The organism is Sporolactobacillus laevolacticus DSM 442, assembly GCF_000497245.1.
Taxonomy (GTDB): Bacteria; Bacillota; Bacilli; order Bacillales; family Sporolactobacillaceae; genus Sporolactobacillus; species Sporolactobacillus laevolacticus.
In genome coordinates this window covers 1-57,671 of record NZ_AWTC01000016.1, presented here as the reverse complement: position 1 = coordinate 57,671, position 57,671 = coordinate 1, and the positions used below count along the sequence as shown (strand labels likewise).

General features: G+C 42.9%; 52 protein-coding genes (1 of these 52 running past the window's edge). 36 read left to right on the top strand and 16 right to left on the bottom strand.

Annotation, left to right across the window (positions count from 1 at the left end):
* The 17 genes from ligA to P343_RS32850 all read left to right on the top strand — a co-directional run.
* Positions 1-1,373, top strand: partial view of an NAD-dependent DNA ligase LigA gene (ligA, locus tag P343_RS32935; RefSeq protein ID WP_422784831.1) — the 3' portion only. Its footprint begins 634 nt before the window's first position; only the last 1,373 of its 2,007 coding nucleotides appear in the window; the start codon falls outside the window, past its left edge; it ends in the stop codon at positions 1,371-1,373.
* 12 nt (positions 1,374-1,385) lie between these two features.
* The gene (locus tag P343_RS32930) at positions 1,386-2,588 is read left to right on the top strand and encodes a CamS family sex pheromone protein (RefSeq protein WP_023511160.1); all 1,203 of its coding nucleotides are present in this window, start codon (positions 1,386-1,388) and stop codon (positions 2,586-2,588) included.
* A gap of 273 nt (positions 2,589-2,861) precedes the next feature.
* A complete protein-coding gene (locus tag P343_RS32925; RefSeq protein WP_023511159.1) occupies positions 2,862-3,323 on the top strand; it encodes an Lrp/AsnC family transcriptional regulator in 462 nt (153 codons plus the stop codon).
* A gap of 10 nt (positions 3,324-3,333) precedes the next feature.
* Entirely contained in the window at positions 3,334-3,951 is a 618-nt protein-coding gene (locus P343_RS32920; protein ID WP_023511158.1) for a LysE family translocator, read from the top strand.
* A 149-nt stretch (positions 3,952-4,100) separates the two neighbouring features.
* Positions 4,101-4,397 carry an Asp-tRNA(Asn)/Glu-tRNA(Gln) amidotransferase subunit GatC gene (gene gatC / locus P343_RS32915; RefSeq protein WP_023511157.1) on the top strand — a complete coding sequence of 99 codons (297 nt, stop codon included), beginning with the start codon at positions 4,101-4,103 and terminating at the stop codon, positions 4,395-4,397.
* Between the two features lie 24 nt (positions 4,398-4,421).
* Complete coding sequence (gene gatA, locus P343_RS32910) at positions 4,422-5,882, top strand: Asp-tRNA(Asn)/Glu-tRNA(Gln) amidotransferase subunit GatA (RefSeq protein ID WP_023511156.1); 1,461 nt, start codon at positions 4,422-4,424, stop codon at positions 5,880-5,882.
* Entirely contained in the window at positions 5,879-7,315 is a 1,437-nt protein-coding gene (gene gatB, locus P343_RS32905) for an Asp-tRNA(Asn)/Glu-tRNA(Gln) amidotransferase subunit GatB (protein ID WP_023511155.1), read from the top strand. Before gatA ends, gatB begins: the two co-directional genes overlap by 4 nt.
* 224 nt (positions 7,316-7,539) lie before the next feature.
* Positions 7,540-7,731, top strand: coding sequence for a hypothetical protein (locus tag P343_RS32900; protein WP_023511154.1), 192 nt, complete (start codon positions 7,540-7,542; stop codon positions 7,729-7,731).
* Between the two features lie 302 nt (positions 7,732-8,033).
* Positions 8,034-8,972 (top strand): diacylglycerol kinase, encoded by a 939-nt coding sequence (locus P343_RS32895; protein ID WP_023511153.1) that lies wholly within the window; start codon positions 8,034-8,036, stop codon positions 8,970-8,972.
* Between the two features lie 476 nt (positions 8,973-9,448).
* Complete coding sequence (locus tag P343_RS32885; protein WP_023511151.1) at positions 9,449-9,682, top strand: glutaredoxin family protein; 234 nt, start codon at positions 9,449-9,451, stop codon at positions 9,680-9,682.
* A 179-nt stretch (positions 9,683-9,861) separates the two neighbouring features.
* Positions 9,862-12,330 carry an FAD-dependent oxidoreductase gene (locus P343_RS32880; protein ID WP_023511150.1) on the top strand — a complete coding sequence of 823 codons (2,469 nt, stop codon included), beginning with the start codon at positions 9,862-9,864 and terminating at the stop codon, positions 12,328-12,330.
* Positions 12,331-12,485: 155 nt separating this feature from the next.
* Complete coding sequence (locus tag P343_RS32875) at positions 12,486-12,749, top strand: metal-sensitive transcriptional regulator (RefSeq protein WP_023511149.1); 264 nt, start codon at positions 12,486-12,488, stop codon at positions 12,747-12,749.
* Positions 12,750-12,796: 47 nt separating this feature from the next.
* Positions 12,797-13,117 carry a rhodanese-like domain-containing protein gene (locus tag P343_RS32870; RefSeq protein ID WP_023511148.1) on the top strand — a complete coding sequence of 107 codons (321 nt, stop codon included), beginning with the start codon at positions 12,797-12,799 and terminating at the stop codon, positions 13,115-13,117.
* Between the two features lie 89 nt (positions 13,118-13,206).
* Positions 13,207-13,509, top strand: coding sequence for a rhodanese-like domain-containing protein (locus P343_RS32865; RefSeq protein ID WP_023511147.1), 303 nt, complete (start codon positions 13,207-13,209; stop codon positions 13,507-13,509).
* Between the two features lie 13 nt (positions 13,510-13,522).
* On the top strand, positions 13,523-15,169 hold the full coding sequence (locus P343_RS32860) for an FAD-dependent oxidoreductase (protein WP_023511146.1): 1,647 nt from the start codon (positions 13,523-13,525) through the stop codon (positions 15,167-15,169).
* Positions 15,170-15,495: 326 nt separating this feature from the next.
* Positions 15,496-16,035: a cupin domain-containing protein gene (locus tag P343_RS32855; protein WP_023511145.1), complete on the top strand. Its 540-nt coding sequence runs from the start codon at positions 15,496-15,498 to the stop codon at positions 16,033-16,035.
* Positions 16,036-16,278: 243 nt separating this feature from the next.
* Complete coding sequence (locus P343_RS32850) at positions 16,279-17,361, top strand: nucleotidyltransferase domain-containing protein (RefSeq protein ID WP_023511144.1); 1,083 nt, start codon at positions 16,279-16,281, stop codon at positions 17,359-17,361.
* A gap of 329 nt (positions 17,362-17,690) precedes the next feature.
* Here P343_RS32850 and P343_RS37245 read toward each other — a convergent pair whose 3' ends face one another.
* Positions 17,691-17,858: a hypothetical protein gene (locus P343_RS37245; protein ID WP_168371038.1), complete on the bottom strand. Its 168-nt coding sequence runs from the start codon at positions 17,856-17,858 to the stop codon at positions 17,691-17,693.
* Positions 17,859-17,896: 38 nt separating this feature from the next.
* On the opposite strand from P343_RS37245, the gene rlmD reads away from it, so the two are divergent.
* The 8 genes from rlmD to P343_RS32805 all read left to right on the top strand — a co-directional run bounded on the left by rlmD (position 17,897) and on the right by P343_RS32805 (position 26,326).
* Positions 17,897-19,282 (top strand): 23S rRNA (uracil(1939)-C(5))-methyltransferase RlmD, encoded by a 1,386-nt coding sequence (rlmD, locus tag P343_RS32840; protein WP_023511142.1) that lies wholly within the window; start codon positions 17,897-17,899, stop codon positions 19,280-19,282.
* 106 nt (positions 19,283-19,388) lie between these two features.
* Positions 19,389-19,520 (top strand): helix-turn-helix domain-containing protein, encoded by a 132-nt coding sequence (locus P343_RS37885; protein WP_479692456.1) that lies wholly within the window; start codon positions 19,389-19,391, stop codon positions 19,518-19,520.
* Between the two features lie 113 nt (positions 19,521-19,633).
* Positions 19,634-21,148 (top strand): DUF262 domain-containing protein, encoded by a 1,515-nt coding sequence (locus tag P343_RS32830; protein WP_084297836.1) that lies wholly within the window; start codon positions 19,634-19,636, stop codon positions 21,146-21,148.
* Positions 21,148-23,175, top strand: coding sequence for a DUF262 domain-containing protein (locus tag P343_RS32825; protein WP_023511140.1), 2,028 nt, complete (start codon positions 21,148-21,150; stop codon positions 23,173-23,175). The genes P343_RS32830 and P343_RS32825 overlap by 1 nt, the downstream gene beginning before the upstream one ends.
* A gap of 273 nt (positions 23,176-23,448) precedes the next feature.
* Positions 23,449-23,799: a DUF2200 domain-containing protein gene (locus P343_RS32820; protein WP_023511139.1), complete on the top strand. Its 351-nt coding sequence runs from the start codon at positions 23,449-23,451 to the stop codon at positions 23,797-23,799.
* A gap of 220 nt (positions 23,800-24,019) precedes the next feature.
* The gene (locus P343_RS32815) at positions 24,020-24,979 is read left to right on the top strand and encodes a tRNA dihydrouridine synthase (RefSeq protein ID WP_023511138.1); all 960 of its coding nucleotides are present in this window, start codon (positions 24,020-24,022) and stop codon (positions 24,977-24,979) included.
* A gap of 180 nt (positions 24,980-25,159) precedes the next feature.
* Positions 25,160-25,510 (top strand): DUF2200 domain-containing protein, encoded by a 351-nt coding sequence (locus tag P343_RS32810; RefSeq protein WP_023511137.1) that lies wholly within the window; start codon positions 25,160-25,162, stop codon positions 25,508-25,510.
* Between the two features lie 210 nt (positions 25,511-25,720).
* A complete protein-coding gene (locus tag P343_RS32805) occupies positions 25,721-26,326 on the top strand; it encodes a LysE family translocator (protein ID WP_023511136.1) in 606 nt (201 codons plus the stop codon).
* A gap of 253 nt (positions 26,327-26,579) precedes the next feature.
* Here the strand turns inward: P343_RS32805 and P343_RS32800 are convergent, their stop codons facing one another.
* The gene (locus P343_RS32800; protein WP_023511135.1) at positions 26,580-27,995 is read right to left on the bottom strand and encodes a PQQ-dependent sugar dehydrogenase; all 1,416 of its coding nucleotides are present in this window, start codon (positions 27,993-27,995) and stop codon (positions 26,580-26,582) included.
* Positions 27,996-28,219: 224 nt separating this feature from the next.
* On the opposite strand from P343_RS32800, the gene P343_RS32795 reads away from it, so the two are divergent.
* The 3 genes from P343_RS32795 to P343_RS32785 all read left to right on the top strand — a co-directional run bounded on the left by P343_RS32795 (position 28,220) and on the right by P343_RS32785 (position 30,437).
* On the top strand, positions 28,220-28,987 hold the full coding sequence (locus tag P343_RS32795) for a hypothetical protein (protein ID WP_023511134.1): 768 nt from the start codon (positions 28,220-28,222) through the stop codon (positions 28,985-28,987).
* Between the two features lie 111 nt (positions 28,988-29,098).
* On the top strand, positions 29,099-29,488 hold the full coding sequence (locus P343_RS32790; RefSeq protein ID WP_023511133.1) for a VOC family protein: 390 nt from the start codon (positions 29,099-29,101) through the stop codon (positions 29,486-29,488).
* 307 nt (positions 29,489-29,795) lie between these two features.
* Positions 29,796-30,437, top strand: a complete 642-nt coding sequence (locus tag P343_RS32785) for a LysE family transporter (protein WP_023511132.1) — start codon at positions 29,796-29,798, stop codon at positions 30,435-30,437.
* Between the two features lie 147 nt (positions 30,438-30,584).
* Here the strand turns inward: P343_RS32785 and P343_RS32780 are convergent, their stop codons facing one another.
* From P343_RS32780 to P343_RS32765, 4 genes are read right to left on the bottom strand one after another with little or no spacing between them, the layout of a single operon-like run.
* Complete coding sequence (locus P343_RS32780) at positions 30,585-31,637, bottom strand: aldose epimerase family protein (protein ID WP_023511131.1); 1,053 nt, start codon at positions 31,635-31,637, stop codon at positions 30,585-30,587.
* Between the two features lie 18 nt (positions 31,638-31,655).
* The gene (gene galT / locus P343_RS32775; RefSeq protein ID WP_023511130.1) at positions 31,656-33,137 is read right to left on the bottom strand and encodes a UDP-glucose--hexose-1-phosphate uridylyltransferase; all 1,482 of its coding nucleotides are present in this window, start codon (positions 33,135-33,137) and stop codon (positions 31,656-31,658) included.
* A gap of 11 nt (positions 33,138-33,148) precedes the next feature.
* Entirely contained in the window at positions 33,149-34,138 is a 990-nt protein-coding gene (gene galE / locus P343_RS32770; protein ID WP_023511129.1) for a UDP-glucose 4-epimerase GalE, read from the bottom strand.
* Positions 34,139-34,153: 15 nt separating this feature from the next.
* Positions 34,154-35,323, bottom strand: a complete 1,170-nt coding sequence (locus P343_RS32765; RefSeq protein ID WP_023511128.1) for a galactokinase — start codon at positions 35,321-35,323, stop codon at positions 34,154-34,156.
* A 369-nt stretch (positions 35,324-35,692) separates the two neighbouring features.
* Here P343_RS32765 and P343_RS32760 point away from each other — a divergent pair, with 369 nt between their 5' ends.
* The 3 genes from P343_RS32760 (at position 35,693) to lacZ (ending at position 43,110) form a co-directional block, all read left to right on the top strand.
* The gene (locus tag P343_RS32760; RefSeq protein ID WP_023511127.1) at positions 35,693-37,909 is read left to right on the top strand and encodes an alpha-galactosidase; all 2,217 of its coding nucleotides are present in this window, start codon (positions 35,693-35,695) and stop codon (positions 37,907-37,909) included.
* 31 nt (positions 37,910-37,940) lie between these two features.
* A complete protein-coding gene (locus P343_RS32755; protein WP_023511126.1) occupies positions 37,941-39,866 on the top strand; it encodes a sugar MFS transporter in 1,926 nt (641 codons plus the stop codon).
* A gap of 196 nt (positions 39,867-40,062) precedes the next feature.
* Positions 40,063-43,110: a beta-galactosidase, LacZ type gene (gene lacZ, locus P343_RS32750; protein ID WP_023511125.1), complete on the top strand. Its 3,048-nt coding sequence runs from the start codon at positions 40,063-40,065 to the stop codon at positions 43,108-43,110.
* 156 nt (positions 43,111-43,266) lie between these two features.
* On the opposite strand, the gene P343_RS32745 is transcribed toward lacZ, so the two are convergent.
* From P343_RS32745 to P343_RS32725, 5 genes are all read right to left on the bottom strand, one after another.
* Entirely contained in the window at positions 43,267-44,265 is a 999-nt protein-coding gene (locus P343_RS32745; RefSeq protein ID WP_023511124.1) for a LacI family DNA-binding transcriptional regulator, read from the bottom strand.
* Between the two features lie 140 nt (positions 44,266-44,405).
* Entirely contained in the window at positions 44,406-45,317 is a 912-nt protein-coding gene (locus P343_RS32740; protein ID WP_023511123.1) for a lysylphosphatidylglycerol synthase transmembrane domain-containing protein, read from the bottom strand.
* A 226-nt stretch (positions 45,318-45,543) separates the two neighbouring features.
* A complete protein-coding gene (locus P343_RS32735) occupies positions 45,544-46,491 on the bottom strand; it encodes an MGDG synthase family glycosyltransferase (RefSeq protein WP_051384783.1) in 948 nt (315 codons plus the stop codon).
* 15 nt (positions 46,492-46,506) lie between these two features.
* Positions 46,507-47,028 (bottom strand): glycosyl-4,4'-diaponeurosporenoate acyltransferase CrtO family protein, encoded by a 522-nt coding sequence (locus P343_RS32730; RefSeq protein ID WP_023511122.1) that lies wholly within the window; start codon positions 47,026-47,028, stop codon positions 46,507-46,509.
* A gap of 278 nt (positions 47,029-47,306) precedes the next feature.
* The gene (locus P343_RS32725) at positions 47,307-47,930 is read right to left on the bottom strand and encodes a TetR/AcrR family transcriptional regulator (RefSeq protein WP_023511121.1); all 624 of its coding nucleotides are present in this window, start codon (positions 47,928-47,930) and stop codon (positions 47,307-47,309) included.
* Between the two features lie 167 nt (positions 47,931-48,097).
* On the opposite strand from P343_RS32725, the gene P343_RS32720 reads away from it, so the two are divergent.
* Together P343_RS32720 and P343_RS32715 are read left to right on the top strand one after the other, a co-directional pair.
* Positions 48,098-49,528: an MDR family MFS transporter gene (locus P343_RS32720; protein ID WP_023511120.1), complete on the top strand. Its 1,431-nt coding sequence runs from the start codon at positions 48,098-48,100 to the stop codon at positions 49,526-49,528.
* 348 nt (positions 49,529-49,876) lie between these two features.
* Positions 49,877-50,812 (top strand): L-lactate dehydrogenase, encoded by a 936-nt coding sequence (locus tag P343_RS32715; RefSeq protein WP_023511119.1) that lies wholly within the window; start codon positions 49,877-49,879, stop codon positions 50,810-50,812.
* A gap of 279 nt (positions 50,813-51,091) precedes the next feature.
* On the opposite strand, the gene P343_RS32710 is transcribed toward P343_RS32715, so the two are convergent.
* The 5 genes from P343_RS32710 to P343_RS0119105 all read right to left on the bottom strand — a co-directional run bounded on the left by P343_RS32710 (position 51,092) and on the right by P343_RS0119105 (position 55,095).
* Positions 51,092-52,609, bottom strand: coding sequence for an AMP-binding protein (locus tag P343_RS32710; protein ID WP_236620365.1), 1,518 nt, complete (start codon positions 52,607-52,609; stop codon positions 51,092-51,094).
* A gap of 359 nt (positions 52,610-52,968) precedes the next feature.
* On the bottom strand, positions 52,969-53,493 hold the full coding sequence (locus P343_RS32705) for an NAD(P)H-dependent oxidoreductase (protein WP_023511117.1): 525 nt from the start codon (positions 53,491-53,493) through the stop codon (positions 52,969-52,971).
* A gap of 197 nt (positions 53,494-53,690) precedes the next feature.
* Complete coding sequence (locus P343_RS32700; RefSeq protein ID WP_023511116.1) at positions 53,691-54,125, bottom strand: MarR family winged helix-turn-helix transcriptional regulator; 435 nt, start codon at positions 54,123-54,125, stop codon at positions 53,691-53,693.
* 234 nt (positions 54,126-54,359) lie between these two features.
* Positions 54,360-54,668, bottom strand: a complete 309-nt coding sequence (locus P343_RS32695; protein WP_023511115.1) for a type II toxin-antitoxin system RelE/ParE family toxin — start codon at positions 54,666-54,668, stop codon at positions 54,360-54,362.
* On the bottom strand, positions 54,658-55,095 hold the full coding sequence (locus P343_RS0119105) for an AbrB family transcriptional regulator (protein ID WP_023511114.1): 438 nt from the start codon (positions 55,093-55,095) through the stop codon (positions 54,658-54,660). The genes P343_RS32695 and P343_RS0119105 overlap by 11 nt, the downstream gene beginning before the upstream one ends.
* A 377-nt stretch (positions 55,096-55,472) precedes the next feature.
* Between P343_RS0119105 and P343_RS32690 the strand changes: the two genes are divergently transcribed.
* From P343_RS32690 to P343_RS32680, 3 genes are all read left to right on the top strand, one after another.
* Positions 55,473-55,949: a GNAT family N-acetyltransferase gene (locus P343_RS32690; protein WP_023511112.1), complete on the top strand. Its 477-nt coding sequence runs from the start codon at positions 55,473-55,475 to the stop codon at positions 55,947-55,949.
* Between the two features lie 165 nt (positions 55,950-56,114).
* Positions 56,115-56,735, top strand: a complete 621-nt coding sequence (locus tag P343_RS32685) for a C39 family peptidase (protein ID WP_023511111.1) — start codon at positions 56,115-56,117, stop codon at positions 56,733-56,735.
* 92 nt (positions 56,736-56,827) lie between these two features.
* Positions 56,828-57,601, top strand: coding sequence for a hypothetical protein (locus tag P343_RS32680; RefSeq protein ID WP_023511110.1), 774 nt, complete (start codon positions 56,828-56,830; stop codon positions 57,599-57,601).
* Positions 57,602-57,671 lie beyond the last annotated feature (70 nt).

Sequence of the window (57,671 nt, the reverse complement as noted above, 5' to 3'; positions counted from 1 at the left end):
CGGCGAAACGCCGACTTTCCGTCTTTTTATATAGTTCCGGCCAATTTGACCGTGAGAAAATAAAGACCCATTATGGCTTGCTTGAGGCGATCCGAGAGCTGGGCCTGCCGGTCAATCCGGAATCACGACGCTGCCGGACAATGCAGGAAGTCTTTGATTACATCCGGGAATTCACGGAGAAACGTGACGCGCTTCCTTATGGCATTGACGGCATCGTGGTGAAGGTAGATTCCATGGACCAGCAGCGGCAACTGGGCAATACCGTTAAGTCGCCGCGCTGGATGATCGCCTATAAATTTCCTGCTGAAGAAGTGGTCTCAACTCTGGAAGCAATCGAGATCAGTGTGGGCCGTACCGGAGCAGTTACGCCTACGGCAGTTCTGACACCCGTATCGGTTGCCGGAACTACGGTCAAAAGAGCGTCCCTGCATAACGAAGACTTGATTCGAGAGAAAGATTTGCGGATTGGCGACAGAGTCGTGATCCGCAAGGCTGGCGATATCATTCCTGAAGTAGTGAATGTACTTGTCGAGCAGAGAACGGGCAAGGAAGAGCCGTTTTCGATGCCGACCCATTGCCCGGAATGCGGCAGTGCGCTTGTTCGTCTTGAAGAAGAGGTCGCATTGCGCTGCATCAATCCGAAATGCCCGGCACTTATCCGCGAAGGTTTGATTCACTTTGTCTCGCGCGGCGCGATGAACATAGATGGATTAGGCGAGAAAGTCATTACCCAGTTGTTTGAAAAACAGCTGATTGCCGATGTCGCCGATCTATATAAATTACAGCGCGAGGATCTGCTGTCGATGGAACGGATGGGTCCTAAATCGACAGATAATTTGCTAGACGCTATTGAGCATTCAAAGGAAAACTCATTAGAACATTTGCTTTTTGGTCTGGGTATCCGCTATATCGGATCAAAAGCCGCGAAGCTTTTAGCACAAGCATTTAAGAATATTGATCAGCTTGCTGCAGCCGATTTGGAGGCTTTAACTGCGGTTGATGAAATCGGCGAGAAAATGGCGGAATCTCTAATCACTTATTTTTCTAAGCCTGAAGTCGGTGCGCTGATCAATGAACTGAAATCAGCCGGAGTAAATATGGCCTATCTTGGACCTGACCCTGCAGTTGCTTCGCAATCGGATTCGCTTTTTAATGGAAAAACCGTTGTATTGACCGGAAAATTGACACTCATGACACGTAATGAAGCGAAAGATGAAATTGAAAAACGTGGAGGCAAGGTTACGGGCAGTGTCAGTGCCAGCACGGATCTTGTTGTCGCTGGAGAAGCAGCCGGATCGAAATTGAAAAAAGCGCAGGAGCTTCAGATCGAGGTCTGGGACGAAGCGCGTTTCGTGGAAACACTCAAGGAATAGGAGATGTTCCAGATGAACTGGAAAAAAACAGCAGCTGCGGGATCGGTGCTTCTTGCCTTGCAGCTTATCCTATCAGGATGCTGGTTCAACACGACACCTGATAATAAAGTGGGGACAGATAACAATGGCAAATCAGGAACGGCCAGCCTGATCCCAAGTGCGAATACATCGGACTATCAGTCGATCCGTCCAAAGGAAAGCGACAGCACGCGCGGCTACATACAATATGGACCGAAGAACCGTGTCGACATGGATCAGTTGGAGCTTGGCCTGATGGATTTGTCAAAAAGTGTGTTCAGTCCAAATGACTACGTCTTTCAGAGTGGCCAGTATCTAAAAGAATCAGACATTAACAACATTCTCCACAGACGGGGACAAGAGCCTGTGCAGTATGATGCTAATAAGAAAAAATTACCGGTGGTACCTGGTTTGAATCCGCCGCTTGGAAAAGGCAAGACGGTTGTCGATCAATCAAAAAACAGTCCGAAATATATTAATTATGTGGTCGAACAGGACTATTTAAAGAAAGGCAAGAACGGCAAATACAGTGTGGGCGGCGTCTCACTGGCGGTTTCACTTAATTCTGTTTATGCAGACACGATCACCTATAACAATAAAATGTATCCGGTCTCTGTTAATTTAAATCGATCCAAGGTCATCTCATGGGGGAAAAAGCAGGCACAGCAGATCCTTCAACGGGTGAGAAACAAAAGTGGGCTGGGGCAGGTGCCGGTATTTATTACGCTTTATATAACAGCGGCTCCCCAGTCCTATGTGCCCGGAGACTTTGTTGCCAAGACAGAAGTCGGCAGCGGATCGGGAAGCATTAATGGATGGACGAATGTGGACGAACACCATGTATTGTTCCCATCAAACACCGCCACCAACAGCTATAAGGGCGATCTTCAGAAATTCAATCAGTTCAAGAGTGATGTCCAGAAATATTATCCGGATTATGTAGGCGTTATCGGCAAAGCCTTTTATCGGAATAAAGAGCTGAGTGACATCACACTGGACATCGACTTTAATAAATTTATTGATGAAACGGAAATGCTCGGCTTCACAAATTATGTGACCTCAATCGTGAAAAACAGAACTGCGTTTTCACGGAATGTACCGATTCATGTTTACATCACAACAGGAAGTACACCTGAAGCACTGATTGAACGGACAGCGGATATGGATGAACCCTATGTCCACATTTTCCAGCACTGATTAGTCAAGCACGCAAAACAATAAATGATAAAGAGAGTGAAACTGCTTTACGGCAGTTTCGCTCTTTTTAATTTGGCTATGTTAATTGGAGCGGAAGGTGCGCTGTTCGCCTGCGGCCGCACCTGTAGATGAGAGCGCACGGAACGGTACGTAAGAGATTAACAAAATTAATTATTCAGTGACTACATTTAATAATATAATGGAAATAAGCATAAAAACATGGTATATTTAATAATAGATAATTAATACTTAATAATTAAAGGACGTGATGACTTGGATAAACTTGATCTGAAGATGCTGCGCATTTTAATGAAGCATGGTAGGGCGACATGGTCCGACTTGGCTGCTGAAGTTGATATGTCATCCCCTGCGGTGGCCGAACGCGTGCGGAGACTGGAGGAAAAAGGGGTGATTAAAGGTTATGGGGCAGTGATTGATCCGGAACATGTTGGCAATACATGTACGGCATTTGTTGCGGTAACCCTTGAAAAAACAGAACAGCGTTCAGCATTTTTAGATTTGGTTTCGAACCTTGCTGAAGTTCAGGAATGTCATCATATTGCCGGTGACTATGATTACTTGTTGAAAGTGCGCAGCCGGGACACCAAAGACTTGGATCGCGTCATCAGTTGTGAATTGAAAAAATTACCCGGCGTTAAGACAAGAACGACAATTGTGATGAATTCACTGAAGGAAACAACTCAGCTCCCAATTCATTCAGATCGTTTTTCATGAGGTACCGCCTATGGACCTACTTGTGTACCTGAGAGGAATGATCTTGGGTCTTGCGATTGCCGCACCGGTCGGTCCGATCGGTGTGCTTTGCATTCGACGTACTTTGACGGCAGGTCGGCTTTACGGGCTGCTATCGGGTATCGGCGCAGCTACTGCTGATGCTGTATATGGATCAATTGCCGCCTTTGGCCTTACTGTTGTGTCTCGCTTTTTGGTTGGCCAGCAGCTGTGGCTTCAGGTCATCGGTGGCTGCTTTCTTTGTTATCTTGGAATTCGGACATGGCGGTCAAAAGCAGCTGATTCACCCCCGCAAGGTGCGGGAAAGGCGAGAAAGCTTCTCGGTGCCTATACATCAACCTTGGCATTAACCCTGACGAATCCCATGACCATTATCTCGTTTGTAAGTATATTCGCCGGGATGGGCATCGCTGCTGGAAGTCATGTCGCATCCATGCTGATCGTGTTCGGCGTTTTTTGCGGTTCTGCGCTATGGTGGCTGCTGCTCAGCGTATGTGTCGGTCATTTTCGGGAAAAGATGGACACAAAGCTGTTAGGATGGATCAATCGTTTCTCTGCAATAATTATGTTGGGTTTTGGGGTTTTTGCATTATACCAGGCAATGAATTAATGTGTTGGGTTAAGGAAACATTTTACGATCCATTTCGCTATTTAGATGCCGCTGTTATTGCATATAGTCAATGGTATTTGATATGATTAAAGCATTGTTGGAATTTGCCAAGAGGTGGCAAATGAAGCCGATTGGCGGAGGTGAAAAAGATGAGCAGAATCAACGAGGAACAGGTAAGATATGTCGCTAATTTGGCGCGGCTGTCTTTTAATGATGAGGAAATTAAGACGTTCACGACGCAGCTCGATGATATCATTGGTTTCGCAGAACAGCTTAATGAACTGGATACAGAAGGCATTGAGCCGACCACCCACGTGCTGGACATGTATAATGTGATGCGCGAGGATGTTGTTGAACCATCATTGCCGCGCGAAGAAGCGCTCAAGAACGCACCGCTCCAGGAAGATGGACAAGTTAAAGTACCGCTGATTATGGAAGCGGATTGATTGAAGCTGAAGGAGGAAATAGTGATGCCACTTTTTGAAGAAGGCCTTGTGTCTTTGTCTCAAAAGTTACATAGCAAGGAAATCAAGGCATCCGATCTTGTCGACGAAGCGTTCACGCGTATTCATGATGTCGATGGTGATGTGCAGGCGTTTCTGACCTTGAATGAAGAAGCAGCCAGAGAAGAAGCAAAGGCCATTGACGAAAACGGATCCGCTGAAGATGCGATTCTCTCAGGCATGCCGATCGGAATTAAAGATAACATGGTCACAAAGGGATTGAAAACCACTTGTGCCAGCCATATTCTTGAAAACTACGATCCGCTCTATGACGCTACCGTAGTTGAGAAGGTAAAAGCACAAAAGGCGATTACCATTGGAAAATTAAACATGGACGAGTTTGCGATGGGTTCATCAACTGAAACATCGTCTTTTGCGATTACGAAAAATCCATGGGATCTCGAACGCGTACCAGGTGGATCCAGCGGCGGTTCCGCAGCGGCTGTCGCTGCGGGCGAAGTGCTTTTTGCGCTGGGTACCGACACAGGCGGTTCCATCCGCCAGCCATCCGCATTCTGCGGCGTTGTCGGCATGAAACCGACTTATGGACGTGTATCCCGTTATGGATTGGTTGCTTTTGCGTCATCATTGGATCAGGCAGGACCAATTACACGTACTGTCGAAGATAACGCGTACCTGCTTGAAACCATTTCCGGACTGGATCGCCACGATTCAACAAGTGCCGATTTAGCTGTGCCTCATTATGCCGCAGCTTTGACCGGCGACATCAAAGGCCTTCGAGTGGCTGTTCCGAAAGAATACCTCGGTGAAGGTATCGATGAATTGGTAAAAGCAAATATCCGTGCAGCCATTAAGCAGCTCGAATCACTGGGTGCGGTTGTGGACGAAGTGTCCTTGCCGCATTCGAAATATGCGGTGCCTGCTTACTATATTATTGCTTCATCTGAAGCGTCGGCTAACCTCGCACGTTTTGACGGTGTCCGTTACGGCGTCCGCGCGGAAACAAACGATTTGATCGACATGTACAACAAATCGAGAAGCGAAGGCTTCGGCGATGAAGTGAAGCGCCGAATTATGCTTGGTACCTTCGCATTGAGTTCCGGCTATTATGATGCTTACTATAAAAAGGCGCAGCAAGTGCGCACGCTGATCAAGCAAGACTTTGAGAAAGTGTTCAAGGATCACGACATCATTGTCGGACCAACGACACCAACCACTGCCTTCAAGATCGGTGAAAATATCGATGATCCGCTGACGATGTATGCAAACGACCTTTTAACGATTCCAGTCAACCTTGCCGGCATTCCTGCGATCAGCCTTCCATGCGGTCTCGCTGACGGACTTCCGGTCGGCCTGCAGATGATCGGCCGACCATTCGGTGAAGAAACACTGTATCGCGCGGCTCACGCCTATGAACAAACTGCCGGGTTTACACTAACGCCTGCCAAAGGGGCGATGAATAAATGAGCAACTTTGAAACAGTCATCGGACTTGAAGTCCATGTCGAACTGAAAACAAAAACGAAAGCATTCTGCGGCTGCGCTAACCAATTCGGTGCCGAACCGAACACCAACACATGCCCGATCTGTCTCGGACATCCTGGTGTTCTGCCGATTTTGAATCACGAAGCCGTTGATTATGCAATTAAAGCAGCGCTCGCGCTGAATTGTGAAATCTCACGTGAGACCAAATTCGACCGCAAAAACTATTTCTATCCGGATAATCCGAAAGCCTACCAGATTTCACAGTTCGATCAGCCAATTGGACGCAACGGCTATATTGAAATCGAACTCGATGGCGAAAAGAAACGGATCGGCGTGCACCGTCTGCACCTCGAAGAAGATGCCGGAAAGCTGAACCACTTGGAAGACGGTTCCGGTTCGCTTGTCGACTTCAACCGTGTCGGTACACCGCTGATCGAAATCGTTTCCGAAGCAGATATGCGCGACCCGCATGAAGCTTATCTTTACCTGGAAAAATTGAAAGCGATCATGCAATACATTGATGTTTCCGACGTCAAGATGGAAGAAGGCTCACTTCGCTGTGACGCCAACATTTCCATCCGTCCTTTCGGCCAGACGACATTTGGCACAAAGACCGAATTGAAGAACCTGAACTCATTCACATTTGTTGAAAAAGGGCTCGCTTACGAAGAAAAACGTCAGGAAAAGGTTCTGCTTTCCGGTGGCGAAGTCGTTCAGGAAACGCGCCGTTATAATGACGCAACTAAAGCGACAACCGTAATGCGTGGTAAAGAAGGCTCCGAAGACTACCGTTACTTCCCGGAACCGGATATCATCAAGCTGAAGATCGACCAGGAATGGATCGACCGGATCGAAGCGGAAATTCCAGAGCTTCCGGATTCTCGTCAAAAACGCTACGTCGAAGAATTCGGTCTTCCGGAGTACGACGCAATGGTGCTTACACAGGCGAAGACGATGTCCGACTTCTTCCAGGATGCCGTTGCTGAAGGTGCCGATGCCAAACTCGTGTCCAACTGGCTGATGGGCGATGTGTCTGCGTACCTGAACAGCAAGTACAAAACCATCGATCAAGTACCGATGACCGCCAAAGGCTTGGCCAAACTGGTACAGCTGATTGAAAAAGGCACGATTTCCAGCAAGATCGCCAAGAAGGTCTTCAAAGACCTGATTGAAAAAGGCGGCGATCCGGAAGAAATTGTCAAAGCCAAGGGTCTTGTTCAGATCTCCGACGAAGGCGCACTTCGCGAGATGCTGGCGCCAATTCTTGAAGCCAACAAGCAGTCCATGATTGACTACAAGAACGGTAAGGATCGCGCCCTCGGCTTCCTTGTCGGCCAAGTCATGAAACAAACACACGGCAAAGCCAATCCAAAGATGGTCAACAAGATCATTCTCGAAGAAATTGACAAGCTGTAAAAATAACGCTGTAAAAGCGGGACCCCTAATTGTGTAGGGATCCCGCTTTTTTTGCGGTAAAACGCCGAATTCGCTACCATATTTGGCACTAGACCGGATTATTCGTGACGACGACCGAATTATTTTCGGTAACGACCGGATTAATCTTGCGACGACCGAATGAAATGCCGCAACGACCGGATTATTAGTGATCAAAACCGGATTGACTGCCGGCCACCACTGAAATGATCGATATTTTTTCCAAACTGATCGATAAATTTTTGAAAGTGATCGATACTTTTTCCAAGCTGATCGATAATATTTTGAAACTGATCGATAAATTCGTAGAACTGACTGATAAAGCTTTAAATCGGCAGGCATTTGCCACGGCAAATGCCGACTGCATTGGAAACCGAACCATTGAAACGTTCACGTGATCGATTTTGATTTTAAAAATTGTTTACAATATAATAAAATAAGGAAGTTCGCGATAAGAGAGCGAACTGTGTGCAGTTGCAGTTTTACGTAAACGCATCCATGATTGTCTCAGAAACAATTGATTTGTTCCAATCGCTGATTAGCAGTAAGTGAGATCGGAAACAATGAATAAAAACAATCAAAAGCGTCCGATAAATCGTACCATGACATATGACATCTTAAATTTAAGCCGATAAGGAAGACTCCTTTTTCCACTTTTGAACGTAGATATTTATATATAGAGTTTGATTGGGTGATAATCATGAAGAAGGCAAGATTAATCTACAATCCAACGTCAGGCCGCGAACTGGCGAAAAGAAATATCGCCTACATTCTGGATCGTCTTGAGGATGCAGGTTATGAAGCATCAGCCTATGCGACCAAAGCCGAGGGAGATGCAACGAAAGGCGCGCGCAAAGCAGTCAAGCGAAAATTTGACCTGGTAGTGGCGGCAGGCGGTGACGGCACCATTAATGAGGTGATCAATGGACTTGCGGAAATGGATTATCGCCCGAAGCTCGGCATCCTGCCTTTAGGAACGACCAATGATTTCGCCCGCGCCGTTGGCATTCCCCGTGACATTGTCAAAGCTTGTGATGTGCTTTGCAATGGGCATGAGATGCCGATTGATATTGGCAAAGTCAACGACAATTATTTCGTTAACATCGCTGGCGGTGGCAAGCTAACGGAATTGACCTATGATGTACCGAGTAAGCTGAAAACCATGCTTGGCCAGATGGCCTATTTTATCAAGGGCATTGAAATGCTCCCGTCAATCCGGCCAATCAAAGTGAAAATTAATTATGACGACCGCACCTTTGAAGGCGACATCATGCTGTTTCTCGTATCCAATAGCAATTCAGTCGGCGGATTCGAAAAGCTTGCCCCCGAGGCGAAGATGAATGACGGCCTTTTCGACCTGATCATTTTGAAGGCGGCCAACCTGGCGGAGTTCATCCGCCTCGCATCCATGGCCACTCGCGGTGAGCATATGAAAGATGAGAAAGTCATCTATGCTCAAGCAAGCCGCATCAAGATCGAATCCCAAGAAAAAATGCAGCTGAATATCGATGGTGAATATGGCGGTGATTTGCCCGGCGAAATCGTCAATCTCTATCACCACTTGCATTTGATGGTCCCGAAAGAAACGCAGGATGCGCATCTGCTGAACATTGAGCAGGAAGTGAAACAGCTCCAGTAAACAGGCTGAAAAAAGTGCCATGAACTCAATGGGGTTCATGGCACTTTCGCATGCGTGTGCAAGCGATTTGTGTAATTTATTGCTCTTTTACAAAGAGATGAACCAACTCTGTACGTGGATTTTACGATAAGACCGATAAATCTGCGAAACAGATCGATATTTTTTTCGAAGCGACCGATAAAAACAAAAAACAGACCGATAAACCCTGTGCCATCCGTATAAAGCACATGCAGGCAAACCAAACAAAACGTCAACGTAAAAATGATCACTTCTCCGCACTCCGCCGTGACGTGTATGTGATTAATAAGGATGAAGAAAATTTATGAGCAAAATAGTTCCCTGAATACCCGTATGGGTATATACTGCAATTGTAGTCGGAATCTCATGTTAGGTTTTGAGGATATCGGCTCGCTAGTGATAAGCAATTAAACTTTTGACTTTAAGATTGAAAAAACATTTTAAAGGAGTTATTAGCGATGAATGAAATTACTGTGTACACGACCAATACTTGTCCTTATTGCCATATGGTGAAGAATTTTCTTGAAAAACAAGGATTGCCATTTAAAGAAGTCAATGTGCAACAAGATCCAGTTGCTGGTCAACGTCTTGTGGAAACAACCGGACAAATGGGTGTGCCACAAACAAATGTTAATGGTCAATGGGTACTCGGATTTGATCCTAATCGAATCATGAGTTTTGTTCATGCATAATCTTGCTTGACCAGCAATAGGTTGAAGAAATCAATAATTGACCAAAAAGAGAACAGGAAACCCCCTTCTCATTTTTTGGGTATTGAGAAAAGATTGTAAACTATATACCCCATAGGGTATAATAAGGCTGAACATTGGCGAATTCATCGCCATGAATACATGCACCAGGAGGGCTCATTGTGAAACAGCGAATCATTATTGTTGGCGGCGTTGCCGGCGGTGCAAGTGTAGCGACACGGCTCAGGCGATTAAGTGAAGAAAATGAAATTGTCATGTATGAAAAAGGTACTTACATTTCTTTTGCTAATTGCGGGCTGCCGTATTATGTCGGCGGTACCATCCGTGAAAAAGACGCGCTGCTTGTCGAATCGGTTGAGAACATGGTCAAGGAATTCAATATTGAGGTGCACAACAACACAGAAGTGGTTGATGTAGATCCGGAAAAACACGTCATTACGGTAAAAAATGTGTTGAACGGGGAAGAGGCAACGGATCATTACGACCGTTTAATCCTTTCTACTGGCGCAAAACCGATTGTCCCTAAGATCCAGGGACTTGATCACGCAGATAATGTCTTTTCCGTACGGAATATACCGGATGTTGAACGTATAAAAAATTATATCGATGCTCATACAGTGCACAAAGCTGCGGTGATCGGTGGCGGCTTTATTGGGCTGGAAATGACTGAAAACCTTGCCGATCTCGGCTTGGAGGTCACACTGGTTGAAGCGAGTCCGCAAGTGATGGCTCCGCTTGACTTTGAAATGGCGCAATTTGTTCATGAGCAAATTGAACTTCATGGTGTTCAACTCATTTTAAATGATGGTGTAGCGCGTTTTTCCGACAACGGGCATACGGTAGTGCTTAGCAGCGGCAAAGAAATAGACACCGACCTGACCGTGATGGCGATCGGTGTCTTACCCGACAGTACATTGGCGCAAAAAGCTGGTGTGAAGACGGGCATTAAAGGTGCGATTGTTGTTAACGAGCACTTTGAAACAAGTGTTCCGGATATTTTTGCGATTGGCGATGTGATCGAAGTTAAAGATTTTATCACTGGCACACCAACGTTAATTCCACTTGCTGGCCCGGCAAATAGGCAAGGACGGTTTCTCGCAGACTATCTAAACGGATTAGATGCGAAGAATCCGCCTGTGCAGGGAACAGCTGTGGCTAAGGTTTTTGCGCTCACCGTGGCAACCACAGGGAAAAATGAACGCCTTTTGAATCAGACAGGCATTGACTATCAGGTAGTTCATTTACATCCCAATTCCCATGCCGGCTATTATCCCGGCGCAGCACCGATTGAATTGAAAGTGATCTATGATGAACATGGGAAAATTCTCAGTGCGCAAGCCATTGGTACGGAAGGCGTGGACAAACGCATTGACATGATTTCAGCAGTGATGCGTTTAAACGGATCGGTTGAGGATCTTCAGTTGATTGAAGTAGCGTATGCGCCGCCGTATGCATCGGCAAAAGATCCGATCAACTATGCTGGTTATATCGCTGCGGATCAGCGGCAAGGATTAGTGAAGACGATTGAATGGCATGAGGTCGATGCACTGATTGAGAAACAGGCGTATTTCTTGGATGTTCGCGAATCCTTCGAGCTTGCTGCCGGAAAACTTCCTGGCAGTCATCATATTCCACGAGGCGAACTAAGAGGGCGGATGGCGGAGCTTCCCAAGGAACAGCCGATTTACGTTTATTGCTCTGTAGGACTTCGTGGTTATAATGCCGCGCGCATTTTGGCACTAAATGGTTTTGAAGTCTATAATCTTGACGGCGGTTTAAAAACTTATGAACAAGCAAAGTATGAGACGGGTCAGATGAAAACGCAGCCCCATCTGGCAGCCCAAAGTGAGTCGGCTTCAACAACTACGCAGCAAGCATCGCAATGTACAAAAATTGAAGTAGATGCTTGCGGGCTGCAGTGCCCAGGTCCTATTCTCAAGGTCAAGCAATCCATGGAGAAGATGAATAAAGGAGACGTCCTGCAAGTGCAGGCCTCTGATTTTGGTTTTCACAAGGATATTGTTGCTTGGGCAAATGCGACAGGTAATCAATTGCTGACGAATGATATTGTCGGCAATAAGGTGGTTGCGACGCTGGTGAAGGGAGTTAAGGCTAGCCATGACGATGCTGCTCATGCGTTGCAAGCTTCCCCAGAATCTGGCGGTGCAACGACGATGGTGGTTTTTGACGGCGATTTGGATAAAGCAATCGCAACGTTTATTATTGCGACTGGATCGGCTGCGATGGGCAAGCCAGTCACGCTTTTCTTCACCTTCTGGGGGCTAAATATTATTAAGAGGCATGCCAATACAAAAATTAGCAAGTCGGGAACCGACAAACTGTTCAGTATGATGCTGCCGAAGAGCGCGGATCATCTGCCGCTCTCACGGATGAATATGGGTGGCATAGGGCCGAAAATGATAAAAAAGGTCATGGCTGACAAGAATGTTGACAGTCTTGCTGTTATGATCGAGCGTGCAAAACAGCTTGGCGTGAAAATGGTTGCCTGCACGATGAGTATGGATCTCATGGGCGTTGCACGTGAAGAAATTATCGATGGTGTTGAATTCGGCGGTGTGGCCAGCTATTTAGGCGAAGCAGCAAAATCAAATGTGAATCTATTTATTTAATCAGATCAAAACATTGAATAAGCCCCCCCTCTTGATAAGGGTAGGTTATAGATTAAGCGCGTAGGTGCGAAACTACTGCGGGACTGTTCCTATTTGCTTGACTTCAAAAAATAAGTTGAATAATATACCTGTATCGGTATAAAAGGAGGCCGCTTATGGAGTATACATCGCAAATGACCAATCGATTGAAACGGATTGATGGGCAAATCCGCGGAATTATTCACATGATGGAACAGGGAGAAGACTGCCGCAGCGTGGTCACCCAGATGACGGCTGCACGGTCGGCAATGGACCGTGCACTAGGTTTGGTTATTGGAAAGAATCTCGAGAGTTGCTTGCGGCAACAGATTGAAAACGGTGAAGGGTCAGCTGAATCAATCATAAACGAAGCGGTTCAAATGCTGGTGAAAAGCCGTTAAAGGGATCAAGATGAAGTGAGTCCAACGGCGTAAGGAGGAAATCAATCATGAGATGCATGTTCTTTTGCAAACCCAAAATTAAGAAGATAAGCACTTCAGAGCTAAAGGAAGTCTATCTGCCGAGTAAAAAGGGTAACTATTTTCTTGACGTACGTACAAAAGCAGAATTCAGCGGTCGGTCAATTCCGGGTTTTGTCAATATTCCACTGCAAACCCTGAGCAATCATCTCAATAAGATTCCGAAAGAAAAAGAAGTGGTTGTCATTTGTCAAAGCGGTATGAGAAGCTCGGTGGCCTGTAAGCTTTTGAAAAAAGCAGGTTATGAAAAAGTGACTAATGTGCGTGGCGGAATGAATCGCTGGTTTTAATTTTTTATGGGAAAAAATATACCCATATGGGTATATAGATGCGCAGTTTTTGATAAAAAATAAAAAGTTGTTCCAAGGAGGAAAACAGCATGTATGAAGAGTGGACACCCGAAGAGGTCGAGCAACGGATACGCAGTCATGCGCCTGTAAGTATTATTGACGTTCGCGAACCTTTTGAATTTGCTGAGGGGCATATTCCTGGTGCCAAGAATATTTCGGTTAATAAAATCCAGAATCGTCTTGATGAAATCAACAAAAATCAAGAGCACATTATTGTTTGTCATTCTGGAAGCAGAAGCGGTGTGGCTTCTGCCATCTTATCCGCAAGTGGATTTAAGGTGAAGAATATGGTTGGCGGGATGATGAACTGGCACGGACCGATCGAATTTTAAGGAGGGAAACTCAATGAAATATGTAATTATTGGAGGGGTGGCCGGCGGTATGTCGGCAGCAACGCGGCTTCGCCGGTTGAATGAAGAGGCAGAAATTATTGTCTTGGAACGCGGTCCTTATGTTTCTTTTGCCAATTGCGGGCTTCCTTATTTTATTGGTGGTGTGATTAAAGAACGGTCGAAGCTGCTTGTGCAGACGGCAGAAAAGCTGTATCAGCGTTTTCGTCTGGATGTGCGGACGAAAAGCGAAGTCACCCGTATTGATCGAGAACAAAAGAAGGTGCTCATTGATCATAATGGAAAATCTTATGAAGAGACCTACGACGTACTGATTCTCTCAACAGGAGCGCGTCCGATGCGACCGCCAATTGAAGGGATCGACCAAGCCGATCATTTGTTCACGCTGCGCGATGTTCCGGATGCTGAACACATTGTTCAGTACCTGCAGCAGCATAAAGTGGATCACGCGGTAATCATCGGTGCCGGCTTTATCGGCATTGAAATGGCCGAGAATCTGGCGGAACACGGACTTAAAGTGACGATCGTTGAACGAGAGCACCAAGTCCTTCCTCCACTTGATCCAGAAATGGCTATTGTGGTAGAAGCAGAACTGAAAAAGCACGGCATTGAAGTGCTTAAAGGGAAAACCGTCACTGGCTTCGATGAAAATGGAGCGATTCTGGTTCTCGATGATGGCATGCGCAAAAAGACAGATTTGACCCTTTTGTCGGTCGGTGTTGTTCCAGAATCATCCTTAGCTGAGCAAGCAGGCTTAGCGCTTGGCATACGCCGAAGTATATCAGTGAATGATCATCTGCAGACCAGCGATTCAAACATCTATGCCATTGGAGATGCAATAGAGGTTGCTCAAACTGTCGGTGGTCGACCAGCGGTCATTCCGCTCGCTTCTCCGGCAAATCGCCAAGGACGCATGGTTGCCGATATTCTTAGCGGAATGAAACGCAGTTACAAGGGAACTCTGGGTACATCAATAGTGAAAGCCTTTGATTTGTCTGCGGCTGTCACTGGATTGAGTGAGAAACTATTGCAGCGATTCAATATCCCTTACGAGGCACTGCACACGAGTCCGCCGGATCATGCGTCCTATTATCCAGGTAGTGCACAGATGACACTCAAACTGCTCTTTGACCCTGAATCTGGGAAGGTGCTAGGTGCTCAGGCGGTTGGCAAGAAGGGAGTTGATAAGACCATTGATGTACTTGCCACAGCGATTCATGGACAAATGACTGTCAATGATCTGACCGAACTTGAACTTGCCTACGCTCCGCCATTTAACTCGGCCAAGGCTCCGGTTAATTTGATCGGCTATGCTTCAGAAAATCTGTTGGACGGCAATGTGCAGAATGTTCAGTGGAACGAAGTCGATCAACTGGTACAACAAGGCGAAATGCTTATTGATGTTCGGACAGAACAGGAATATGGGAACGGAACTATCCAAGGGGCTGTGAATATCCCTTTAGACGATCTTCGTGAGCGGTTAAGTGAGATTCCGAAAAATCGCGATCTGATTGTGACGTGTCAGGTGGGTCTTCGCGGCTATCTTGCGGCGCGTATTCTTGCTCAGAACGGTTATTCGGTAAAGAATCTGGATGGAGGCTATAAACTGTACAGTAGCGTTTTTCCAGAAATAGTAAAGTAACCAATACAAAAGGTTAACGATCAGTTCGATTGAATTAGTGTTATGAAAGTGAAGGACAAAATTATGGGTTGTCGGACAGGGAAAGCCAGGATCTGTCCGGCTATTTTATTTTTTATGGAGACGAAATTCATTTAATAAACACTTCTATCCCTCTTCTCTTCTTTCTACGGAGATGGTGGTTCTTTTAATAGCAAAAGCGGTCTCAAGGCTGTCCGAATTGTCTCATGTGTAGGTTCAAGTGGACTTTCACCCATTTTGCTTACCTGTAACTAGGTAGTTGCATAGGATAAATGGTCAATAAGAAAATCACTGAGAGGAACATGTGTATGTACCCTAATTCATGCCATCACCATCAATTGCATAATCCAATGCAATGCCACTGGAATAATAACTGGAATTATGATTGGAATCCCCACTATTACGACTGGAACAACCACAACTATAATCCATATGGAAACATCCTATTACAAGATTATGGAACAAGACCATTCGTAGTGAATATTGACCAAGCAACCAAACAAAACAACAATTACCGCACCGCTTTATGGACAGGTAAATATTTTCAAGTAACTTTGATGAGTATTAATGTTGGTGAAGACATAGGTTTGGAAGTCCATCCAACAACTGACCAGTTCATACGGATTGAAGAAGGTCAGGGGCTTGTTCAAATGGGTGATAGCAGAGATAACTTAGATTTTCAAGTTATGGCGTACGATGACTATGCAATTATGATACCTGCAGGAAAATGGCACAATTTAACCAATACAGGTAATCGCCCCCTTAAAGTTTACGTTGTCTATGCCCCACCTGAGCATCCGTATGGTACAGTTCATGAAACGAAAGCTATCGCTCAAGGAACGAGGTAATCAATTTGGCTTTGGAGTATGCAATTAAAAACGTTGTAGCCGTCAAGTAAAAATGAACACTTCTGCTTTTTTTCCAAAGGAAGGCAAGATTAATTTATAATATAACGTCAGGACGCAATCTGGCGAAGAAAAATATCGCCTACATTCTGGATTGTCTTGGGAAAAAGTAATTTTTTGTTGTGACGCATGTATTGGACGAGTGTAAAAGTAGTAGAGATATAATGGTGATGGGGGGAATTGAAGATGAAGAATCATATAAAAGAACAATTATTTGAAAGAAATAGGAAAATTATTGAGATTGTCATTGAACGAGTGAAACGCGATTGTCCTGATACGGTTGCATTAATTGGCGTGTGCGGTTCATTTTATACAGGGCAATTTTATGAAAAATCAGATCTTGATTTGCTGATTGTCATCAATGATGAAAAGGCTTGGGAAATCGCGTCCTGCTTTATTATGGAGGATATCGGTTATGATATTTATTGTTCACCGTGGGAGAAATTAGAACGGATGGCATCCTACGAGCACGTACTTGTATCTCATGTGATCGATGTTGATATTGTTTATTGCGCTGCAGCAGAGTATAAGGAACGCTTTGAAAAGTTGAAACAGCAGGCACTCGCAGTTTTGAAAGCACCTTTGACTCTGGAGATCTATGACAAAGCAGGGTCTCAATTGCAAGAAGCCATGCTAGAATATGCTAATCTTATGCTGGCTGATGAAATGAGTCAGTGTAGATATTATTCTGCAACCATTCTTGATTGTGTCAAGCAAGTGATCTGTTTATTGAACCACAGCTATTTCCGATTCGGTGTTAAAGAGCATTTACATGAGATAATGGAAATGGAGAAAGTACCAGATAACTTTGAAAGACAGTTCAATGATTTGATTCATGCACCGAGTATACAGGATATTAAAGCAGTTGCAACCGACATGATCAAATCGGTTAGACAGCTTCATCGTGAAGTGGGTAAGTCATTTAAAGATCAGCCGCCGATACCAACGGCGGACGCTTTAACAGGTACGTACGAAGAAATATATTCTAACTGGAGAAACAAGGTGTATTCTGCAGCTAAAAGAAATGATGTGCATTTATCACTAATGACAGCTATGTGTTGTCAGCAATTTTATAATGAGATGCATGAGGAATATGGAACTGCAGCAATTAATTTGATGAAAGCGTTCGATCCCTGCAATCTCGAAGAATTTGCAGAAGCTTTTGATCGAATGATGGATGTGTACGCTAACGAATATGTTAAAGTACATAAACCAATAAAAAATTATTCGTCACTGAAAGACTTTGAGAAGGATTATCTTAGTTTATAATCTATTAAGAAATGAGAGCTCATGTAAATCTAAGTTGATGCGGAGATAAAAAAGTGCTATGAATTTGATCAAGTTCATAGCACTTTACTTACTATTGATTAATCTAGGACCGAATCGAAAGCCACCGCTACACGAGCAAAGTAATCAAAATAATAGCGATGCCGGAAATGAGTAACCAGTGGTGCACACCGAGCTGTTCCGCAAATAATCCTGAAAAAATTAGATCAAGAGGCATAGCGAGCGATAATAAGCTTCCGAGCAACGAAAAACGCGGCGCATGTGGCAGCTTGTATTATTGTCATTTTACCGCTATCTTATAAAGAGATAAGCTAACGCAGTACGTTTACTTTCGCAAATAGACCGATAAATTTTAAAAAGTGACCGATAAATCTGCGAAACAGACCGATATTTTTTTCAAAGAGACCGATAAAACTTTCAATAAGATCGATAAAAATAAAAAACAGACCGATAACCCCTGCTCCATCTGCATCAAGCACACGCAGGCAAACCAAACAATCATTAGGAGTACGAAAACATGTCCGAATCCACCACACCTGTAGCGAAAAACCAACAACTCGAAGTCACCTTCACCGATCTAACTCAGGACGGTTCCGGCGTTGCCAAGGTGGACGGCTATACCTTGTTCATACCAGGCGGACTGCCTGGAGAAAAAGCGAAGATCCAAGTCATCAAAACAAAAAAAGGCTACGGCTATGGCCGGCTGCTTGAATTGACCGAGAGCAGCGATCGACGCGCCGAACCGCCTTGTCCATATTATGACCAATGCGGTGGTTGCGCCATCCAGCATATCAGCGCAGAAGGTCAGCTTGCCTACAAACGGGAAATCGTGCGCGACGCACTCGAACGTATCGGCGGATTGAGCGATATCCCTGTCGAACCAACCCTTGGTATGGACGAACCGTGGAGCTACCGCAACAAGATTCAAGTCCCCGTTGCCATGCAAAACGGCAAATTCGCCTTCGGATTTTATAAAAAGCGTAGCCATGACATTGTCGACATGGAACACTGCATGATCACCGATCTGCTCATCGACGACATCGTGCAAACCGCACGCAAGGTTGCTGAAGAAAACAGCATCGTGCCTTATGACGAAGTCAAAAATCGCGGTGTGCTCCGTCACGTCATGGCCCGCGTCGGTAAGAAGACTGGCGAAGTCATGGTCGTCTTCGTCACACGTACTGAAGAACTCCCGCACCGCAAGACGCTGATCCGGGAACTGACTGAGCGCTATCCGCAGATCAAGTCGATCGCTCAGAATATCAATACAAAGCGCACAAACGCGATTTTTGGCGACACAACGAAAACGCTCTGGGGCCGTGACGTGATCTACGACCAAATTGGTGACGTCACCTTCGCAATCTCCGCGCGCTCCTTCTTCCAAGTCAACCCGACCCAAACCGAAGTGCTGTACGGCAAAGCACTCGAATTCGCCGGGCTCACCGGAAAAGAAACCGTGATTGACGCATACTGCGGCATCGGTACAATTTCCCTGTTCCTTGCCAAACAAGCAAAACACGTTTATGGCGTCGAAATTGTCCCCGAGGCCATCGAAGACGCAAAAAAGAACGCCGAGCTCAACAAAATCACAAACGCCACCTTCGAAGTTGGCAAATCGGAAGATGTTATCCCAAACTGGCGTGACCAGGGCATTGAACCAAATGTCATCGTCGTCGATCCACCGCGCAAAGGGTGCGACGCATCGCTCATCGGCACCATGATCGCCATGCAGCCAGAGCGGATTGTCTACGTTTCCTGTAATCCGGCAACACTCGCGCGCGATCTCAAACTGCTTACTGCAGGCGGGTACCAGGTGAAGAAAGTACAGCCTGTGGATATGTTTCCGCAGACAATGCACGTCGAGTGCGTGGTATTGATGTCTAGGGTGGATATAGAAAAGTAAATAGACAAGCCTTCTATAGGTTCTGAATGAACTTGTGGGAGGCTTTATGACTTTATAAGGTAATATTTTGAATGGTTTATAATATGGGTTATTATGGAGGTGCTGTATGACAACGTCTGATATGATTAAAGAATTATGCAGGCAATTGAATATAAGTATTGCAGAGTTATCCAGACGCGTTGGTCAGACATCGCAGAATTTCAATAAGAAATTAAAAAACGAGAGACTGTTTCGTTAGAGGAACTACTAGCAATAGCAGATGCATTAGGTATTACCTATGAACAAGCTTTTACTTTACCAGAAGGTGTTCAAATAAAAATAAGTAATATGAGTAGGATTGGAGGTTAAGATATAGCGATTGAAAAAAAGACAATAGGAGACCTGAAAGGCCTTAGGTTTTTCGTACCTTCATACCAACGAGGGTATCGTTGGACAGAATTTGACGTATCAGCTTTACTTGATGATGTGGCTGAATTTTCCGTCGAAGGCGATAAAAGATACTGTATTCAGGCACTTATAGTGAAGAAACGCGATGATGGCTCGTTCGAAGTGGTAGACGGCCAGCAGCGCCTTACTACTATTTATATTTTTATGAAAATTGCTGCACAAGAAATTCGCTCTGCAGTGCCTCCTTTTGAATTGAACTACGAAACACGTAAAAATAGTGGTTCCTTTTTAAAGACTTTATCGGATGAAACCAACTTTGATGATTCAAATATTGATTTCTATTATATGGGTCGGGCCTATAGCAATATGAATAAATGGCTTGAATCCCAACCTGATAAGTCTGTTGCTATTCAAGAACTTAATACCAAAATTAGGAAAAGTGTGTTCTTTATATGGTACGAGCTCCTACATGATATTGACCCGATTGCAATGTTCACAAAAGTGAATCTGGGAAAAATCCCCCTCACCAACGCGGAACTCATTAAAGCCTTGATTCTTAACCAAGATAATTTCGGCACAGATGCAAGCAAGCGGCAAACTGAGATTTCCATAGCGTGGGACAGGATAGAGCAAGGGTTGCGTGATGATTCCTTTTGGTATTTCCTCAACGAAAAAGAACAAAGCGGCACTCGCATTGATATGCTGTTTGATTTGCTTGCAAAGGACTATAACGCAATTGCACAGAATCCGATATCTACCAGTCAAAACTACTTCCCGTTTTTGGTTTTCTCAGCAGCTCTAAAAAACGCAAAAGAAAAAGAAGAATTTGTCAATGCCCTTTGGAGTGATGTTGAAAAATTGTATGCTGAATTCCGCGATTGGTATAATGACTTAAACAAATATCACATAATTGGTTATCTAATAGCTAATGGCACAACGATTACCGAGATTTTTTCACTTACACGCGGTAAACGAAAAAATGCGGTTAACACAGCGTTGCTCGCAAAGTCTAAAATTAAGTACGATGATTTAAATATGCTCGCTCTTGATACAACTGCCCATAAGAAAAGAATCCGCCAGTTGCTCTTACTTTTTAACATCGCAACACTTGTATGTAAAAGTGAAAAACAATATCGCTTTCCGTTTGATATTTATAAGCGTGAACAATGGGATATTGAACATATCCATGCAACTGCAGATGAAACAGATGACGCAGATGATAGCCTAGGTAACCTTGCCCTGCTCGACTGTCACACAAATCGCAGTTATAAGGAAGCACAATTCATAGACAAACGTAAGATAATCATTGAACGTGAATCCAAGGGTCTTTTTGTGCCACTGTGTACAAAAAACGTTTTCTTGAAAGTGTATTCGAAAAATCTTAATGATATGGATTTATGGAACGAAAAAGACAAAACAGAGTATGTTTCCGCTATAAAACAAACACTAGATACATTCTTCAACGAGAGGTCAGTATAATGAGCGAACAAACACTTGATACCCTATTTGAATTACTTGATGAATATCAGGTTGAAGTGCCAATTGTCCAGCGGGATTATGCCCAAGGACGACAAGATACCCATGCAGAAACTGTGCGTTCGAATTTGCTTATTGATATGCGAGCCGCTATTTTGGAGGAAACACAACCACTTGACCTTAACTTCGTATATGGAAAAGCTGAAGGTAAAAAATTCATACCAATTGATGGACAACAGCGGCTAACAACACTCTTTTTGTTACATTTATATGCTTTTCGCAATGACGAAACCAAAACTCCTATCTTACATAAATTTACATATGAAACTCGTATAACATCCCGTGAATTTTTGAAAAAGCTGATTGAGAACCGTGCTGATGTTTTTGCGGCTGGAACAAGTCCATCCGAGGAGATTGAGGATTCGGAGTGGTTTGTTTCAGACTGGATGCATGATCCGACGATCAGATCCGCTCTTGTTATGCTCGATGATATACAGGCAACATTTGGTGATATAGACCACCTTGCTGAAAAAATGATTGGCGTGGGGAGTGAACCGCTTGTTTTTAAGTTTTTTGAAATGCAGGATCTTGGTATGGAGGACAGCTTATATATTAAATTGAATGCTCGTGGGAAACCGCTGACAGAATTTGAGAATTTCAAAGCACGATTATTAAGCAGAATGAAAAAGTTGGAATTATCATATATTGATAAGTTCGAGCTTTGTTTTGACCGCGATTGGACTGACCTTTTTTGGGCCGAACACAAAGAAGATTTTGACCAAACGTATTATGCTTTCTTCGGTGTTCTGTTAATGAACAATGGAATAATTCAGGACGACAAGAATTGGGCGAACACCCTTGACTATAGCAAAATTAGTGCAGAGGTGTTTGAAACGGCATTTTATACACTTAACTTCTTATGTGAAAATCATAATTATAAAGATGTAAGCCCTTTGATTTTTAGTGCGTTAACTGAAGGTCGAACTTATGCTAATCGTGTTTTGTTTCATGCTGTAACAACGTATTTGTTTAAGGCAAAGGGTATAGATAACGGTTCATTGAAACAATGGCTACGGATAATTAAAAACCTCACGCTTAACAGCACAATAGATGTTTCCAACTTATACCGCAATACAATTGAAAGCATTAATGTCCTTGCTGAAAACTGGGATACCTTGCTCGCATATTTCTCGACTAAGGGTAAAGTTATAGGTTTTAATCAACAACAAATAGCAGAGGAGCAAGAAAAGGCACAGATAATTATAGTTGATATGAGTTTTGCGCAAGAAATCTACAAAGCAGAACAACACCGTTATTTCAGTGGGCAGATTCGTTCCGCACTTTACCTTGCAAAGAGTAATGACGGCAAATATGAAAAAGAACAATTTATAAAATATTGGGACAAAATATCTGCCTTATTTGACGATGCCAAACCAAGACATGGGCATTTATTACGCTGTGCACTACTTACTTTTGGTGATTACACACTCCCAGTAAGTCAATTTAAAACATTGTGTGTTGATGATCCAAACGAAGCTGCAAACACTCCAAGTTTGAAATCATTGTTTGCTAATTGTGGTAATGTTGTTAGACAACTACTTGACACACTTAACCCTAATACTGATATACAAGCACAACTGAAAGGGATCATTGCAAAATTGTCGGTGTCTAAAAAAGATTGGAGGTATTGTTTAATACACTATCCACAGTTGTTTAAATGGATGAGTGTGTCTCACTTGCGACTACGCGTCCTTCAAAACGAAATGCACCTCATACAAAATAAATGGTCAAACGGCTATAATTATGTACTTTTTCTTTCAGCATTGCACGAGGAATTGAAAAACCGTAACTTAGAGTCACTATTTGATGGCGAATTGGGAATTTATGTTCAACACTACCTTTATGTAAATGGGTATACCATAAGTTTTAGTAATGGGAAATTCAACGTTACAAATGGAGCTAATAAAATTGTATTTGAATCACAATCAGATGACCCTATTTCCGAAACGGCAGAATTTCTATCTAAATGATTTTGCCGATTTCCGAGTGGCTCTCGCCCATTGAAAGTACATTATCTCGGACGAAAAGGAAATCTCTCGCTGCGAGTATTCGGCAGAGTATGTTAAAAGGAGTGCAAGCGATGTGGCAACAAGGGATAATGAAGAACGCACAAAGTGGTGTAATCATTAAACATTAAGGCTCTTCGTCATTTTCTGTGAAATGTAAATAGTTTCGGGCATGAAAAAACTCGTGAATTCCTGTCAATACTTTGGATAACCACAGCCCAAAGGGAGTGACGCGTTATGAAAAACGAGCGTGTGTATAAGATGGCATTTTCGAGGGTCTACCCGCTACTCGTCCAAAAGGCGGAGCGAAAAGGGCGCACCAAATTTGATGTCGATACTGTGATTTGTTGGCTGACGGGGTATGATCATTTCAGCTTGCAAGCACAAATTGTGAAGAATATTGATTACGAAACGTTCTTTGACGAAGCCCCACAGATAAATCCGAATGCCGCCAAAATTTCAGGCGTGATTTGTGGGCATCGCGTCGAAGAAATCGAAGATCCTCTTATGCAGAAAATCAGGTGGCTTGATAAATTGGTTGACGAATTAGCAAAAGGCAAGCCAATGGAGAAAGTCTTGAGGAGCTGAGGGCGGAACGGCAATAAACTTCGCAAGATGCTCGGTGACAAAGATGCAGCATGACACAGCCGGTTACTCCGACTTATTGAAAGCCAGAGCAATGCGACTGTATGCAGGTGGTGTATCGACTACTCCGAACAGCACTTTAAGCATGCGATAAGTGTTAAAAAAGCAATTTGGGGGATAAAGTTTTTGATCGGGTATCCCATGAGAGGATTTGAATTTAAATATGATCGATAATTTTTGGCGTGATTTATCACGACCTTTTTTTGTACTGGCACCAATGGAAGAGGTGACTGATGTTGTTTTTCGCCATGTAGTGAGTGCAGCAGCTAGACCTGATGTGTTTTTTACAGAGTTTACAAACACGGAGAGTTATTGTCACCCAGAGGGGATCAATAGTGTGCGCGGGCGTCTGACTTTTACAGAGGACGAACAGCCTATTGTAGCCCAAATATGGGGGGATAAGCCTGAATGCTTTCGACAGATGAGTATTGGTCTGGCGAAGCAAGGGTTTAGCGGTGTGGATATCAATATGGGCTGCCCGGTGCCTAATGTGACGGCGAATGGGAAGGGAAGCGGCCTTATCCTACGTCCCGAAGTCGCAGCAGACTTAATACAAGCATCCAAAGCAGGGGGATTGCCCGTAAGTGTGAAGACAAGGCTTGGTTACACTGATGTAGACGAATGGCACAACTGGCTAACACACATATTGAAACAAGACATTGCTAATCTTACCATTCATCTACGTACAAAAAAGGAAATGAGCCAAGTAGATGCTCATTGGGAACTAATCCCGGAAATTAAGAAACTTCGTGACCAGGTGGCACCAGATACACTTTTGACGATCAACGGCGATGTCCCTGACCGTCAAACCGGCTTGAAACTCGCTGATCAATATGGTGTTGATGGAATTATGATTGGGCGTGGTATTTTTACAAATCCATTCGCCTTTGAAAAGGAACCGAAAGATCATAATAGTAAGGAACTGCTTGAACTCTTAAGGTTGCATTTGGATCTCCATGATCAATATTCGGAAAAATTAGAGCTACGTCCGTTTACAGCTCTTCATCGCTTTTTTAAGATCTATGTCCGTGGTTTCCGAGGGGCAAGTGAATTAAGAAATCAATTGATGAGCACAAAGTCAACAAATGAAGTGCGTGCATTGCTTGATAACTTTGTTAGGTAACGAGACACATTAGCTTAATTTAACTATGATCTAGGGTTTGGTAGAAGATTTTTTCGGATCATGGTATCCAGAGGACGAAATAATCTAATGAAATATATCTATTTTAATGGAAACCAAGTCTTTCATCACCGACATTGTGAGGTGGAGGGAATAGCGAAAAGCAAAAGGGGGTGACACTTTATGAAAAATGAGCGCGTGTACAAGATGGCGTTTTCGAGTGTCTACCCGCTACTCGTCCAAAAGGCGGAGCGCAAAGGACGCACCAAATTAGATGTTGATACTGTGATTTGTTGGCTGACAGGATATGACGATTCGGGCTTGCAAGCGCAAATTGTGAAGAATATTGATTACGAAACCTTCTTTAGCGAAGCGCCACGGATAAACCCGAACGCCTCCAAAATTTCAGGCGTGATTTGCGGGCATCGTGTTGAGGAAATCGAAGACCCGCTCATGCAGAAAATCAGGTGGCTTGACAAACTGGTTGACGAATTAGCAAAAGGCAAGCAAATGGAGAAGATTTTGAGAAGCTGACGGGGAACCTTGCCAACGGAGATGGAATTCTGGTAATTTTTATACAGTTATTGCTTCAAATAGCAAAGATAATTTACTCAAATTCAGTAATGATTTACCATCTTCTTTTACTCCCAAATTATTTGTAAATACTACCACACCCTTGTCAGTATTCGGAATAAAAGATTTTGAGTTGCGAAATCGAAATTTTTGTGTTAGTGAGGAAATGAATTGAATTTACAAATATTAAGCACTTATATCATTGCTTGTATTTTCATCATCTGTGCTCCTGGACCATCAGTTACTTACTTGATTACTACTAGTATTTCTAAAGGGAAGATAAGTGCCTATCGTACAATACCAGGTATTTTTTTGGGTGATCTTTCAGCTATGATTCTTTCTTTTGCAGGAGTAGGACTTTTAATTATAAATTTTCCTGTTTTCTATAACTTATTTAAATTATTTGGTATTGCTTATCTTATATATTTAGGGCTAAAAAGCATTTTTAGAAAAATCGAAAATTCTAATAATCAAGAGAAGTCTGCTCAAAAAAATTGGAAAACTGGATTTTTGCTAACTTTTTCAAATCCTAAGACTATATTATTTTTCTCATCATTTATCCCACAATTCATTAGTCCGCACAGCGATTACCTTTTTCAAGTTGCTTTGCTTGGTGGAATCTATCTTGTAATCGGCTTAGTAAATGATTTTACATATAGTACATTTGCCTTTTATGTTGGTAAATTATTGGGGGAAAATGCATCATATGTTGCAGCTAAAATTGGTGGTTTAGCAATGATTATTTCAGCCATTTTAGTTTTCTTTGAGCACAACTAAATTTTTTGCCCTTTTTTATCAGCATTTGTATTTCTCATATGCATTTTGTGAAATCAGTTGATTTAACAAAGTCAGTTTATACTGTAACGAATCGACTTTTTTATTTTGTCTACCAAAAATATTCTTCCGAAGTCTTTAAGCAAATCAAACAGTTCTGGCAAGCACATCGTAGGGCTATCACCTAAGTTTTGTTGACGAATTGTGGTCAATAGATTCTGGAATGGGATTTATCTAAGAGTTAATCGAATTTTATTCATGGAACAATTTCAAAAATAGTGCCTTGGTTAAAATCAGCCACTTTCATAGATCCATAAACCCCTAGATAGAGTTTGGTTTGCTCCAGATTTGTTCCTAAACTAACATAATAAGCGGATTGAGACCCAAAATTATAATTGGTTTCAATAACACTAAAATCATTTAGTTTACAATCTGCGCTTGCCCTGGTGTAGGCTAAAACCCCTCTAACGGGCGGTTGAGATTCTTCATTTCGAGCGAGATCGGTAAACACAAGGCTTCCCGTTAAATCGGGGATTTCATTCCCCATATATGGCTGGACTCCTGTAAGTGCAGTTGCTCCAAACTTATCGGGGCGGGGATCTTCATGAAAATAACTCGTTAGAGGCTGAAGACGTGGCACTGACGTTTTTACTGCTTCATCGTAATAAGCAATTGTTCGCTCTTCCAAAGTCGGATTTGCAGAGCACTCCTTTATTATCGAAGTAGGAAAAGTACCTTCCCAACCTCTCCAGCCAAAGTTAATAAATCCTTCTTGGTCCGGTTCAGAATTCATTGAAAAGGCTTGAGTAAGCTGAGTAACTGGTATGGGTTTATAATGAACGAATGAAAAAATAGTTTCTGCCAGATCCTGTCCGACATTTCCCACGTATTTTATATACTGTTTATAAAACCTTTGAAATGCAATGCCTGGTATATTGCGAACCCCTTTGGCAATTACCGTAAGCGTTTCTTGAATAGGTACGGGAAATTCATTAAAACGTGTAACTACAGGTGGATTATCGATGAATGTATGCTTAGTTACATCAATTTCAATGATTTTACCGGCGATTTCCATATCATCCTGGCTTAAATTAAATGGATCATAGCCTGATCCACCATCTCCGGTTGTTAAAACAAGTTTTCCTGTTTCAGGTGAAAAGTTTAAGCTATTGACCCCATTATGATTTAAAAAGGGTCTTCTTAAATTCATTAATGTTCGCCGTTTTAGAGATTGACCATTCGATTGTAAGCTCCATTCTTCAACTGTATCAATATGATCATAGTGAATGTCTCTATTTATCCATTTTAGGTTTAAGGTGCTGGAATCACACGGGTTAGGCATAAAAGGTTTAGTAAGAGCACCTGAACCTTGTGTTCCAGCTACTGAATAATGAAGATAGAATAGACCGTTATAATAAAATTCGGGATGAAAGGCTAACCCTAGCAATCCCCGTTCATCATAGCCACCACTAGAAGTACCTAGTTTTAAGATTTGCGAGCGAATATCTAAAAAAATATCTATAACTCCATTTCTTACACAAAAGATCTCTCCTACCTGGGTTGCAATAAATAAACTTTCGGTTGAGTCACCCGGAAGTATCGTTGTTTTCAAAACAGTGGGTAGATTTATCCTACTAACAATAGGCCGCAAACTCACTTTAACTTTTCTCAACGAACTTTACCGTCCTTTTTATTTTTTCTTATAAAAGCATATGATTAGAACTGTTCTATTAGTATTAAATTGCGGCTAGGTGATGATGTATTGCATGGATTTCCGCACCAGCATTGATGGAATCAAGGACTATATTTTGTGATGCGCTGTGTCACGTAAGTTGCTATATATGTTCGTGAACAAAACGATACGAACAAACAAAACTGAAGGGAGTGCAAACAAAAATGAATGGAGAACTGCATCAGGTATGTAAGATAGTTGCAAGCACAAAAAAAGCGCTAAAAGAGAACAAGAACATTGTCTTTGAGCCTTTCAAATATGAAAACGTCATTATTTTTCAATTTATTGAGAAAAAAACATGGCTTGGGAAAAAAGCTTTCAAAGCAAATAACGTTGTAGAATGGTATGATGAATGTAGGAAGCGTGGGTTGGAAGATATCAAACTCTTAACGCCGGTGAATGTAAAAAGCAGAAATTTGCTTGGATTCTCAAATGCAAAACAAAAACTATTGGTTTGTTTTTATAAAAATGGTCATGTAACTTTTTTTACAGCTCATTGGGATTTCCAGAGAGAAAAGCAATTATGGAACATCACCTATACAGAACATCCCTGGGATAATCCTAATCCACCTCGAGAAAAACCAAGCTTTGATGATAACACAGACGACTTTGTAAAGATTTTAAATGAAATAGAGGGATTTGCACGGATCATTGATTGTGATTCTTTTGCAGAGCTTTTTCATAAAGCCGCTCTTGCTGCAACGGGAGAGTTTACGGAAGAAACGAAAATGACGATCGCTTTGCCGGAGAAAAATTTGAAACTTTTTCGGGCAGCCAGTATTGCAGATGTTTTTGGTGCTATGAGTTCTTGGAATGATTCTCCGCCTTATATGGCTCATGAAAAAAATTTGGCCAAGCAATATGAAGATTTATCTATGGAATTATATAGACAGATGACTTTAGCGACGCTTTATGCTGTGAATGAATGGTAGTACACGCAAGATCAAGATAGATCTGTTACCTTATCGCAATGATAGGGCTGCCAATGCCGTACCAGCTTTAAGTCCAATCTTCGGATATTATTCTAACGTAGGAGGCATCGTATGGAGTTCAAGGCACCTCAAATCAATCTTTATGTTGACGACTTGGAGGCATCGAGAGCGTTTTATGAACATCTTGGTTTTAAGGTGAATTTTACAGCTGAAATTGACGGTAATGCGGTGCATCACGAGTTGTTATTGGATGGATTCACACTTGGCATTGCGACGAAAGAGTCCACAAAGGAAATCCATGGTTTAACGCCGGGCAAAAATTCGGGAAGTGAGCTTGTCTTTTGGGTAAAAAATACGGATACAGCCATCCATTATTTAATGGAAAAAGGTGCTGCGCTTTTGTCGGAGCCCCACGATTTTCTGGATCACCGTCTTCGAGCCGGCTGGGTACAAGATCCAGATGGAAATCCGATTCAAATTGTTTGTAAAAAAACAATTTGAGTCGGATTCTTTTTTGGGTCATTTATAATCAGGATCATCATAATCCGTTCTTATAACCCCATAAATAAGACTTGACCAAGTTAAGAACATTATCTACTATAGAAACTACTTCTGTTTGATTCCCTTAATTATTTTTGTAAATAGTTATGTCTGCCTCCTGGCCTTATAACTGACCAACACCCTCAATGAGCATTTGCTTTTTCACGGTGCTCAAATGTTTGTCTCTGAAAATGCACCAGCCTATGAATATCACAAATTTAGAAACAGGGGAGTACCCGTTTCAATAGTAAAGAAATGAGTGAGAAAAATGATTGGTACCTATTTTACATACACCCTGTTAGGACTCTCATTGGCTCTACCTGCAGGGGCAATGACTGTCGAAATGATGAAACAAGGATTAAAAAATGGATTTTTTCGTGGATGGTTTGTTGGTATTGGCGGCATGACCATCGATTTAACGTTGATCATTTTAATTTATTTAGGATTCTCTCCTTTTTTAACGCAGCCTTATATAAAAATGATCATGTGGTTTATTGGTTTTTTCTTTTTGCTGTACATTGGATATGACAGCATCAAAAATGCTAATAAAGACATTTTAACTAATGGAAAAGGAGAAGCGGTAAAACGCTCATTCTTCAATGCGTATATGAGTGGGTTAATGATTGCCGTTTCCCCAGCAAATATCGTTTTTTGGCTAGGAATATTTGGAACGGCATTGGCTACTTCTTTAGGGAGAGTGCATGGTATTGGGTTCTTCTTGGTGGCCGCGGGAATTCTCTCCGGGATTTTAATTCATGATCTGGGCTTGTTAATAATCGTCCAAATCAGTAGAAGGTTTATGAATCGAATAGTGATTAAATGGACATCGGTGATTGCGGGCATTATACTCCTTGGTTTTGCCTTATACTTTGGCTACGAATTTATATTGGGACTGAAGGATATGTTTTAAATGTAAGACCCAGCATCAGTGGATCACCGCTTCCGGAACAGCTCCATTGGAATTTATTAGGAACGTTCTACAAGCCTCATTAAAACAGAAAAGTGTCTCAAAGCCCTTTTTGACTTTGAGACACTTTTTGGATTATTTTCACCCTCATTAATCATGGACACACTCAAAGTGATAAACGGTATCGGCTTCATACATTGTGCCGGGACGCAGAATAATATTGCCGAAGCCTTCGTGGTGAATCGCATCGGGCATCATCTGTGCTTCGAGTGTTATGCCGCAATGGGGCTTCAATGGTTTGCCATCCATAATGATCTTGTCGGAAAGCGCGTTTCCTGAGTAGACAACGACGGCGTTGTTTGTCGTTGACATGGTGACTCGTCTTCCGCTCAGCGGTTCTTCCAGTATCGCGTTGGGCCCATCTCCGCGCTTATCAAGGAAGAAAGGATGATCGTAGCCGGTTACCAATTTATTTTGCGGATGATCAGAGTCAAATCCGTTTTTTATAGCTGTGCTTTTTATAAAGTTAAATGGTGTTCCCGTTATATCGATTAGTCTGCCTGTCGGTGTGCCATCTTCATGTATCTCACCGAATCGGTGACTTGCCAGTTGAAGCAGGTGATTATCGACGGTTCGTTCAAGCTCGCCGGACAAATTGAAGTAGACATGATTGGTCGGGTTGAACAATGTCGGCTTATCTGTCGTCGCTTCATAGTGCAGCTGCCACTCATTTTTCTGGTTTAAACTATAGGTAACAGAAGCGTTAAGATTACCGGGAAAACCGTTCGTTCCATCGGGACTGAAGAGATCGAAACGAACGCCGACTTGCTCCGCTTTTTTGAACGGGTGGCTTTCCCAAATCAATCGTTCAAAGCTATTAGGACCGCCATGATTGGTATTATTGCCGTCATTGAGAGGCAATTGATAATTCGCTCCATCTATTGAAAACTTGCCTGCAGTGATTCGACCGGCTACTCGGCCGACGGTCGCTCCAAAATAAGCATCTTCTTCCAGATAATCTTGAAAGCGACCGGATCCGATGACAATGTGAGCGATTTTTCCATGCTTATCGGGCATTTCAATGTCGGTAAGCGTTGCTCCGTAGTTCATCACGTTCAACTTCAGTCCGTTGTCGTTCGCCAGTGTGTATTGCCAAATGGTTTGATTATGAAATAAACCGAACTCAGTCTTAGAGACTTCCATACCGAGACGACCTCCTTTTCAAATCGACTGAAGAAAGTGCAGAAAAGCTGCCTGGCCCTTTTCGTCACGTTTATAAACCCCAGCATCTTCAAGCACGCGACCGAAGACTTTGCCAACTTCCTGATTCACGATCTGTTCAGCATTGTCCGCGTTCAGCTCCGGATGGCGCTGCTTGATCTGATCCGCCCAGTCACGATGATAGTCCATCATCTGATTTTTCCTTCCAAGCACATAAGCAACAACTTCCTTCAATTCCGGCTTCAACCGTGGAGGTAGGATTGCCAGGCCCATCACTTCGATTAAACCGATGTTTTCCTTCTTAATGTGCTGGACGTCTGGATGCGGATGAAAGATGCCGAGCGGATAGCTTTCTGATGTCTGATTGTCACGCAACACAAGATCAAGTTCATAGAGCTGTCCGCGCCGACGAGCGATTGGCGTAATGGTATGGTGCGATTCGCCATTGGTTTCCGCTCTCACGCCAACAGACTCATCAGAATAATGACGCCATTTATCGAGAATTATTGCTGACAGTTCAATTAATTTTTCCTTGTCTGCTCCGGTTAGTCGGATGACCGACATCGGCCATTTAACGATGCCGGCTTGGATCTCTTCAAAATGTTTAAACGAGACTGGCGTTTCAATTGGCGCTTTGGCCATTGGAAAGTCATGGCGTCCGCCTTGATAATGTTCGTGTGACAAAATGGATCCGCCAACGATTGGCAGGTCGGCATTGCTTCCGACAAAATAATGCGGGAAGCGATCAATGATGGTCAGCAGCCGGATAAACGTGTTGCGGTTGATGACCATTGGCTCATGCGCGCAATCAAGGAAAATGCAATGTTCGTTAAAGTAAGCGTAAGGGGAATATTGGAATCCCCATTCTTCATTAGCCAAATTCAGACGAATGATCCGATGATTGCTGCGGGCCGGATGGTTGACCCGACCGAAATAACCCTCGTTTTCCATGCATAACTGACAAAGTGGATAACCGCTGCTTGGCATTTTTTTTGCCAATGCAATCTGTTTTGGATCTTTTTCCGGTTTAGAAAGATTAATGGTGATTTCCAAGTCGCCGTATTCAGTCGGTGAAGAAAAAATGATGTTCTTCGCGATCGCTTTCGTTTTAATGTAGTCGTTCTCTTGGCATAACCGATAAAAATAGTCGGTGGCTGCTTCCGTTCCCTGATCCTCAGAAAATTGCCAAAAGGTTCGATTCACTTCCGACGGAGGCGGCGTGATGAAATTCATAAGCCGGGCGCCAAGTATGTCGCGTGCTCCTTGGTTATTGTCAATCCGCTGATTCTGAACCGCGAGTTCAACGAGATCGTCTTTAAGTGAAATCAGTTGGTCGTCGCTTGCTTTAGCTATGTCGTCAACATGTTCCTCGCCAACGAGTCCCAGAATTTGATTAAATAAATAGCCCTGGTCCATGCGCTCATAATGACTTTGCGCAATCACTTGGTCAATAAAATGAATAATTTCTTCTTTATAATTCATTGGAATAACTCCTATTCCTTATAGCCATCAGGATGTTTTTCATGCCATGTCCAGGCAGTGCGAATGATTTCATGAATATTGTCATATTGTGGCTTCCAATTTAGAATTTTGCGTGCCTTATCGCTGGCGGCGATTAGGGTATCCGGATCGCCGGGACGTCTTGGACCGATTTCAGCAGGAATGTCTCTGCCGGTTGCTTCACGCGCGGCTTCAAGAATCTGCTTGTTGGAGAAACCGGTGGCAGAACCCAAATTGAAGCAGTCGCTTTTTCCACCGTTTTTCAAATAGTTGGCAGCAAGGATGTGTGCGTCGGCTAAATCGACCACATGCACATAGTCCCGGACATTTGTTCCATCCGCTGTGTGGTAATCGTCGCCAAAGATGGTCAGCTTTGGGCGCTTTCCAACGGCCACTTGAAGAACGACAGGAATTAAATGTGTTTCTGGGTGATGATCTTCACCGATGCTTCCATCCGCTTTCGCTCCGGCAACATTGAAATAGCGCAACGCAACAAAATGAATGCCGTACGCTTGATCTGCCCAGCGGATCATTTTTTCCATGGTTAGCTTGCTTTCGCCATATGGATTGATCGGTACTTGCGGGTCGGTTTCTTCGATCAGCACCTTTTTCGGAATGCCATAGGTAGCGGCGGTGGAAGAGAAAACGATTCGCTTGACATCGAATTGATTCATCACTTCCAGAAGTGTGATCATGCCACCGATATTATTATCGAAGTACTTTAACGGTTTTTCCATAGACTCGCCGACGAGTGAGAAGGCGGCGAAATGGATGACCGTATCGATCGGTTCTTTTTCGAAAACATCGGTAAGGAATTTTTTGTCGCGGATGTCGCCTTCGTAAAAAGCGGCCTGCGGATGAACAGCTGCACGGTGGCCGGTCACCAGATTATCAACAACAACCACGGAATAGCCTTTTTCAATCAGACGATCGACGGTATGGGAGCCGATGTAGCCGGCTCCGCCTACAACCAAAATGGACATAAATGGTTCCTCCTATTATTCTGCTAATCTTTTTGCACCGTCAGCGATTTCAGCAATATAGAACGATGGCGCATAGCCAATTTTCTTTTCATAGGTTTCTCCGACATGTTTGGTGAACGCATCAACCTGTGACTTCTCAACAAGAGCAATCGCACATCCGCCAAAACCGGCTCCCGTCATGCGTGCGCCGAGGACGCCCTTTTCCTGCCAAGCCGCTTCAACAAGTGTATCCAGTTCATTTCCGGTCACTTCGTAATCGTACTTTAAGGATACATGCGAGGCATTGACCAATTTACCGAATGTCACGAGATCGTTTTGGATCAGTGCTTTTCTAGCCTTGATTGTCCGCTGGTTCTCGGATACGGCATGGCGCGCACGCTTGAGCAAGTTTTCTTTACTGATTAAATAAGCATTTTGGTCGAATGTATCATTATCCAGATCGCCAAGTGAATGGATAGGCAGCTGTGTTTGCAGCTCAGCCAGCGCTTCTTCACATTCGCTGCGTCGTTCATTGTACTTTGAGTCGGCAAGCTCACGCCGCTTGTTCGTGTTCATGATAATGATCACATGATCGTCAAGTTTGATGGGAATCCGATCGTAGTCCAATGTGTTGGTATCGAGCAAAAGGGCATGATCTGCTTTCCCCATTCCGACAGCAAACTGATCCATAATGCCTGAGTTTACACCAATAAAGTTATTTTCAACTTGCTTCCCTATTTTCACCAGTTCAACGCGATCGCAATTCAAGTCGAATAAATCGTTGATAATGACACCGGTGAGCAATTCAATTGACGCGGAAGAGGAGAGCCCGGCACCGTTCGGAATATTACCGTAGAAATAAATATTTAATCCCTTGTCAATTGAGTAGCCCTTCTCCTTGAGAAAATGAAGCACACCTTTCGGGAAGTTTGCCCAATTATCCTTCTTATCGTAGGACAAATTGTTGAGATCAAAAGAAATGATGCCTAATTTTCTAAAGTTCTCAGAGAATACGTTGATTTTCGTGTCATTTCTTTTCTGGGCAATGCCATAGGTTCCAAGTGTAATAGCACAGGGAAAAACGTGTCCGCCGTTATAATCGGTGTGCTCGCCGATCAAATTAATGCGTCCGGGAGCAAAATAGGCCGATGGATGATCATCGCCGAAAAGAGTCGCGTACGATTGCTTAAGCTTAGTTAAATCCATATCAATTACCACCTTATTTTACTAAAATTAACATCTAAAGCATACTTGATCATTTAGTTTTATGCAAGCCCTTTCATAATAAAATTTATTACTTATGTGCTTACAATAACCTTATAATACCAAAGTATATAGATAGAAAGGTTATATATACATAGATTCATGAAAAAATAAAAAAATGGTCTCGATAAATTTTACTAAAAAAGTATTGACAGTTAATGACATGGCGTATAACATCATAAATGTAAGCGGTAACAATATAATGATTTTTACTTTGTTGTTTATCTGAAGATAGAGAAATAACTCGAAAAGGCGTTCCCATTGTTTCGCCAAGTATCCAAGTATCTATTAAAAAGAAAGGTGGATTTTTTTATGGCAGCAGAGATAACCTATGACAAACAAAAGCAAGTCTTTCATCTGTCCAATCCGTTTCTCAGTTATCTGATGCAGGTTGATGAGCATGGTTTATTACAGCATTTATATTTTGGAAAACGAATACGAAACTATCATGATGGAAGAAGTTATCCCGGAAGTGATCGCGGATTTTCCGGTAATGTTCCTTCAGCAAGTCTTGATGAACAACCGGATCGAACGTATTCAAAGGACTTGATCCTACAAGAATATTCCGGAAACCAAACCGGAGATTATCGAGAAGCTGGGAGCATTATTCGATCGGATAATGGTTCGGTGACTGTGGATTGGCGATACAAAGGCTATGAAATTATTGAAGGCAAGCCGAGCTTAACGAAGCTGCCACACAGTTATGTTGAATCGAATGATGAAGCGACCACGCTGAATATCACGTTAGAGGATACAGTATTAAAAGTAGACGCAGTTTTAACCTATACCATTTACGCTGACCGATCCGTAATCACAAGATCAGTCAAGATGATCAACAAATCATCAGCCACTTACTACCTAGAAAAGATCGCCAGTGCTCAAATTGATTTCCCAAAACAAGATTTAGAAGTCATTAGTTTGCCAGGCGCACATGTACGGGAGAGGCAAATTGAACGGCAAAAAATCAAGCATGGCACGTATCGATTTGAAAGTCGCCGAGGTACTTCTTCCCATCATATGAATCCGTTTATCGCATTAGTTCATCCTGATACGACAGAACATCAAGGTGAAGCCTTTGGCGTGCAGCTTGTTTACTCTGGAAATCACCTCTTTAGCCTTAGTAAAGATTACATTGATCAAACGCGATTGATTGTTGGCATTAACGACTATAACTTCTCGTGGCAGTTAAAAGGGAATGCTGAATTCCAAACGCCGGAAGTTATTATGGTATATACACATAACGGATTAAATGATATGTCTCATACCTTTCATCATCTCTTGAGAGAAAGAGTAGCAAGGGGCAAGCATAAATTTGCTGAACGGCCGATTGTGATCAATAACTGGGAAGCAACATTTATGGATTTCGATACGAAGAAACTAAAATCAATTATTGATAAGGCTGCTGAAGTTGGCGTTGAAATGTTTGTATTAGACGACGGATGGTTCGGCTATCGCGATGACGACACGTCCTCATTAGGCGACTGGTATGAATATAAGACTAAGTTTGAGAATGGACTTGGTGGCATTGCGGACTATACACATGAAAAAGGCCTGAAATTTGGATTATGGTTTGAACCGGAAATGATTTCAAGAGATTCGGATCTGTTTCGCCAACACCCTGACTTTGCTTTGCAAGTACCCAATCGTGAAATGACGCTATCGAGAAGTCAATATGTCTTGGATTTTTCCAGATCGGAAATCGTTGATACGATTTATCAACAGATGATTAAAATTTTGGACCGTATTCCTATTGATTATATCAAGTGGGATATGAATAGACATTTGACCGAAGTCTGGTCCAGCGCTTACTCACCAGCGCAACAAGGGGAGATTTATCATCGTTATGTGTTAGGCTTATACGATTTAATGGGACGCTTGGTTGATCGTTATCCGAATATTCTGTGGGAAGGTTGCTCCGGGGGCGGAGGACGATTTGATGCAGGCATTTTGTATTATTTCCCGCAAACGTGGACTTCAGATAACACGGATGCAGTCGCTCGATTGAAAATACAGTATGGTACGAGTTTAGCTTATCCGATTTCGAATATGACTTCTCATATATCTGAATCGCCGAACCAGCAAACAGGGCGGAATACATCATTAGCAATACGTGGTGATGTCGCCATGAGTGGTGTGTTTGGGTATGAACTTAATCTTGATGAGTTACCGGAGGCTGAAATCGAGCAAGTCAAGCAACAAATTAAGTTTTATAAAAAGCACAGGAAATTAATTCAATATGGAAATTTTGTTCGTTTAGACAGCCCTTTTGAACACAACTCAGCGTCTTGGGCATTTATCTCTGAAGATCAGAAACAAGTGTTACTTTTTAACTTTAATATACTGTCTGAAGCCCAGCCGGAAATACCAATAACAAAGTTAAAAGGGCTTAAACCGGATAAGGATTATATCGAGCCTGAAACATCGGTCATTTATGGCGGTGATGAATTAATGAATGTTGGACTGTATCATTATCCGATTCAGCAAAGGGATTTTGTATCAAGCATTCGTTATTTTGAGGAATTGCAATAAATCACTTACTAAGTTTATTTTGGAGGCCATTATGAATACTAAACATTCGATAACATCGCGAATATCTTATGCCTTTGGTGCCTTTGGACACGATATGTTTTTTGCTACATTAAGCACGTACTTTATCATGTTTGTTACGACTCACCTCTTTAATACGGGCAGCACGTCTCAAAATGATATGATGATTTCTATTATTACTTTAATTATCTTTCTGCTTCGCTTTGTCGAATTAGCTGTGGATCCGTTAATTGGAAATGCGATCGATAACACGAGAACACGGTGGGGTAAATTTAAACCTTGGGTTGTTATTGGCGGCGGAGTAGGATCGATTTCACTGATCTGCTTGTTTACTGATTTTGGCGGATTGACGAAAAATAATCCGGTCTTGTATCTTGTTCTGTTTGCGATCGTCTATATTTTAATGGATATGTTTTATTCATTTAAGGATATCGCTTATTGGTCAATGATACCTGCATTATCGTTTGATTCCCATGAAAGAGAGAAGACGGCTACATTTGCTCGAATCGGTTCGACGATTGGTGGTAATATTGTCGGCGTTGTCGTCATGCCACTAGTTCTGTTATTTTCGATCAGCTCGAATCATGGAACCGGTGATAGTCGCGGCTGGTTCTGGTTCGCGGTTATTGTAGGAACAATTTCATTTATAACTGCTGTTATAGTCGGCTTTGGTACAAAAGAAGTTGATTCGGCACTTCGTAAAAATAAAGAGCAGACAAAGTTCAAGGACGTATTTAAAGTATTGATCAAAAATGATCAGCTCATGTGGTTGTCCTTGTCCTACGGACTCTACACGATCGGTGTAACCTTAACGAATTCCATGGAGCTCTACTACTTTTCTTTTATTCTCGGAGACGCCAGCAAGTTTTCAATTCTGGCAATCTTAAACACAATCGTTGGTTTGTTTGCAGTTTCAGTCTTTCCATCACTGGCTAAAAGATGGAAACGAAAAAATGTATTCTTTATCTCAATCGCGATTATGGTTCTTGGATTGCTGCTGTTCAGTTTTGCTGATACGTCTCTTCCACTCGTCATTGCGGCTGCGGTCTTGTTCTTCATTCCTCAGCCACTGATCTTCCTCGTCGTGCTGATGACGATTACGGATGCTGTTGAATACGGCCAGTTAAAAGAAGGACATCGCGATGAGAGTTTGACTCTTTCGGTCCGTCCTTTACTGGATAAACTTGCCGGCGCCGTCTCCAATGGTGTTGTTGGGTTGACCGCCGTATGGGTGGGCATGACGACAGGCGCCTCAGCCAGCAGTATTACAAGTGCGGGGAGACTGACTTTTAAATTCATGATGCTCGGTATCCCATTTTTATTCGTCATCATTGGAACTTTTGTTTTCTTCAAAAAAGTTAAGCTTAATGAGAAGATGCATGCAGAGATTGTTGATGAATTGGAGAAAAAGTGGGGCAAGAACTTCGGCTCAACAGAAGACGATGGGTTCATTGAACAGCCAATCAGCGACCAATCCGACGAATCGGTATTGAATATCTATGCACCAGTCGACGGAGCACTCGTTCCACTCGAAGCGGTCAATGATGATGTGTTCTCTAGCGGCAAGATGGGCAAGGGATTTGCCATTAAACCGAAAGGCAATAAAGTTTATGCGCCATTTGATGGCTTGGTTCGCATGACCTTCTCCACACGGCATGCAGTTGGAATCGTTTCTAAATCCGGAGCGGTTGCACTGATTCATGTTGGGCTGGGAACGGTTAACTTAAAAGGTGAAGGCTTTATCACATATTTCGATCGAGGAAAAGAAGTAAAGAGAGGGGAATTATTAATCGAATTTTCTCCGGAAATCATTGCGGAAAACGGATATGATGACGTCGTTATTACTGTCTTTACCAATTCGGATTCTTATCAATCGATCACTATTGAGCAGAAACACGACGTTCACCATAATGAAATCATTGCGAAAATAATAAAGTGAAAATATACCGTAATGATTCACAAAGGTCGTTTTTCGATCAACTTTCGATGAGACAGTACGGTTAACGAAATCTAACTAAATTAGGGAGGCAGCGCTGCTATTTATTTCACCCAGATCCGGATAAAGCATCCTTTAGAGATTGATGCGGATGATAATTTCCAATGATCATGGGTGAAATTATTTTGCAGTATGTTCAATGAATAATGACAAACCGAATATTAGCTGGCTGCAAGATCCGACTATTTTTCGCGTCAATCGTCTCGATGCTCATTCCGATCATTCCTATTATACTTCGGATGCGGAAGCTAAGCAGGGTGTGATGCAGCTCCGACAAAGCTTAAATGGGAACTGGAAATTCAGTTATGCACGTAACCCGCAATCGCGCGTGAAAGATTTTTATCAGATGGACGTTGATTGTCGCTGTTGGGAGGATATTAAGGTTCCAGGTCATATTCAGCTCCAAGGATATGGACGGCCGCAATATAGCAATTTAACGTATCCATGGGACGGGATCAGCGAAGTCGGTCGTCCTCCTCAGATTCCACAGGATTATAATCCGGTGGGCAGCTATGTCAACTATTTTACAGTCAATCAAGAATTGCAGACAGGTCCGCTTTATCTTTCATTTCAGGGCGTTGAATCGGCTTTCTTCGTTTGGCTGAACGGACGGTTTATTGGTTACAGCGAGAGTAGTTTTAATCCGGCTGAATTTGCTCTTTCAGATGCGGTTGTTAAGGGGATAAACAAACTGGCCGTTGAGGTATATCAGCGATCGACGGGCAGTTGGCTTGAAGATCAGGATTTCTGGAGATTTTCAGGAATATTTCGTGATGTCTATCTGTACACAACGCCGCCTATTCATATTTTTGATCTGTTTGTAAAAACGGATCTGGATCATACGTACCGTAATGCAGAATTGAAGATCGATTTGAAGCTGCAAGGTGAGAAAAAAGGAAATGTTTCAGCCGTTTTATGCGATCACTTAGGAAATGAAGTGGGAATAGTTCCGGAAAGTAAAATCCAAGAACGCATGCAGCTTCGTATTCATTGCCGGGATGTTCGGCTTTGGAGCGCAGAAGAACCCTATCTATATCTGCTTAAATTAATTGTTCGCGATGAGCGAGGACAGATCATTGAAATCGTCCCGCAACAAGTCGGGTTTCGCAAGTTTGAAATTAAAGAGAAACAAATGTGTCTGAACGGCAAACGTATTGTGTTCAAGGGTGTTAATCGTCATGAATTTGATTGTCGAAGAGGCAGATCTGTTACGCGACAAGACATGTTGTGGGATATTAAATTTCTTAAGCAGCATAACATCAATGCCGTTCGTACATCGCATTATCCAAATCAGTCGTACTGGTACCAGCTTTGTGACGAGTACGGGGTCTACGTGATCGATGAGAATAATCTGGAGACACACGGCACATGGCAGCTGCACAATGGTACGGTTCCTGAGCATGTGCTACCTGGCGATAAACCAGAATGGCATGATAATGTGCTGGATCGTGCACGCTCGTTGCTCGAACGAGATAAGAATCATCCGTCCGTATTAATATGGTCATGTGGAAACGAATCTTACGGCGGAAAAACCATTTTCGATGTATCGGAGTATTTCAGAAAGGCGGATTCTTCGCGGATTGTCCATTATGAGGGAATTTTCCATGATCGGACCTTTAATGCGACGAGTGACATCGAGAGCCGGATGTATGCGCGAGTTGAAGAGATTAAAGATTACTTAGAAAATGATCCAGAAAAACCGTATATCAGCTGTGAGTATATGCATGCGATGGGGAATTCGTGTGGGGGATTTCACGAATATACGGCATTAGAAGATCAGTATCCGCTTTACCAAGGCGGTTTTATATGGGATTATATCGATCAATTCCTCATGACAAAGAATCGCTATGGCAAGACGGTTCTTGCCTATGGCGGTGATTTTGACGATCGTCCGAACGACGACGATTTCTGTGGTGATGGCATCGTTTACGCTGATCGCTCGCCATCGCCGAAAGTTCAGGAAATTAAGTATCTGTATCAGAATATTAAACTGAATGTTTGTCGGGACGGTGTCGAGGTTAAAAATCAAAACCTTTTTATCGATACATCCGGCTACGAGCTGGAGTATTCGTTAAATCGTGAAGGGCAGGAGATCATGCGTCATCGGTTATTGGTCGTCGTTCCTGCTGGCAAGTCGCAGTTTGTTCAGCTTCGGTTCAGCGATCAGCTTTCAGCCGGGGAATATACGCTCAATGCTGCAATGAAGCTGAAGCAGAGCACGCGCTGGGCGGATAAGGGCTATCCGGTCGCTTTCGGTCAGTTTGTTTTTCAGCAACAGGCTGCGCCCACAGCAACGAAGCCGCCAGCTTCTCGGACAATGGACGTGATTCATGGAACATTCAATCTTGGGGTTCGAACGGATCATTTCAGCGCCATTTTTTCCAAAGAGAAAAAAGGATTGTTATCGCTCCGTTATCATGGTCGAGAGTTCTTGAAACAGGTGCCGATGCCAATGTTCTGGCGTGCTCTGACCGATAATGACAACGGCTGCAGATTTGGTTATCAAAGCGGTTTGTGGCTTCAAGCGAGTTTATTTCAGCGTTGCATCAAGACGCGCATCGTCGAAGAAAAAGATGCGGTTACCATTGTTTATACGTATCAATTACCACTTTCTAATCAAGCAACCGTTGATGTATCCTATACAGTTCGTCCGGAGGAGACGATCGATGTATCCGTTGATTATTACGGTGAGCAGGGACTTCCGGATCTGCCGATTTTCGGGATCTTACTGCGGATGGACGCTGACTTTAACCAATTTCGCTATTACGGAAAGGGACCTGAGGAAAATTATAGTGATCGAAATTCCGGTGCTCGGCTCGGCATTTTTGAAAAAAAGGTCGTCGATAACGTGTCGAAATACGCGATTCCACAGGAGAGTGGAAACAGAACCGGTGTCCGATGGGTCAACATGCTGGATGATCATGGCGAAGGTCTACTATTTGAGGCATTGGATCAGCCGTTTGAGCTTGGTATTTCGCCTTTTACAGCGTTTGAACTGCAAAATGCTCGACATGTCGATGAACTTCCTGAGATCCACTATACGAATGTGACACTTGCTTCCAGACAGATGGGGGTCGGCGGTGATGACAGCTGGGGCGCCCCGGTACATCAGGCATACCATATTGACGCATCAGATCATCTTCATTTTGCATTTAAAATTCGCGCGGCTTGTACCGACGACCGATAATATGAGTTAAAGGTGGATTTTCCTTCACAACCGAAAAATTTAAATGTTATAAACCAAAAAAGGCGATGAATCCTAAACGGTTCAACGCCTTTCTTTTTAATTTTTAAAGAACGCAGTTTTTAGTGCCCATTGAGACTAAGCTTGCAGTGGGTAAAACTACAAACTGCTCTTACGGTTGATCAGTTTTGTTCCGAGTGTTATGCGTTGCGGTACTTCAAGCGGATTTTTAATTTGTTTAACCAGTAAGTCGACGCCAAGTTCACCCATGACTTCGGTATATACCTTAACTGTGCTTAATGGCGGATAAAAATATTTGGCGATGGAAATATCGTTGAATCCGATCAGCGATACGCGTTCGGGAACTTGGATGTTATGTTCATGCAGTGCTCGAATCGCACCGATGGCCATTGCGTCACTTGCAACAAAAAATGCCCGTGGTAATTGATCGCCCAATTTTTCAATTGCCTCCATCATTAACTGATAACCAGAATCGGGTGAAAACGAGCCTGTGAATATATATTCAGAATCCTGATTTAATTTCACTTTAATCTTTTTGACAAAGAAATCATATCGAGGATCCTTTAAAACTAAATTCTGATCATAAGTCGACTCTTTTCCTGCCAGCATGCCGATCGAGTGAATGCCTTTATCAAGAAAATGATCAACAACTTGTTTGACTGCCTGCTCGAAATCAGTAACCACGCAGTCATATCCGAACGCAAAAGTATCGAAATCTAGAAAAACGATGCTTTTAGATATCGTTGTTAATTTTTTTATTTCGCTCTCGCTGAACTTGCCAATCGCGATAATTCCATCGATATCATTCTTTTCTGTCACATTTTCATTAGGAAAAAGATGTACCGTTTCATAGCTTTCTGCCTGAAGCTTATTTTCAACACCCATTCGTATCGATAGATAGTACAGATCGTTCAATTCTTCCTGCTCAGTAACCCAAAGCACAATCGCAATTTTTCCATGGCTCTTTTTTTTATGTGGGCGGTTTTTAAACTTTGAATAATTAAGTGATTCCGCTGTTTCAAAGATCCGTTTACGTGTTTCTTCTGTAACTGAAAGCGTTTGATCATAATTCAATATTCGAGAAACAGTGGCGATCGAAACGCCAGCTTGCTTTGCTATGTCTTTTATCGTAGCCAATAGTCCACTTCCCTTACCATCAAAAATCGATCCATTTATATTAAAGGGGATATCATTATATTACCATAGACATCATGCACCCTAACCAAAAAAGACATTCATATGGTCGTAGAGTGAGGCAAAACGATCAGCTAAATCCCCTAATGACGCAGTATCTTCTTAACCGCTTCGCCATATTTACCGTGAAGGGCTATTAGATAAAGGACCAAGCCTTGAGGAAGCAGCGCGGCATAGAGGATCAAATGAAGCACTAGGCCGGCCAGCAGCGCTTCACCTTGATTGATGCCTAATCCGGCTAAACCAACAATGACGCCGTATTCAAATAAGCCAATGGCACCGGGAGAGGAGGGGATAAAGCTAATAAGATTCGTTACGGCAAATACCGCCAGCGACAGAGGAAAGGACGCAGCAAACCCGAATCCACAAGCCGCGAGGCCTAGCCATGTGGCAAGAAGAAGCAGGACATACGAAAAAAGCACCCAAAGCATCATGTTCAATAGACCAACTGTTAAGTAGCTGCGAACATAGTTGCGAATGCGCGGGATAAAAAGAACACAAGCGACAAGCAGCAACGAAAGCGCAACACATGAAAAGAAAAGAATCCATAGTACGCTTACAATACTCGGATCTTTAAATCCGGAAAAAGGAACGGCAAGCATTGAGAGCACGATAATCGCAACTGAATCAGCGATTGCCGGTACCATCACTAATTTTGTTCGTTGCAACGCGCTATAATTGCTCGGAAAAAAAGCGAAGCGCAGGCCATCCCCAATGTGAAGTGGCAGGATCATGTTTGCAGCATGGCCGATCACAACGACTTGCAAAGCAGTGAGTCGATTAATATTCGGATCAATGCCCAGCGTATAACTCAAACCGCGTACATAATTTGAATAGAGCGTAATGATAACAGAAACAAAGACGAGGAACCAATTGATGTTCGCGTGAAGCGTAGTTTTTAGGTCGAAATGGCTCAACGTCTTAAAAGAATAATAGATAATTAAAAGGGTTATGAGAATGCCGAATAGCAGTTTTATTTTTGTTTTTGTCGTCATGTAACTGCTCCTTGATGAACGTGCTGGTCGATTCAATCGAGATTTTTAAGCAATCGGACGACTTTGAGACGTATTTGTTTCCTTAGCTGTCCGTATAAGCAACTCACTGATTTCGAGAGCCGAGTCAGGCTTTCTAAAGGTGTATTGATTCTGAGCGATTTGCAGAAGTTTTTCTCCGCCGTTGGCACATAATTCCTCAATCATCTCCGGAAGAAGACGGATGTCTCTACAATAAAGCCCTAACTTTAGGATTTTTTGCCTCTTGTCCTCGCAGTGCGCCGGTCACAATGACAGGTTTGCATAGATGAACCGCCTCCATTAATACATTAGGGCTTGCCCGCATTATAAGAAGATCAGCTTCCATCATGCGCGCCTTTATTTCCTTTGTAAACCCATAAACAGTAATTCGTTTCCCAACATAAGCGGACAGCGTTCGATTAATGAATTGGATCAGACGTGTATTATGTCCCGCAATAATTGTCAAATGGACCCGTTTATCGTTTAGCAGGGCTTTAGCAATTTTTATCACTTGCGTTGATCCTTGACTCCCGCTAATCAAAAGAATAGAAATATTTTTTAGGCGTGCGCGAAACCGTTCTTGAGGATCAGGGAGGTATTTGTCACTGAATTCGCTGCGCACAGGGAATCCGTTCAAAACCAATTGATCTTGTCTCATGCCTGCATGAAGCATTCGCTCCTTTGCCTCATCGGATGGGCAAAGGATATATTTTGCGCGTTTGTCAGCCCAGAGCGGTGTGACATTGTCTAAGTCGGCAATCAGCGAGATAACGGGTATATCCAGGTTTGCCTGGTTTAAGATGTTTAGAACAGAACCGACGAACAGATTATGAACGGAGACGATGAGATCCGGATGAAAGGCAGAAATCTGATCTAATAAAGACTTTCGGATGCTATGGGCAACGAACCGATTGACAATTGATTTAAAAGGCGCGCTTAATTGATAGATCAGCCCCCATAATAAAGGGAATTTCACTGCGAACGAATCATAATTACGACTGGAGGAACGGAGCAGTCGGTTGCCAAGCTCAAATCCATCAAGGACAATAAACTGAGTATCCGGTGAAAGGCGCAGCAACTGTGCACATAGCGCTTCGATGATACTATTATGTCCACTTCCGGTATACTCAGATGAAAGAAACAAGATTCGATTCACAGCAAAGCTTCCCCTTTACACATCTTTATGAATAGTTGTTAAGTCATTAATTGTCACTTGTTTAATCGTTGTCTTCTTATTAACAAGAAGACGTAAAATTCTCGGTCGGTTATAACGCTGAATGATAATATAAGGAAGATTGAGTGCGACAGCAATGACGATGATAACAATGGAAACGTTTGCATAATGCCGTTGGGCATAAATAAATGAGCAGATGATGATGGACCAATGGACAAGCTCGGCACGGCACGTTTCCAAAACAAATCGATACAAATATTCGGAACCGGACTGCTTCATCTGTCTTTTTGTAAAAAGGAAGGAGAGAAAATCACTAAGCTCCGGCAAACGATTCTTCCATTTTTTCACGCCGATATAGTCTTGATAGATTTGCCCATTCTTTTCCCATCCCCATCCTCTGAAAAACCAGTTGTCATAATGGAAGAAAGAGATTGGAAGTTTTATTGAAATAATTGTATTAACGATTGAGATGATTAAAAAAACGACCAAGTGATGGATCAGTAAAAGTGAGTGCATCATGCTCATCTCTCTTTCCGATCAGTACTTGCAAAAAAACAACAAGGGCTGAAGCCCAATTAAGAAGGAAAAGATAACCAATCCTATAAGTGAAAGCGGAACGGGGAGGCAACACATCAATCATTGTTCATGAACCCTGGATCTTTCATCTATATAGGGACAGGCAATTAATCATATGAAAATAATGGCACAATATTCACTCTAAACTATAGATGAAAAATTTAAGAGAATCAATCATGCCTGTTCAAAGCGCGATCGTCTGCAAAAAAAAGTTCAGTGATTCAATCATTGCCTGAACCTTCGAGTGATTCATTAACAAAGAGTTTGCAGATTTCATCAAGTAATGCTTCGGGCGTGTTACCGCGGACTTCTCTTTGGAGCGCATAGAAAGAGCCTGAAAATACATTGAACAGCAAATCGGCTTTGAACGTGCTGCTGGCATCTATGGTTGAATGGCCCATGATCTCCTGAAAAAGACTGGTGAAAATAGGATGCAATTTTTGATAAAGCGGACTTCCGATGAACGCTTTGTTAGTAAACGTTGAACTGTCCACACCTTTTAGTAATGCACTCTTTTTTTCTCTGAACACGATAAATAAGCGGAGAACGCCCTTGAGCCGGTCGCTTGGCGATTCGGATTGATGATCGGTTAAATAGGTGTCGATGTCGCTGAACAGACGAGCGATGCTGTCTCGAATTAAATCCATGCACAATTCGCTTTTATTGCGGTAGCGCCGGTAGAGTGTACCAGCGCCGACCTTTGCTTCAGCGGCGATTTGGTTCATGCTGACTTGTTCAACTGCCGTATGTTCAAAAAGCTTAAGCGCAGCAGACTTAATACGCTGACGATTTTCCGCTGCATCACGACGTTCCGTGTATTGCCAGAGCGATTTGTCCTCAACCATTTAGTGTTCTCCTTTCCGAAGCAATCCAAGAACTTGACAAGCGGAGATTTCTCCGTTTAATATAAGTGAAGAGTTCTCCGCTTAATAATAGCTTAAAGAAAAAAGCGGAACAATACAAGTGAAATCCTGCTGCCTGCCGGTGATTCATGAATTAAGGGGACAAGATCATGCCAGATAAAAAGACAAACCGTAAACTCGTTACCGTAGCGATGCTCGTCGCGATTCTTTTAGTGGCGATTGATGTGACGATTGTTAGTACTGCGATGCCGAAAGTAGTTCGCGATCTAAATGGCTTAAATTTAATCAGCTGGGTGTTTGCCATTTACACGCTGACGACATCGGTAACCACACCAATCTATGGTAAACTTGCCGACCTGTTTGGTCGAAAGAAAATTTTCATCATTGGCGTTATCTTGTTTGTCGGCGGATCAATTCTATCTGGTGTGTCGCAAACGATGATGCAATTAATTATTTTTCGCGCCATTCAGGGGATTGGTGCAGGAGCTGTGATGCCCATTACGTTTACAATTATCGGTGATCTTTATCCCGGTGAGCAGCGGGCAAAGATGCAGGGCATGTTCAGCGCGGTTTGGGGTATTGCCGGTTTGCTTGGTCCGCTCGTCGGCGGATTTCTTGTTGACCAAATTAGCTGGCGCTGGATCTTCTTTATTAATTTGCCTGTTGGTATGGTTTCGTTGCTTTTGATCGTGGCTTGTTTCCACGAGTCGTTTGAGCAGGGAAAAAGTCATTCGATTGACTATCTTGGGGCGATCACGTTTACACTCGGACTTTCATCGCTTCTGTATGTTCTGCTTAACGCGGGTCAAGCTTTTGCATGGAATTCTGCGCCGGTTTATGCCCTTTTTGCCGCTTTTGCAATTTTCATGGTACTCTTTGGTTATCTGGAAACGAGAGTGAAAGAACCGATGTTGCCGCCTTCTTTATTCCGGATTCCGGTTATTGTCGTCTCAAATCTTGTGACATTGCTCGCGAGCAGTGTTGTTATTGCCGTCACTGTTTATTTGCCAATATGGATCCAGACGATTCTTGAAAAAAGCGCGACGAGTTCAGGGCTGACGCTGATGCCGATGTCGGTTGCTTGGCCGCTCGGAGCAGCGCTTGCCGGTCGCTACATGTATCGAATCGGATCGAAGTTGACCGCTGTGATTGGCACAGTGCTCGTCTCACTTAGCGGTATATGGTTAGCGGCTCTATCGCTCGCATCGCCTTACTGGTATTTCGTCGGGATCATGGTCGTCATTGGTTTTGGCATGGGGTATGCGATGACACCGACAACCGTGCTCGTGCAATCGGCTGTTGGCTGGGGAATGCGCGGTGCAGCGACTGCATCAAATATGTTGATGCGATCACTTGGGCAAACGGTTGGCATTGCGGTGTTCGGAACAATCTTTAACAACGCGCTGTCGTCTGAAAAGACGCAATCTACCAGCAGTTCAGCTGTCCATACGGCAATGGCTAGTGGCATTCATCTCGTTTTTGTCTTTGTTTTCTTCATTGGCATCGTCACGCTGATTGTATCGCTGCTGCTTCCTTCGCATCAAAAAGTGATTGCGCAGCAAAAACAAGTAGCGAATTGATCAGAAACTGCTTTAAGTACCTCGTCTAAGTGTTTGATGCATGCGGTCATTCAGCAACTACATATAAAAGAGAAGAGACAGCGAATCGCTCATTCCGCTGTCTTTTCTATGTCATTGATCGAAAAACTTAGTTGGTGAATGTTATGAAGCTTATCAAACAAAATTAAATACAATTCATAGTTTGCTTGTGTGATTATGAAAAATAAGCAATCATAAGATTTTCAGGGTCACAGTTAAATAAAAATCACAAAATATTAATAGCACGCGATTGATTCGGTAAACGCTCATTATGATAAGATAGGATCAGGATATACCTATTTAAATTCAATATAAGGTGGAACCAGATATATGAGAAAATTTGCGATTATCGGTGTTGGTCATGTTGGCGCAGCAGTTGCGTTTACTTTGGTGACCAAGGGTATTGCGGACGAACTGATTCTCATTGATAAGAACGAGGGACTCGCGCGTGCCGAACAGCTCGATCTGCAGGACATGCAAGGACGGATTGAGACCCGAACGATCATTAAAATCAATGATTATAGTGAGCTTGCAGATGCGGATATTTTGTTCATTACCGCCGGCAATATTCTTGCGTATGCGGAGAAGGACGCAGCCGGCAACCGGTGGGCTGAATTCGAATACACAAAGAATATTGTGCAGGACATTGCACCTAAAGTAAAAGCGTCCGGTTTCCACGGCGTTGCCATCGATACGATGAACCCATGTGATGCGATCACACAATATTTCCAGGAAAATACCGGACTCAGCAGGCAGCAAGTATTTGCTACAGGCACGTTCCTTGACACCGCTCGGATGCAAAAAGTGGTTTCGGATCAATTTGACTGTGATCCGAAAAATGTTTCCGGTTATGTTTATGGTGAACATGGTGAGTCCCAATTCACCGCATGGTCAACAGTCCGCGTGAACGGATTGGACATCACGGAACTTGCGAAGGAGCGAAACTTAAATCTGGATGATCTGGAAGAAGCAGCGCGCCGCGGCGGCTGGGAAGTTTACTCAGGCAAGGGCTACACAAGCTGGGCAATTGCTACCTGTGCGGTTAAACTAAGCCAGGCCGTTCTTTCTGATGCTCGTGCTGCTTACATTTGTTCTTGCTATAATGAAAAGTATGGCACCTATGTTGGTCAGCCGGCGATCATTGGCAAGAACGGGGTAGAAGAAGTAACGACTCTGCCGTTAACTGCTGAAGAGGAAGCCAAATTTAAACATTCTGCGGATACGATTAAGGAAAAGTTCCAAACGTTTGATAAGCAACCTAACTAATCTTTCAAAATGCCCCTGACCGTTAAAAATTAGTCAGCGTTTTTTCAATTGCTCGGAGGTTAAAATCCGATTCATTCGGACTTTGACCACCGATTTTGTTCTGAACTTCAAAGATAAGGAGCGCAAACAATGACATCCGAGAATGGTTTGCGCAAAAAGATTAAAAAGCAAGGGCTGCCTGATAAGTCATTTTGACTTTGAAGCAGCCCTTTTCTAGTGAAAATCCCACCGTGAAAAGCTTGAACTGTTCACAAATGAGTCGATTAATGATAATAAAGTTTATTTGTTTTTCGCCAAATTTTCCAACGCCCAGTAGTTCGGTTTCCCGCTGCCGAGGAGCGGGATTTCGTCGACGTAGTCGATGCTTGACGGCATATAAAGCATGGACATTTTCTTGCTCTTGATAAACTTTTTGAATTCTCGCGATGAAATCTTGGACTTGGTCGTGAACATGACGATTTGTTCCCCTTTTCGCTTATCGGGAATGCTCACGGTGTAGAAAGCAGATTCGCCAAAACATTCCAAGGCTAATTCCTCCACTTTATTCAGCGAGATCATTTCACCGGCTATTTTCGCAAACCGCTTTAATCTGGCTATGAGATGAATAAATCCGTCTTGATCGATTTGAGCGATGTCCCCAGTATTGTACCATTCACCGCAAGGCACAAAGCCTTTTCCGTGGATTAAATAGCCCTTCATGACATTTGGGCCTTTGAGCAGCAGATTTCCGCCTTCTTCAACGCCTTCGACTTTGGCGATCTTCGCTTCCATGAGCGGGATGAGTTGACCAACCGTTCCCTCCTTATAATGCTGATGAGTATTAAGAGAAATAATCGGCGATGTTTCCGTAGCCCCGTACCCTTCTAAAATCGTGATCCCAAATTTATTTTTATAGGTCTCCCTGACGTCGTCTTTTAATTTTTCCGCACCCGCAACGACAATTCTTAATGTTTGGAACTGCTCTTTCGTCGCAAATTTGGCGTAATTGCTAAAGAATGTGTTGGTCGCTACAAAAAGTGTACTCTTATCCTTGTGAATCGCCTTTGGAATCTCTCGATAACTAAGTGGAGAGGGGTACAAGAACACTTTTACATTGGTGACCAGAGGAAGAATGGAACCAACCGTCATCCCAAACGAATGGAAGAGCGGCAGCGGATTGAAAATCCGGTCGGTCTCCTTGACTTCGATATGAGCAAAAACTTGTTTGATATTCGCAAAAATGTTCCGATGGGTCAGGACAACGCCCTTCGGTTTTGATTCTGTTCCGGAAGTGAATAAGATCACCTCAGATGTTTCTCTTTTCTTAAAGCGGGACACTCTGGATTCGATCAAGCCCGATACTTTGTGAAAGGCAGAAATGCCGTCTCTCAAGTCCTCAAGATAGATAATTTTCACCTGTTTCTCCATCTCTTCGAGCGTATACCCAAGATCCGCTTTTTTGATGAATTCTTTAGACGTGAGCACCGTCTTCAGAGAAGCCGTTTCCATGCAATCGATGATGTTCTGCGTCCCCATCGTGAAATTTAAAATGCATGGTTTCTGTTCATTTTTAAACAAAGAAAACAGAACAATGACTTGCGCAACGACATTAGGCAAAAAGATCCCGACACGGTCTTCATTTTTGACCACTTCATTGATCTTTCGGCTCATGATGTTCACGGCAATCAGAAATTTATTGTAGGTTAACGCATTCGATAGATCCTCAATAATCACTTTTTTAGGGCGTGCCTTCGCTTGCCTCACCATTTCATCAAATAAATTCACATCATCCGGTATTTGTAATGTCAAAACATTCACTCCCAAGTAAATAACAGCTTTTTAAAATTGAAATTCGTGCGCAGCAAGCTCGCAAATTTCATGCCTATGATAGATCGTAAATAGGAATAGAGTCCTACTTTTTATACCGTTAATCGATAAAAAAATCAAGGGCACGCAAAACATATAGAAATTGATAATGGAAGGTACGAAAAAAACATATAAGATGTTTCATTAAATTGACAAGCCTTTGAAGCTTGAAAGAAGGTGATAAGAAACAAGTGACACAAAGCTTGACCTTTGTGTCACTTGTTGAAGGTTCTCTATTTGAAATGAAGATAATATGCCAAAAGTTCATGTAATCTGTCTTCAAAAAAGTGAATGCCGACGATCCATGCTAATCAATAGGCTGCTTTAAGGTGCTTAACTAATTCTTCTGCGCTCTCTTGAAGGCCCCCACTTGTTAACAGACGGACACCATGTTTTTTAAAAATAGGGAGGAAACGCATGCCGGTCAGGTTGGCCATCGCCTGAAAAGGTTTGATCAGTTCACTGACGCTGAATTGGTTTGAACCGCCTGCTTGATAATTCGCTTCCGGCCCACCGATCGATATAGCCAATACGAAATCTTTTCCTTTTAATTTTGTTCCTTCAGATCCGTAAGCCCAACCGTATGTAAGGACAACATCCTGCCATTCTTTGAGCAGAGAAGGACTGCTGTACCAATACATCGGGAATTGAAAAACGATTCGGTCATGATCCGACAGAAGCTGCTGTTCTTTTTTCACATCGATGATTCCATTCGGATACGTACCATACAGGTCATGAACGGTGATGTCTGCGTCTTGTTGTAAATGATTCATCCAGGCTTTGTTGATCACAGACTGTTCCAAGTGGGGATGAGCGACGATATCCAGTATTTTCATTATTCTAAGATCCTTTCTCTTTAACTATAATTTCACAATCAGATCGATTCTTATACGTTTGATAAAAGACATTGGCAATCCTATTGGTGGTAAAACAGGTGCCTGGGGAACCGGTACCGAGAATTAAAGTCACCAGATCCTACAAGATGGAATCCTCCTTAATTTATATTTGTATATGCAAATGAAGGGTTAAAAAATTAATGGTTCTGTTCCAGCTTATTGCTCGCTTCATGAAGCATCTTGCTTAAATCCCTGCTGAACTCACGACCTAAGAGCTCAGAATAACGCTCAAACAGGACTTCAAGAGACTGCCGGAAATGCTGGTAGACCTTTTCTCCCTCATCCGTCAGAGCGATAAAGGTTTCCTTTCCTCCTGGCGTTCGTGTGACGAGTTTTCGTTTTTCCAGCTTATCAATAAAACGCGTACTTGTTGAAGGCGCAATGGACAATTTGCGGCACAGTTCTTTTTGCGTAATGTCCGGATGGAATCGGACAGTCATGATCAAATACAGGTAGCTCGGCGCGAGATCATCGGCATCGAACGTTTCCTCAGCTAATTTTGTGATGTTTCGGGCAAACCTGCTGGCCGTAAAATAAAGACAACGGGTTAAAAGCTGATTCTCTTCATTCATTTTTCTCAATCCTCATTTCATTTGCATATACAAATTACCACACAGCACGATGAAGATCAAAGGAAAAGCTCAACTTTTTTTGGCGACGCTCACCTAATGAGAAAACACAATCCATATTTAAAGACATGATTCAAGGTGAAGATGAAATGAAGGTCACCGATAAAATCCTAAAATTGACATATCAATAAAGAAACAGCACTTAGCCTGATAAAGGTTGAGCGCTGTTTTGCATGTCTATCTTAGAGATTTCATATACCGTTTAAGTTCCTCATAGAAATTTTCACGCGACCCGAACAGAATAACTAAGATCTCATTTCCCTCATTATCTATTTCGACCGAATAGGCGAGTTCATAATTTGTCCTTTGATAATAAATATCAAGAGAAAGTACGCCGGCTAAATTATAGTTTTTTTCATCACCAATAGTCGGATCGCATCTTATTTCTAAAATGGCATCAGAAACCAATCGATAGAGTGGTTTGTTATGTTTTCGCAGCTTTTTTAATATTCTCAGTGCTTGTGGGGTATATTGGTCATTTAACATTTTTTCCGCTGGGTTCCTCATCATCCGGAAGGGAGTCCAAGAAGTCGTCAAGTGACATGTCTTCCGGTTTTTGCGGTGCCTTATGTGCCATTTCTCGTTCATCAGCAAGCAATTGTTTCATAGCATTCGGCACTTCTTGTTTCGCTTTCTGGAAGGCATGCAGAAGTTCTTCCCCTTGCAGACCTTTTTTTATTAGATCACGCAGAATGTCTTCAGAGAAATCGAAGCCCGGATTTTGAATAGCAGGTTTAACAATGAGTCGTCGACCGATTGGGTCAAACTGAACGATCGCTTCATCGGTAAATCCTGCTTTTTCATAAAATTCAGTTGGTATGGTCATTTGATGGTTAGGACTTATTTTCATTCGTTTCGTAGGCTTATCTACTTCCATAAGCAAAGCACGCTCCTTTAACCCTTGTGCTTCCATAGAGTATGCCACCACCTTTTAAAAAAATACATGATTTTTAGATTTTTATTTTTTTGATTCTTTATTTCTTAATTTTACTTTATTAATGATAGTGATCATTGTCAATAGAAAAAGACTGATGGCAATTGTAAAAAGAAATTCAAGAGCGATACGGCTAAGAAAGTTCTGATGATTGGAACGTTTATTTACAATGAGCACTCTGTGGCAAGGTCACCGTTTACCGTATGAAAGAGGCGATTGTTGATGAGATCGTTAAATCAGCAAAAAGAACGTTTCAAAATATTGCTTTTACCGTTATGATGGACATATCTGCTGTATGATTTAAAGCCGCGGTGAGTGACATTTGGGTAATGGGAACTAAATGAAGAGGTGCAGGGATGGAATATAGGAAGGCGGTTTTATCTGATAGTGATAGACTAGCACAGCTGAGGGTCGCTATGTTAAACGAGGACGAAGACTATTCCTATCAATTTAACACGGTCCTATTCGACAATACAAAGGAATTTATCGAGCAAGGACTAACAAACGGCAGTAGTGTCTTATGGGTCGCATTGGCCGGGGATTTGATCGTCACCATGTGTTGTGTCACGTTCTTTACTTTACCGCCAAATGATTGGTGTCCGAATGGGAAAACAGCATACATAGGGAACCTGTACACTTTACCTGACTTCAGAAAAAAGGGCATTGCGTCCCGCTTGCTTCAATTGGTGATCGATGAGGCCAAAAACTATGAGTGCGCGCGTATCCTGCTTCATACAACGGATATGGGCAAGGGCCTTTATGAAAAACACGGCTTTGAACAATCGCCGACAGCCATGGCGTTCTATCCGTTTGGTATTACTCCCGGGAAATAAGCACGTTTATTAGCAATTAAATGAAATAGCCAAAGAGAGCCTTGTATAATCTCTCGCTATGCGTGGATAGATGACAAGTTTAGTGATGGTACTGTCAAACTAAGAAAACGAGAAACAGCAACTATTTTTAGAATCAATAAAAAATAGAGAGAAGGAAGAACAAACATGACCGAAAACCAGCATTCAAATACTGCAAAACTACTTGATGTACCATTAATCAAACAGAGACCGGAACTACCGACAGGATGTGAAGCCGTTGCTTTAACCATGGCGCTTCACTACTATGGTGTAAACGTGGATAAGAAAACTGTGGTTGATCAAATGCCTCTGGACACGACACCGGAAAACCGGAATCCGGATGGCACAGTCAACACATGGGGCGATCCCGAAGTCGGCTTCATTGGAGATCCCTACGGCAACGGGATCACCATTAATCCCAATCCATTAAAGCAAGTCCTTGACCAATATCGCAGCGGCGGCATCGCCTTATACGGAAAAGACTTCAGCGTCATCCAGGACTATGTGGTAAGCGGGAAACCCGTTCTCGTCTGGTTCACCATCTCACATGAAATGCCCACACCAAGATTCTGGGAAACACCGGCAGGGAAAAAGATCAGCTCACCAAGACCGCTGCATTGCATCGTCGTCACTGGTTCCGACAATAACTATGTTTACTTCAACGACTGTGAATCTACTGAATTGAGCGGGAAAGATGTAAAAGTAGAAAAAGATAAATTCATCCAAATCTATAATGCTATGGGACAGAGGGCATTGGTTGTGAGTTGAGGTAGATCCTGAAAAATGCTTGACTATTTTGTTAAGGGGATCTTTGCTTCTTGCTCAAGTAAAAGCTATAGTTTCTTATTGGAGAGAGTATTATGACCTACAAACGCTACAAAAGTAATGTAACTCTTTCAAAACAACAGAAGAAAGAATTAGTCGCTCAGTATATTTCATATTACAAGGATTTAATCGCTGATAGAGGAATAGAAGTTCTTAATATTAAACTTCCGCGAGAAGTGTTTGAGCCAATATTAGATCAAATAGGTACATATTTAAACGAGCAGGCGAAAAGGTTGGCGAGTGAAGAAGGGGAAGTGAAACAATTTTTAGACGATAACCCACTTCCTCCTCAAATGAAAGATTTATTGCCTGATGAATTTAGAGCTTTCTCTTTGCTTCTTAATGCTTTGAAACAATGGGTGTCAGCAGAGTCTGCTGCGACTGATCGATACATATTAGGTGGTACAGCACGGGATACCTGCCGTTCAGCAGTTGATCATTGCATTGTTACTGGTGAAACCCTTGGGGATCGGTCGGAATTACATCACCCGATGAGAGATGGTCGTCCTCCTATTTTATTGAGCAAAAAGGGTCATTCAATGATTGAACATCAATTATCGAGAGAAGATGAAGCTGAAATCCCTAATGATAATGAGGGTAGCACGTGGAATCAATTAAAAAAATTGAAACGCGATCGGCATAGCTCATGGATATTGCTCCGAGAAGGATGCGAAGCAATTTTAAAAGAGAGGGAAGATTGTCGCACAAATGCTAAATCCATTGCTAATAAGGTAATCAAAGAATTGAAATTATCCCCGCATGAAATTATTGAATTAATGGATCAAAAAGGTGTTGCTAGATTGCAATAATAAATTAGCCACTCTGAACATCCGGCGGTACCACTAGGTGTTCCTGCCGCCTAAGGCGGCAGGAACAAAA

Excerpts from the sequence above, each read along its gene's own strand:
- P343_RS32930 (WP_023511160.1), top strand. The coding sequence starts at position 1,386 with ATGAACTGGAAAAAAACAGCAGCTGCGGGATCGGTGCTTCTTGCCTTG.
- P343_RS32920 (WP_023511158.1), top strand. The coding sequence starts at position 3,334 with ATGGACCTACTTGTGTACCTGAGAGGAATGATCTTGGGTCTTGCGATT.
- gatC (WP_023511157.1), top strand. The coding sequence starts at position 4,101 with ATGAGCAGAATCAACGAGGAACAGGTAAGATATGTCGCTAATTTGGCG.
- gatA (WP_023511156.1), top strand. The coding sequence starts at position 4,422 with ATGCCACTTTTTGAAGAAGGCCTTGTGTCTTTGTCTCAAAAGTTACAT.
- gatB (WP_023511155.1), top strand. The coding sequence starts at position 5,879 with ATGAGCAACTTTGAAACAGTCATCGGACTTGAAGTCCATGTCGAACTG.
- P343_RS32900 (WP_023511154.1), top strand. The coding sequence starts at position 7,540 with ATGATCGATATTTTTTCCAAACTGATCGATAAATTTTTGAAAGTGATC.
- P343_RS32895 (WP_023511153.1), top strand. The coding sequence starts at position 8,034 with ATGAAGAAGGCAAGATTAATCTACAATCCAACGTCAGGCCGCGAACTG.
- P343_RS32885 (WP_023511151.1), top strand. The coding sequence starts at position 9,449 with ATGAATGAAATTACTGTGTACACGACCAATACTTGTCCTTATTGCCAT.
- P343_RS32875 (WP_023511149.1), top strand. The coding sequence starts at position 12,486 with ATGGAGTATACATCGCAAATGACCAATCGATTGAAACGGATTGATGGG.
- P343_RS32870 (WP_023511148.1), top strand. The coding sequence starts at position 12,797 with ATGAGATGCATGTTCTTTTGCAAACCCAAAATTAAGAAGATAAGCACT.
- P343_RS32865 (WP_023511147.1), top strand. The coding sequence starts at position 13,207 with ATGTATGAAGAGTGGACACCCGAAGAGGTCGAGCAACGGATACGCAGT.
- P343_RS32860 (WP_023511146.1), top strand. The coding sequence starts at position 13,523 with ATGAAATATGTAATTATTGGAGGGGTGGCCGGCGGTATGTCGGCAGCA.
- P343_RS32855 (WP_023511145.1), top strand. The coding sequence starts at position 15,496 with ATGTACCCTAATTCATGCCATCACCATCAATTGCATAATCCAATGCAA.
- P343_RS32850 (WP_023511144.1), top strand. The coding sequence starts at position 16,279 with ATGAAGAATCATATAAAAGAACAATTATTTGAAAGAAATAGGAAAATT.
- rlmD (WP_023511142.1), top strand. The coding sequence starts at position 17,897 with ATGTCCGAATCCACCACACCTGTAGCGAAAAACCAACAACTCGAAGTC.
- P343_RS37885 (WP_479692456.1), top strand. The coding sequence starts at position 19,389 with ATGACAACGTCTGATATGATTAAAGAATTATGCAGGCAATTGAATATA.
- P343_RS32825 (WP_023511140.1), top strand. The coding sequence starts at position 21,148 with ATGAGCGAACAAACACTTGATACCCTATTTGAATTACTTGATGAATAT.
- P343_RS32820 (WP_023511139.1), top strand. The coding sequence starts at position 23,449 with ATGAAAAACGAGCGTGTGTATAAGATGGCATTTTCGAGGGTCTACCCG.
- P343_RS32815 (WP_023511138.1), top strand. The coding sequence starts at position 24,020 with ATGATCGATAATTTTTGGCGTGATTTATCACGACCTTTTTTTGTACTG.
- P343_RS32810 (WP_023511137.1), top strand. The coding sequence starts at position 25,160 with ATGAAAAATGAGCGCGTGTACAAGATGGCGTTTTCGAGTGTCTACCCG.
- P343_RS32795 (WP_023511134.1), top strand. The coding sequence starts at position 28,220 with ATGAATGGAGAACTGCATCAGGTATGTAAGATAGTTGCAAGCACAAAA.
- P343_RS32790 (WP_023511133.1), top strand. The coding sequence starts at position 29,099 with ATGGAGTTCAAGGCACCTCAAATCAATCTTTATGTTGACGACTTGGAG.
- P343_RS32785 (WP_023511132.1), top strand. The coding sequence starts at position 29,796 with ATGATTGGTACCTATTTTACATACACCCTGTTAGGACTCTCATTGGCT.
- P343_RS32780 (WP_023511131.1), bottom strand. The coding sequence starts at position 31,637 with ATGGAAGTCTCTAAGACTGAGTTCGGTTTATTTCATAATCAAACCATT.
- galT (WP_023511130.1), bottom strand. The coding sequence starts at position 33,137 with ATGAATTATAAAGAAGAAATTATTCATTTTATTGACCAAGTGATTGCG.
- galE (WP_023511129.1), bottom strand. The coding sequence starts at position 34,138 with ATGTCCATTTTGGTTGTAGGCGGAGCCGGCTACATCGGCTCCCATACC.
- P343_RS32765 (WP_023511128.1), bottom strand. The coding sequence starts at position 35,323 with ATGGATTTAACTAAGCTTAAGCAATCGTACGCGACTCTTTTCGGCGAT.
- P343_RS32760 (WP_023511127.1), top strand. The coding sequence starts at position 35,693 with ATGGCAGCAGAGATAACCTATGACAAACAAAAGCAAGTCTTTCATCTG.
- P343_RS32755 (WP_023511126.1), top strand. The coding sequence starts at position 37,941 with ATGAATACTAAACATTCGATAACATCGCGAATATCTTATGCCTTTGGT.
- lacZ (WP_023511125.1), top strand. The coding sequence starts at position 40,063 with ATGAATAATGACAAACCGAATATTAGCTGGCTGCAAGATCCGACTATT.
- P343_RS32740 (WP_023511123.1), bottom strand. The coding sequence starts at position 45,317 with ATGACGACAAAAACAAAAATAAAACTGCTATTCGGCATTCTCATAACC.
- P343_RS32730 (WP_023511122.1), bottom strand. The coding sequence starts at position 47,028 with ATGATGCACTCACTTTTACTGATCCATCACTTGGTCGTTTTTTTAATC.
- P343_RS32725 (WP_023511121.1), bottom strand. The coding sequence starts at position 47,930 with ATGGTTGAGGACAAATCGCTCTGGCAATACACGGAACGTCGTGATGCA.
- P343_RS32720 (WP_023511120.1), top strand. The coding sequence starts at position 48,098 with ATGCCAGATAAAAAGACAAACCGTAAACTCGTTACCGTAGCGATGCTC.
- P343_RS32715 (WP_023511119.1), top strand. The coding sequence starts at position 49,877 with ATGAGAAAATTTGCGATTATCGGTGTTGGTCATGTTGGCGCAGCAGTT.
- P343_RS32705 (WP_023511117.1), bottom strand. The coding sequence starts at position 53,493 with ATGAAAATACTGGATATCGTCGCTCATCCCCACTTGGAACAGTCTGTG.
- P343_RS32700 (WP_023511116.1), bottom strand. The coding sequence starts at position 54,125 with ATGAATGAAGAGAATCAGCTTTTAACCCGTTGTCTTTATTTTACGGCC.
- P343_RS32695 (WP_023511115.1), bottom strand. The coding sequence starts at position 54,668 with ATGTTAAATGACCAATATACCCCACAAGCACTGAGAATATTAAAAAAG.
- P343_RS0119105 (WP_023511114.1), bottom strand. The coding sequence starts at position 55,095 with ATGGAAGCACAAGGGTTAAAGGAGCGTGCTTTGCTTATGGAAGTAGAT.
- P343_RS32690 (WP_023511112.1), top strand. The coding sequence starts at position 55,473 with ATGGAATATAGGAAGGCGGTTTTATCTGATAGTGATAGACTAGCACAG.
- P343_RS32685 (WP_023511111.1), top strand. The coding sequence starts at position 56,115 with ATGACCGAAAACCAGCATTCAAATACTGCAAAACTACTTGATGTACCA.
- P343_RS32680 (WP_023511110.1), top strand. The coding sequence starts at position 56,828 with ATGACCTACAAACGCTACAAAAGTAATGTAACTCTTTCAAAACAACAG.